This is a genomic window from Aliidiomarina maris, from assembly GCF_003987335.1.
Classification (GTDB): Bacteria; Pseudomonadota; Gammaproteobacteria; order Enterobacterales; family Alteromonadaceae; genus Aliidiomarina; species Aliidiomarina maris.
Genome location: NZ_PIPK01000009.1, coordinates 57,672 through 115,342 on the forward strand (window position 1 = coordinate 57,672; position 57,671 = coordinate 115,342).

Sequence of the window (57,671 nt, forward strand, 5' to 3'; positions counted from 1 at the left end):
ACGAAATCCACACCACGATGAAAGCTAGCCGCTACAAATCCGGCTAAATCGCCGACCACACCGCCGCCTAATGCGAGCACGGTACAATCGCGTGCAAACCCGGTGGCAAGTAATGCGTCGAGGGCCTCGCTCCAAGTCGTTAAGGTTTTGGCTGCTTCGCCGTCGGGCATCACAAAGGTGGCGATGTCGCGCGCGCCCAATTGCGCTTTCACAGCCTCAAGATACAGCGGTGCGACGACTTCATTGGTAATAATGAAGATCTGCTGATTTAAGCTGGACTGAAGCGTGTTGGCTAAGGTCGGCAGCAGGTCGCTGCCGACAAATATCGGGTAACTGCGCGAGCCAAGTTCAACAATAAGCTGTTGCATTCCAATACCCTATGCTGATAGTCGATTAAAAACCAAGTTTCTCAATAATTTGAGTGGCTACGACTTTAGCACTTTGATCGTCAGTTTCCACTACTACGTCGGCAATTTCTTCGTAAAGTGGATCACGTGACTCGGCTAGATTTTCTAACACTTCACGTGGGTTGTCTGCGTTAGCAATGAGAGGGCGGCGCTTATCACGCTCAGTACGCGCAACTTGCTTGTCGATCGTGGTTTTTAGGTACACCACGATACCACGCGCCGAAAGACGGTTACGATTTTCCTTGCTCAGAATGGAACCACCACCGGTGGCCAGCACAATTCCCATGTGCTCAGTGAGCTCTTCAATAACTTTCTCTTCACGGGCACGAAAACCTTCTTCACCTTCAAGCTCAAAGACCCAGCTAATATCGGCGCCGGTGCGCTTTTCAATTTCAGCGTCTGAGTCAAAAAATTCGAGATGAAGCGATCGTGCGATCTGGCGTCCAATTGTGCTTTTACCAGCACCCATTGGGCCAACTAGGAATATATTACGTTTTTCAGCCATATCTTTGTTTACTTCACTTTAATAGCTGTGATTCACCAAAAGAAACGAGTGTGTATGAACTAGCACCCCTGAACTTGCGAAAAAATGACAGGGGATTATCGCAAGCTACTGTCTAAATGGCAACCGCGATAACGGTATCTGGGCATTCGAGACTTAAGCTTTTCCCTTTAAATGTTACCGAATTCGTGCGTATTTGGTGCAATTGCCATGTAGTTTCAATATCTTGGCCAAGCCAAACACGCCGCTTTTCCCCGCGGTTATCAAGGTCGACGTACCCATGGGCAGGCCAAGTCGCTATCAAGGTAACCGCTGGGGGCGGTGATGCGACGCATACGGGTTCCGCATGCGGTTTTTTATCTGTTACGGAAGGCACATGCAGCGTCGGTAAATCGTTGGCGCTGCGGTAGCGCCCTGGTTGTAGCTGCATCTGCAATTGAAATGGTGTGTTTGCAGTGGCACCTTGTGGCCATTGTAGTTTGTAGCTATCTGGCATGTGCGCAGACTGACCCAAGAGCAGAGCAAGTTGCCCAAGTGCCTGCCAGTCCCCACGGGCATTGAGATTAAATCGTTGCTGCTGTTGGCTAATCATTAAATGCGCCCAAGTGTCATTTAAAGTATGTAACTGCGCCAAACTGACTTCACTGAGAAGCTGGCGAGGGCTGGTGTCATCAATGGGCGCAATGCGCTTTGTCACTGGTGCTTGCGATTGGGTTTGTTGCTGCTGTAGGGCGAGTAGAATCAGCGCCAGGCAACTTACTAAACATAGGCTGCCGCGTGCGATTGCGGGTAGTTTGAACCAGTAATCTACGGTGCGCAGTAAACCTTGGGCGTGCCCGAGTTGGTCTGTCATTGGCTAATTTCCAGTTCGAGTTTGGTTTGCGCAGCCTCACTGTGTGACGAGACCAAGCGTACGGTCCACGGTGCCGGTAAACTATCTTGTAATTGCGCGATCCATTGTTGTCCCATTGCGGGAGCGCTCGCTGTAACGTCTCCTTGCGCATGACTTTGGGTGCTGACAGATGCGCTGAGGTACCAGCGGCCGCGACGAAATTCCAAGCTTTGTAGCTGCAAGGCTGGGTTGGCTTGTAGCAGTATTTGCTGCCAGAGTTGCAAGTGCTGTGCGATTGGGTGGCTGACTGCCAAATTAGGCAGTGAAATGACCTGCGGCACTGTGATGGGGCTGGGTTGTTGGGGCCACAAAAAATAGATACAGGCTAAAATACAGAGTAACAAGCTACCGACTTGAAACGCGCCATGACGGTAGTGCTGACTTAACCGCTTGGCAGTGTTGTATGCCAGATTAGGTTTGATCAATTTCGGCAACGTCTCCAGTGCACTATGAAGCGCTGGTAAGTGCGTCGAGGCAAGCCATGGACCATGCGTTTCGAAATCAGGCGACTCGGTAGACGTCAGTTTACACAAGCCGGTGTCTGGAACGACTGCGGCGATTTTGCTTCGGTTCAGCCCTAAGCGTTCGCAATATAAATCAATTTGCGCTTGGGTAATGAGTAACAATGCCTGTGTGGTGCTTGCAACCGGCGTGTCAACCAAGTCCCAAGCCCAATCTTGGGCCGGGGCAAAGCCTTGTTGCTCAATCGCCCAGTCAATGGTGGTGCTTAGTTCGCTAGGGTTGAGAGCGCTGGGTAGGGTGATATCAAGTGGGGTGAAAAAGTGATGAGGAAAAACTATTACCACCCGAGTGGAACTTTTCAGCCCACGTAGCTTCTTAGCAATGTGAGAGAGAGACAATGACTGGGTAATAGTTGCGGGCTTGTAAGCTGATTGAAGGCGAGCAGTCCCAATTAATCCCAGTCTTTTTTTTGCCTGCCGTGGGCGCAGCCTAATCTGTGGACGTGATAAGTGTGCGTGGCTAGCCATGCTGACGACTTGATGGTCAATATATAGCGCAATCAACTGCCGAGACTTAGCGCGCTGTGAATTTACCGTTATTTGCGACCAAAATTCTTTCCCTATTGCCATGCTTAGCTATCCTTGCTGTATACACATGTAAGCTGCCTGAACCCTTAGCTTAGACGCATGTCATACAAGGGCATGCAAATTCTGTGTAAGCCATCACGCAAAATGCGAAATTGGTTAAAATTAGCGCGAAAAATCCGTATACTACGACGCTGTTCGATTCATCTCTGCCGTTATGGGGCCTTTCTTGAAATTTATAAAATACCTGCTGATCACCATTGCAACGATGACACTGCTTGCAGTGGGCAGTGTTGTCGCACTGTACTACTATGTGAAACCTGAATTGCCCAGCGTTGAAACCTTACGCGACGTGCGCTTGCAGGTTCCAATGCAGGTGTTTACCGCCGATGGCAAACTTATCTCTCAATTTGGTGAGCAGCGCCGCACCCCAAAAACGCTGGATGAAATTCCGCAGCAGTTGATTGACGCCATTCTTGCCACCGAAGACAGCCGTTTTTATGACCACTTTGGCATTGACCCCATTGGTGTCGCACGTGCAGCGTCGGTATTGGTGACCACAGGTGAAATTCGCGAAGGTGCGAGTACCATTACCATGCAGTTGGCGCGAAACTTCTTTTTAACCCGCGAACGGGCGTGGATGCGCAAGATCAAAGAAGCTTTTATCGCGCTGCATATTGAAGAACTACTCACCAAAGACGAAATTCTTGAGCTGTATTTAAATAAACTTGCTTTGGGTCAACGTGCTTACGGCGTTGGCGCTGCGGCAGAGGTTTACTACGGACGTGAATTGCATGAACTGACGCTGGCTGAAATAGCGACCATCGCGGGTTTGCCGAAAGGCCCGTCAATTTTAAACCCAATTTCAAACCCCCAGGCTTCGGTTGAAAGACGTCGCGTGGTACTGCGTCGTATGCTTGATGAAGGGTTTATTACCCAAGAAGAGTATCAAGTTGCGTTTGACGCCCCAGTGACCGCACGTTTGCATGGCGCGACGATTGAGGTATCAGCACCCTATTTAGCGGAGATGGTTCGTAATGAGATGGTCGAGCGGTTTGGGGCAGATGAGGCCTACACCGGCGGGTATCGTGTTTATACCACGGTCCATTCTGAGCACCAGTTGGCTGCTGAACGTGCGCTGCGCGAGAATTTGCATGCGTATGATGAGCGCCACGGCTATCGCGGTCCGGTTAACCGCTTATGGGGCGATTTGCGCAACTTTGAAGGTGTGCGCGATACCAGTGATGTACGCTCTGGCTTATTGAACCCAGACACCATGGCGATTCCAGAAGCACGTGGAAATCAGCCATGGACCAGCGCTGAAATCAGTGAATATTTGAGCCGTCAGCCTGTATATGGTCCGCTGCGCCCTGCGGTGGTGACCCGAGTTGGTGAACGCGAGGCAGACGTTATTGTGCGCGGAGGCCAGCAAGTAACCCTAAACTGGTCGGCGATGGACTGGGCTCGGCCGTATATTGATGAGCGTAATCAGGGTGCTCCACCGCAGCGAGCAAGCGATATTCTTACCGCAGGTGACCATATCTGGGTGCGTCGCGAAAGTGATGAGAGCGACTTTAAGTTAGCCCAAATTCCGGGCCCGAGCTCTGCCATGGTGACCATGCACCCACACAATGGTGCGTTAGCGGCAGTGGTCGGTGGCTACAGTTTCCAAATGAGCCAGTATAATCGCGCTACACAAGCTAAACGCCAGGTTGGCTCAACGATTAAACCTTTCATTTATGCGGCGGCGATTGAAGATGGCTATACCTTGGCGACGATTATGAATGATGCGCCAATTACGCAGTGGAACCCAGGCTCGGGTTCGGCATGGCGCCCGCGTAACTCGCCTGAAGTCTATGACGGTCCCATCCGTTTACGTAAAGCGTTGGCACGTTCCAAAAACGTGGTATCGGTGCGTCTCATTCGCTCTGTCGGGGTGGATAAAACCGCTGAGTTTATGCAGCGCTTTGGCTTCGCGGAACAAGATATCCCGCGTAACGAGTCGCTGTCGCTCGGTTCGGCCTCATTTACGCCGCTCGAACTGACACGTGGATTTGCGGTATTCGCAAATGGCGGCTATTTAGTCGACCCTCACTTTATAGCCCGTATTGAGAGCTTGCATGGTGATGTGATTGAAATGGCATCGCCTGCCTACACCTGCGCAGATTGCCGTTTGCAGGAGCTATATGAAGACTGGTGGGAGCATGAATTGCCCCAGGCACCACGGGTATTGAGTGAGCAAACTGCATTTTTGATCAGTGACGGATTAACCTCGACGATTTGGGGTGGCGGCAGCTGGGCGAATCAAACTGGTTGGAACGGCACAGGTTGGCGCGCGCAGTCGTTACGCAACCGTAATATTGCTGGTAAAACCGGTACCACCAATGACGTGAAAGACGCTTGGTTCGTCGGTTACGGCACTGGCTTTGTCACCACCACTTGGGTCGGCTTCGATAACCTAGAGAACGCCCTTGGCAGTGTTACCTTGAACAGCAATTTAGGCCGCGATCGGCAGCCGATTGTGGGGTCTGAAGCAGGTGCCACGACGGCTTTGCCAGGCTGGCTTAGTTTTATGCAAGCGGTGATTGGTGACTTTTCTACAGAACCTTTTGAACTTCCGCCAAATGTAGTATCAGTGCGGATAGATGATGAAACTGGCAAGTTGAGCAATACGTCTGGCTATACCAGCTTGTTTGAATACTTTGTCAGCGGGACTGAGCCGACGGAGTTCGTGGATACCCAAGACAATTCTCCTCGTTTATTTGAAGACAACGACGACGAGCTGTTTCAATAGTACCGTAGAACCAACGCCACGACCCCATTAACGAGGCCGTGGCGTGTAACGCTCGGGTTATGCGGTTGCCAATCGGGATAATAGCTGGTGCAAGTCGGATTGCACGCCGCCTGCGGTCACTGCGCGACCTGCGCCTGGGCCAGAAATCACCAGCGGCATTTCCTGATACCAGTCACTATGAATCACGAAGATATTTTCACCTGGGATTAAATTCGCAAGCATGTCGCCCTCGGCAATAAATTCGATACCAACGCGTGCATAGCTGCGCGATTCATCTACCGAGAAATTCGCCATTAATCGCGGGACTTTGCCTTCTTGCTGCGCTTCTTCCCATAATGCCTGCATGGGTTCGTCAAGCTCTTCAATACGCTCCCAGAATTCATCTAAGCTGACTTGCTGTAATTGCCAAGGCACCAAGCCACTTACTTCAACGTCTTGCCAGTCAAGCTGCGCACCGATGTCGCGGGCAATAATCAACAGTTTGCGCACGATGTCGTGGCACGATAAATCTTCGCGTGGGTCCGGCTCAGTCAAGCCAATACTTTTGGCTTCACGCACCAAGTCGCTAAACTTCACCTTGCCGTCAAACTTTTCAAATAGCCAACTCATGGTGCCTGAGAAAATACCCGCGATACTGCGGATATTGTCGCCAGAGCGCATCAGGTCATTAATCGCGTAGTTGAGCGGCAAGCCTGCACCTACGGTGGTGTTGTATAACCACTCACGCTTGTATTCATGTTGAATAGTGCGAATCTCACGGTAAAGCGATTCTTGCGCTGCGCCTGCACGTTTATTGGCACCAATAATGTGCATGCCATTGGCGAAGAAGCTTGGGTATAAGCGAGCGACTTCACGCGCATCGGTTAAGTCCATCACCACCAGCTCGTCACAAGGCGCATTGGGTAATTCGCGCAATAACTCGGTCAGTACATAGGGGCGCGCTAAGCGCTCAAAATTGTCCTGCCAGTCTTGTAGGTCAACGCCGCTGTAATCAAGCCACAAGCGGGTCGAGTTGGCGATCCCCATAATCCGCACATCCACATTTTCATTCAGGCGGTCGCGTTGCTGACGGAACATATCCAGCCACTGGCTACCGATGTTACCGCGGCCAACGACCAAAATGCCGATGCTCTTACGGAAGGTGAACAACAAGCTATGCAAGCGGTTGAGTAAGCGCTGATCAAGGCGTTGACCCAGAATCGCGATGGCTGAATTTTTATTGTCAGCCACCATAAAGCGGCGCAACTGCTGCTCTTCAATTTCACGCTTGAGCACACCGTACTGCTCACTTTCAGCAATCCGCGCACCAACTAACGCCACCATGCTGTAGCCGCTGACCGCATGTACTGCGTGGTCAGCGTCTTGCTCGGTGAGCCATTTCTGAATGTACTCCAAATGATTTTGGTGAAACGCATAGAATTTCTCGGCGGGTTCGCCTTCCGTCCAGCTCACCAACGGGGTTAAGTTCATCGACTCGAAGTTAGCAATCACCTGCGGCTTATCCAGTGCAATACTGAACAGCACCACCTCAGACAGTGAAGTCAGCACTTTGGCTTTTGACTCAGTGAAGTCGTACTGACCAATCCGGGTTTGCTGGTTCTCAACTTTTAAGCTCGAACGCACATTGATAATCATGCGCTCGCGATTGACGGGTTGGAAAGTACGCGGGTGCAGTACAGGGCTACCCAAGCGCGCCAATTCTTCCGCTTCTGACCAATCTAAGCTCGGTAAGCTCACCACGCGCTCGACTTTACGCGGGTCGGCTGAATACACCCCAGCAACATCTTTCCAAATCGTCACTTGGCGCACGTCAATTAAGCTGCCGATCAAGGTGGCTGAATAGTCGCTACCATTGCGCCCCAACAGTAAGGTGCGGCCAGTACCCGATTCAGCACAAATAAAGCCGGTGACAATAAATCGGGTGCCAGCATGGGGAGCAATGCGTTTAATCAGGGCTTCACGGCTTGGTGCGATGTCTATGACCGGCTCGGCAGCATCTTTGGCGGATAGGAATGTGCGGCTGTCGATATAATCCGCTCGCGTCCCTTGTTTTTGCAGCAACGACGCAAGTAAGCGCGACGACCACAACTCACCGTATGCACATAGTTCAGCACTTGGAATATCTTCTTGGCCAATTAGCCAGCGCTGCAGACGTTCGAAATCGGTGTCAGATTTACCTAACACGTCATCTAAATTGCGACCCGAAAGCAACTCCTCAATTAAACCTTGCTGGTAACTTTTCAACGACTGTAACAAGGTGGCAGCGTATTCAGGCTGACTTAAACGAGCGTCGATAATGGCAAGAATACGGTTGGTGGTGTCACCTGCGGCAGACACCACGACCAAATCACTGGCACCAGCATATTCTGTGACAATGCGTGCAACACGACGGTAGCAATAGGCGTCGGCTAGGCTACTGCCGCCAAACTTATGCACCTGAACTTGATCGGCAATGGCGGAAATTCGTTCTTCTGTCACGGCTTGGCTAGCCGGTGATGTATCGGTCATGTACTGCGCTCACTCAAACTATGGGTTCAACGTTTAATATTAGGCGAAAGCATACCCAAAGCTAAAGTTAAATAGAAGTTTAGATGGCTATATTGGTTAAAAAAAGCGATAATTACCCAGTCATAAGCTTATAACTAGATGAGGTTAACCCCATGCAATGGAACGGTGAGTACATTTACCCATACGCTGAACACGGTAAAAAAAGCGAACAGGTGAAGAAAGTAACCGTCTCGATTCCGACTCGGGTGCTTAAGGTTCTAACCGACGAGCGCACACGCCGCCAAGTCAATAATTTGCGTCATGCGACAAATAGTGAACTCCTTTGCGAAGCGTTTTTGCATGCCTTTACTGGCCAGCCGTTGCCGACAGATGACGATTTACGCAAAGACAACCCGCATAAGATTCCACTGGAAGTGCGCAATATCTTGGCTGAGCGCGGCATCGAAATCGGGCCTGATGATCTGTATGGTGGTGACGACGAGTAATCAAAGCAACGTATACATCAATTTTCGCATTCTGGAGTGACATTGAGGAGTGACTATGAGCCGCCATTTTGAAACTGCGCCTGGGCTATGTGAAGCCCGTGATACCGCGACCAATGCGTATGTGTTTAACCAAACCATGCTGCGCATTAAAGACCCTGAACGTACGTTAGACTTTTACACTCGCGTGCTGGGCATGACTTTAGTTAAGAAGCTGCCATTTCCGAAGATGGAGTTCACCTTGTACTTTCTTGCGGCGATTCCAGATAGCCAACTTGAACAGTGGTCTAAAGACGATGGTGAGCGTTTAGCGCAAACTTTTGGTCGTCCTGCTATGTTGGAGCTGACGTATAACTGGGGTGATAAAGACAAAGCTGAGGTGAATTACCACAATGGTAACAGCGAGCCGAAAGGTTTTGGTCACATCGGTTTCGCGGTGCCTGATTTAGCTGCTGCGTGTGCGCGCTTCGACAGCCTTGGCGTGACCTATGTGAAACGTCCTGAAGATGGCAAAATGAATAATATTGCGTTCATTCAAGACCCCGATGGGTATTGGATTGAAATTTTCTCACCGGAGAATCTGGAGCAAGGTTTAAGCGAGCACTTAGGTTCGGATCAAGACCAGCGTTAAGGGTTGCGACGCGTTTAAAACTGAGCGTTAAAATAAAGCCCCGCCGTTGCGTACATCGGCGGGGCTTATATTTTATGCGTCTTGCATATAGTTGGCAGGCAATTCGATGCGAGCCACGCCACTTTCGACCGCCGCCATGGCTACCGCGCGCGCGACTCGGCTACACAAACGCGGGTCAATCGGCTTTGGAATAATATAGTCAGGGCCAAATTCCAAAGAATCGGCCCCCGCGGCTTGAATCACTTCCGCGCTCACCGGCTCTTTCGCCAATTGACGAATGGCGTCGACGGCGGCGAGTTTCATTTCATCATTAATCGCACTGGCACGCACGTCCAAGGCACCCCGGAAGATAAATGGGAAGCATAATACGTTGTTAACTTGGTTCGGGTAGTCCGAACGACCTGTGGCAATAATTACATCACTGCGGGTGGCTTTAGCCAGTTCAGGACGGATTTCCGGGTCTGGGTTGGAACAGGCGAACACGACAGGGTTGTCTGCCATCAAGGCTAAGTCGTCGGCTCCAAGTAAATCTGGGCCTGACACCCCAATAAACACGTCAGCGCCGGTAATAACCTGCTGAAGTGTGCGCTTATCGGTGTTATTGGCGAATAATTGCTTGTATTGGTTCAGGTCGTCACGCCGTGTGTGGATAACGCCTTTGGAATCCAGCATATAAATATTTTCTCGCTGCGCCCCGCATTTAATCAGCAGCTCCATGCACGCGATAGCAGCGGCACCCGCTCCCATACATACAATGCGCGCAGTGCTCAGGTCTTTTTCGCGAATTTCCAGGGCATTGAGTAAGCCTGCAGCGGTGACAATCGCAGTGCCATGCTGGTCGTCGTGAAACACAGGCACGTTACAGCGCTCAATCAAAGCCTGCTCAATTTCGAAGCATTCAGGCGCTTTGATATCCTCTAAATTAATGCCACCAAAGGTATCGGCAATGTTGGCAACGGTGTTGATGAAATCTTGGGTGGTACGGTGCTTGACTTCGATATCGATAGAATCCAGACCAGCGAAGCGTTTGAACAGCAAGGCTTTACCTTCCATTACTGGTTTTGAGGCCAGCGGCCCTAAGTTGCCCAAACCTAAAATAGCGGTGCCGTTACTGATCACCGCGACCATGTTGCCCTTCGCGGTGTACCGATACACATCGTCGGGGTTCTCTGCAATCGCTCGCACAGGTTCAGCGACTCCAGGGCTATAGGCTAATGCGAGGTCTTTGCTGGTGGCAGCAGGTTTAGTCAGCTCAATGCTAATTTTGCCAGGGGTAGGGAATTCGTGGTAATCCAAAGCTTGTTGCCGAAAATCGGTCATGAATAGCGCCTCTATTGTTTAATGCCCAGTGCTTTATATGGAATGGAAAGTCATCATCGGTGAGCGGAGAAAACACCTTGCTAGGGTTTAGTGTAGTCGCTCTGGCGCAACAAACACATCTTACCTGAATGCTGGCAGTCAGCGCGGTACTTGAGGCACAAAAAAAGGCTGCCGAAGCAACCTTTTTTTGTTGAAGCGAGTGCTTAGAAGCTAAGTAATTACTTAGACTTAAGGGCACCAAAACGCTTCTTGAAGCGGTCAACACGTCCGCCAGTATCCAGAACTTTCTGCTTACCGGTGTAGAACGGGTGGCACTCTGAACATACGTCTAAGTGCAAATCTTCAGTGCGCGTAGAGCGAGTTTCAAAGCTATGGCCACAAGAGCAAGTTACCTTGATGGCTTCGTACTTAGGATGAATACCTTCTTTCATGGGGGTTACCTCATAATTTGGGCCGCATCGCCATCCGTGCTTTCCACGAACACCATGCGCAACTAGCTTGGTTAAAAGAGCGGCGGATTTTACCTTGTTGCGGTTAAATGATCAATAGCTGACGGCGGTTAAAATACGGGTGCGGACGGTATTGCGTGGGGTTATCAACGCCAACCGCGAAATGTGCGCTTATTTCGCATCTGCTTGTGGCATCATAACCTATCAACGCATGGTATAACTAAGTCACTTGCACCAGATCTATTGCGAAAGGAATTGAAGTGAGTCAGTCGCATTCCCAGCCACAGCACGATCAGCCACAGCACCATCAGCCACAGCACGATGCTTTGCAGGCCACTCAAGTGGTGCGCGTGGCCTTGCCAGTGCCCATGCACCGCAGCTTTGATTATATATGTACAGGCCCTGCTTGTGTTGGCGCGCGGGTGCGGGTGTCTTTTGCTAACCGCGATTTAGTCGGCATGATAGTCGCGGTTGGGGTTGAACCGGATATTGCGCTTAGCAAACTCAAAGCCGTCGATGCGGTACTCGACGAACAGCCATTATTTGATTCGGTATTATGGGATTTACTGCATTTTGCTGCACAGTATTACCATCACCCCCTTGGCGAAGTACTCATGCACGCGGCACCGGCGGCCTTACGCAAGGGTGAGCAAGCGTCCTATCAAGCAATTCGCCGTTACCAGATGACTGAACAAGGTGCGCAAGCCCAGGCTGAAGACTTTAAGCGGGCCCCGCAGCAGTGGCGTTTATTGCAATTACTGCAGCAACGCAGCCTGACGCCGAGTGAGCTGCGTGAGCAAGATATCAGCCCAAGTGCGATTCGCGCGCTGCAAGACAAAGCCATAATAACGTCTGTCGATGCATTGCCACAGCTGCAACCGTGGGCGTATCAGCAAGCACAGCAAGGTCACCAGTTAAACCAAGAGCAAGCCGTGGCCGTTGCCGCACTCAAACAAGCCAGTGAGCGCGCAGAAGGTAGTGTGTGGCTGCTCGAAGGCGTGACCGGCAGTGGTAAAACGGAAGTGTATTTGCAAGCCATGGCACCCGTATTGGAGGCCGGCAAGCAGGTTCTGGTGTTAGTGCCAGAAATCGGCCTGACGCCACAAACGGTGGCACGTTTTAATGACCGTTTTGATGTACCTATTGTGGCGCTGCATTCGGGTTTGAGCGAAAGTGAGCGCTTGCAGGGCTGGCTGCATGGCCGCGACAATCAAGCAGCAATTATTATTGGTACGCGATCGGCAATATTTACCCCCTGCCCGCAGCTTGGCATGTTAATTATTGACGAAGAGCACGACTTGTCGTTTAAGCAGCAAGACGGCTTTCGTTACAGCGCGCGCGACCTCGCAGTCAAGCGAGCGCACGCACAACGGGTGCCGTTATTACTTGGCACCGCAACGCCTTCTTTAGAAACCTTAGCCAATGTGGAAGCGAAGCGTTACCACCATGTGCAGTTAAGCCAGCGTGCTGGTCAAGCACAGTTGGCGCGCCACAAGGTTATCGACCTCAAACAAGTCCGCTTACAACATGGGTTAAGCGAACCTTTGTTGGCGCACATGCAGCAGCATTTAGCGGCGGGTAACCAAGTACTGCTATTTTTGAACCGACGCGGTTTTGCCAGTGCGCTGATTTGCCATGAATGCGGCTGGGTGGGCCAATGTGCGCGCTGCGAGCATCCTTTTACCGTGCATCAGCAAGCGCGCAATTTACAGTGCCACCATTGCGGCGCTGAACGCAGTATTCCGCACCAGTGCCATGCCTGTGGCAGTTCACAATTAATTACCCAAGGTTTAGGCACGGAACAATTAGAAGAAGCCCTAGGCCAATTGTTACCTGAGTATCCGGTGCTACGAATCGACCGCGATAGCACCCGGCGTAAAGGCCAACTCGCGGCGCATTTAGAGTCCGCTGCGAGCGGCGAATTTCCGATTCTTATTGGCACCCAAATGCTGGCCAAAGGCCACCATTTCCCAGACGTCACCCTGGTTGCGTTACTGGATGTCGATGGCGCTCTTTATAGCAGTGACTTTCGGGCGGCTGAGCGCTTAGGTCAGCTATATACCCAAGTGGCTGGTCGCGCTGGGCGTGCGAGCAAGCCTGGCGTGGTGGTGCTGCAAACACACCACCCTGAACATCCTTTACTACAAGAGCTGGTCAATAATGGTTACCACGACTTTGCCCGCAGCGCACTTGCTGAACGCAAGTTAGCTATGTTGCCGCCTGCGGCCAGCATGGCGCTGATCCGCAGTGAGGCGACGCAAGCCCAAGACGCCGAGCAGCTGTTACAAGCCATGGCAAATACGCTGCAAGGAAGCTCTGAGGTGATTGTGTTAGGCCCGATGAGCGCGCCGATGGCACGTAAAGCCGGGCGTTTCCGGTTTCAGTTACTGTTGCACAGTGCGTCACGACAGGCATTGCACCAGCACTTACGAGCAAAGCGCAGTGAACTAGAAGCGCTGCCGCAAGGGCGCAAAGCGCGTTGGTCACTGGATATTGACCCACAAGACTTCACTTAGTCGACTTTACGTTTTGGTCACAAGATATTTGCGCGCGCAGGTTTTTTTTGACCTGCGTAAGGATTACACTAAGCGGCTTAAATTTTGCCTGCGTTCAGGTGTACCACATTGATTATTGTTGAGGTTGTAAGCTGCTATGAAACAGCAAATTGAAGTCCTTTTGCACGCTGCCGTTGATGGCTTAAAAGAACAGGGCGTCTTGAGTGACGATGCCGCGCCACGTATCCAGTTGGACCGTCCGCGCGACAAAAGCCACGGGGATTTCGCGAGCAACCTCGCGATGATGTTAGCCAAACCAGCAAAGAAAAGCCCACGTGAGCTGGCGCAACTGATCATTGATGCGATTCCAGCTAATGATGTGATTGCTGGCTGTGACATTGCCGGCCCTGGGTTTATTAATATTCGCGTCAACCACCAACGAATTATCGATCAGTTAGAGCAGGCATTTCATGATCCGCGCCTTGGTGTGGGCAGTAGCGTTGATGCGCAAACTATCGTTATTGACTACTCGTCACCTAACCTTGCGAAAGAAATGCACGTGGGTCACTTACGCTCAACTATTATTGGCGACGCCATTGCGCGCACCCTTGAGCTGCAAGGCCACCAAGTGATTCGCCAAAACCACGTCGGTGACTGGGGTACCCAATTTGGTATGCTATTGGCGCACATGGAAGACGTGCAAAAAGAATCAGCTGACGTGGCGCTACAGTTATCGGATTTAGAAACCTTCTACAAAGCGGCTAAAAAGCGCTTTGACGCCGAGCCTGAGTTTGCCGACCGTGCCCGCGCTTTAGTGGTAAAACTGCAAGGCGGTGATGCATACTGCCTGAACCTTTGGCGCCAGTTTATTGATATTTCATTGGCCCATTGCCAGGAAGTCTACGACCGCTTGGGCGTGAAGCTAACCCGTGACGACGTGATGGCTGAAAGTGCCTATAACGACGAACTGCATGGCATTGTGGCTTTATTGCGCGACAAAGGCTTGTTGGTTGAAGACCAAGGCGCTCAATGCGTATTTTTAGACGAGTTTACCGGTAAAGAGGGTGAGCCGTTACCAATTATTGTGCAGAAAAAAGATGGCGGCTTCTTGTATGCCACGACCGATTTGGCAGCTGCACGTTACCGCGCCGAGAAACTGCATGCAGATCGTGCTATTTACGTAGTCGATGCCCGTCAGGCCTTGCACTTTAACCAAATTTTTACCCTCGCCCGCAAAGCTGGGTTGGTGCCTGCAAGCATGAGCATGGAGCACATGGGCTTCGGTGTCGTGTTGGGTAAAGACAATCGTCCGTTTAAAAGCCGCGACGGTGGGGTGACTAAGCTGGCAGATTTATTGAGTGAGGCTGAGCGCCGCGCAGGCGATCTCATCGCCAGTAAAAATACTGATTTAAGTGCTGAAGAGCAGGCGCATATTGCATCTGTAGTCGGCATTGCTGCGGTCAAGTATGCGGATTTATCAAAGAACCGTACCAGCGATTATGTGTTCGATTGGGACACTATGATTAGCTTTGAAGGCAATACTGCGCCTTACCTGCTGTACGCTTACACCCGTGTGAACAGCATGTTCCAAAAGGCTGGTTTGACTATGGGTGACGTCGAAGGCGCTATTACCCTCAGTACCGAGCAAGACACCAACCTGGCAAATAAGCTTGCGCAGTTCCCTGAAATTATTACCAGCGTTGCCAATAAAGGCATGCCGCATTTCTTATGTGGTTACTTGTTTGAGTTAGCGGGTGCGTTTTCTTCGTTTTACGAAGCTTGCCCTATCTTGAATAGTGACGATGAGGCGCTTAAAGCCAGTCGCTTGAAGTTGGCAGCATTGACCGCACGTACCCTTGAGCAAGGTTTAGCATTACTGGGTATTCCAGTATTAAAGCGGATGTAAGCGATGCCAGTGGATTACGCAGACAAAAAGCCCAAGCCGAAGCGCAAGAGCCCGCAACGGCGCACGACCAAGCCGCGCTCTGGCGCGGCGCGTGGGCGTGGCAAACCGCCAGCGAATAAACCGCCATTGCGGGTGTTAGCGCTGGCGGTGGCGATTGTGGCTTTGTTTGTGTTGGGCTTAGTGTGGCTGAAAAAAGGCCAAGAGCCTAAAGGGCCAGATAGCCCGATAATTTTCACTGAGCAGACGCAAACCCAACCAAGCGCCCAACAAGCGGCACCCCAAGCGACTTTGGATGCATTGCCTGATGCACCGCAAGAGCGTTGGCAATATATCCAAGAGCTGGAAAACCATACGGTTGAGGTCGCAGTGCCAGAACGGGAAGAAGCGCGTCGGCGGTTAATGCAGTGTGGTTCATTTCGTCGTGAAGGCGATGCCCAGGAATTACGCGCCCGCATTGCGATGGCGGGTTACGAGTCGCAGGTGCGGCGCACGGAAAGCAGTCAGCATGGCGTTTGGTTCCGAGTGATTTTGGGCCCGTTTGACGGCCTGCGCCCGGCGCAAACCGTGAACAACCAGTTGCGCCGGAATAACATCCATGGTTGTCAAATCTGGTACTGGAACCTGGATTAATTAGTCGCGCTATTGATTTTTTAGCCATTCATCCCTATCTCTTAAGCAACCCTAAGAGAGAGGATGGATTATGACGACGATAGTTTCGGTACGTCGCAAAGATAAAGTAGCGATTGGCGGCGACGGTCAAGTATCACTGGGCAACACCGTAATGAAAGGCAATGCCCGCAAAGTTCGCCGCCTTTATAATAATCAGGTGCTCGCTGGTTTCGCTGGCGGCACCGCCGATGCCTTCACCCTGTTCGAGCGTTTTGAAGCTAAGCTCGAAATGTACCAAGGCCATCTGACCCGAGCCGCGGTTGAGCTAGCCAAAGAATGGCGCACCGACCGAGCCCTGCGCAAACTAGAAGCGTTGTTGGCTGTGGCAGACAAAACTACCTCATTAATTATCACCGGTAACGGCGACGTGGTGCAGCCCGAAGACGATTTAATTGCAATCGGTTCAGGCGGCCCTTATGCGCAAGCTGCGGCGCGTGCCTTGTTGGAAAATACCGACTTATCTGCGCCGGAGATCACTGAAAAAGCCCTCAGTATTGCGGGCGACATCTGCGTGTATACCAACCGCTTCCAAACCTTAGAAGTTCTTGATGCCGAGCCTGCCAAGAACAGCGACCCGTCTTAATACGCTTAGCGTAGGAGTATTGCATGTCAAATATGACACCGCGTGAAATTGTTGATGAATTGAATCGTTTTATTATTGGTCAGGACGACGCTAAGCGTGCGGTTTCGGTTGCTTTACGCAACCGCTGGCGCCGCATGCAGCTAGATGATGAGTTGCGTCATGAAGTGACCCCCAAAAATATCTTAATGATTGGCCCAACGGGCGTGGGCAAAACTGAGATCGCGCGTCGCTTAGCCAAGCTCGCGAATGCCCCTTTTATTAAAGTTGAAGCGACTAAGTTTACTGAAGTGGGCTATGTGGGTAAGGAAATTGAATCGATTATTCGCGATTTGACCGACACCGCCGTCAAGCAAGTACGTGAGCAGGAAATGGCCCGCGTGCGCTATCGTGCAGAAGATGCCGCAGAAGAGCGTATTTTAGATGCGCTGTTGCCAAAAGCGCGCAAGTCGAGTTGGGGCGATGACGAGGAAGAGCAAAAGCCGGAAGACAATTCAGCGACGCGCCAAGCGTTTCGTAAAAAATTGCGCGAAGGTCAATTGGACGATAAAGAAATCGAAATCGACTTAGCTATGCCGCAAATGGGTGTGGAAATTATGGCGCCTCCTGGGATGGAAGAAATGACGTCGCAGTTGCAGAACATGTTCCAAAACATGTCGGGTGGCAAAACTAAGAAGCGCAAAGTCAAAATTAAGGACGCATTGAAGCAGCTGGTGGAAGAAGAAGCGGCGAAAATGCTGAACCCTGAAGAGCTCAAAGAAAAGGCGATAGAGTCAGTTGAGCAAAACGGCATTGTGTTCTTAGACGAAGTCGACAAGATTTGTAAGCGCGGTGAAAGTAGTGGCCCGGATGTGTCCCGTGAGGGTGTACAACGTGACTTGCTGCCACTGGTTGAAGGCACGACCGTCAATACCAAACATGGCATGGTGAAGACCGACCATATTTTGTTTATCGCTTCGGGCGCGTTCCAAATGGCTAAGCCATCGGATCTAATTCCTGAGTTACAGGGGCGCTTGCCGATTCGGGTTGAGCTCAAAGCCCTGACCACGCATGACTTTGTGCGTATTTTAACCGAGCCGAGTGCGTCACTGACCATGCAGTATCAGGCTTTGATGCAAACTGAAGGCGTGGGTATCAAGTTCACTGAAGATGGTATTGAACGGATTGCACAGATTGCCTGGCAGGTGAATGAAAAGACCGAAAACATTGGTGCCCGTCGCCTGCATACGGTGCTGGAGCGCTTGATGGAAGAAATTTCATTTAACGCCAGTGAAATGTCCGGCGACAGTGTGACAATTGACGCGGCGTACGTGAACAAGCACTTAGACGCTTTAGCCGACGACGAAGACCTAAGTCGTTTTATTCTGTAGTTGCCTTAGCGCTGCTACGCAGAGGGGCCTTAATCATGGCCCCTTTTTTATGCGCGCTGGGCAGTAAGATATTGGGCTATGGAGTAATCAGGCGCAGATTCCCCTGTGCGCGTTGGTCGCGTTGTTGCCAATGGTGGCTCAGGAGTTCTGCCGCGAGTTGAATATTCACGGGCGGGCTTAACAAGTAACCCTGAACCTGATCACAGCGCATGCCATTGAGCAAATTAAGCTGCTCTTGGGTTTCCACGCCCTCGGCCACTACACGCTTGCGCAGGCCGTGGCTGAGCTCAATCAAGCTGCGTACAATCACATTTTCAGAATTGTGCGCATCCCGCAACAGCTCACTAATAAAGCTACGGTCAATTTTGATTTTGTCCACTGGTAAACGGCGTAAATAGGCCAGCGACGAATAACCGGTACCAAAGTCATCAATCGACACGCGAATGCCAAGCTCGCGCAGCTGCGCCAATACATTGAGCCCCGCCTGAATATCGGTCATCGCGACATTTTCGGTAATTTCTAACTCGATATCTTGGTAGCTTAATTGATAGCGGCTAAACAGCTGTTTAAGCTTACTGATAAGGTCGGGGTTTTGAAAATGCCGCGCGCAAATATTGACTGCGATGGGCAACGTATTCAGGCCTTGGCGGCGCCACGTGGATAGAATGTGCGCGGTTTTGGCCAGCACCCAATCGTCTAGTTCAATCGACCAGCCTAAGTCTTCAATAAAAGGTAGAAACTCACTGGGCGGCAGTAAACCGCGACTGGGGTGTTGCCAGCGAATCAATGCTTCAAAGCTACTTAACCGCTTTGAGCTACCGGTGTAGACGGGTTGCAAATGCAGAATAAACTCATCGTTATCCAGCGCTTGGCGTAATTCTGGCTCCATATCGATTAAGCGAATATAGTCGGCGCCCATGCCGCGCTGGTAAAACACGACTGAGTCAGAATTCGAGCCTTTGGCTTGGCTCAGCGCGATGTTGGCTTTACTTAACAAGGTGTCAGCGTACACCGAATTTTGTGGAAAGCGGGCAATACCCACCGCACAACTAAGCTTCACGGTTTTACTGTCCATCAGCATGTCATCCTGAATGCGTTGCTGAATAGAGCGCCCTAGCTGCTCAACTAAGCTGCGCTTCTTAAGGTGATCAAAGGCGACAATAAAGACATCACCACTGATGCGTGCCACAGTGAGCGGGGCTGGGCGTAAACGTTGCAAGCGCTTGCTGACTTCAATCAACACCCGGTCACCGCCGCGGATACCGAGTGAATCATTAATGGCTTTAAATCGGTTTAAACCAATCACCATGAGGGTCAGGTGACGTTGGCGGGTACGGCTGTGTTCAATCAGGCTGGGTAATTTTTTGACCAGTTCTTCGCGGTTTTCCATGCCGGTGAGTGCGTCATGGGTGTTTAAGTAGGCCGCATGCTGTTGGGCCTTGAAGCTGCGATGGCGCTCAGATTCGAGCAACCAGATAATAATGCCGCCCGCTGCAATAGAGATGAATACCAAGGTAAAGATACCTTGCAGCGACCAGACAAATTCACTCAAAGCCATATTGGCGCTTAGTAGTGATGCATGCACCAGCGCAATATTCTTGAGCCCTAACAACACGAACGCGACGCTGATTAAGCGGGGACCAATCGACTTGCGCCCTTGGTAGAGCACAATAACCCCAATGCTGAGCAGCACCATGCCGCTGATAAGGAACATTAAAGTGTCGCGTAAGGCGACCACCCAAGGTGCCTGTGGCATCAGTCCCTGGAGCGCCCAACCAGCGCCAGCAAACAAGACCGCGCCCGCATATACCGCCCGCCGCCGCGATTGGCGCGGCGCTTGCTCACGCATAATGTCGAACACCCCAAAGCACAGCAGGGCGAGGGAAATGTAGGTCAAACTGAGTTGTAAAAAGATGATCAGGTTGAGGGTGGTCGATGCGGGGACGAGGAGCTGGCTGCCAAGGGCATAACTGCGGGTAGCAGCAAATACGGCGCTGGCACCAAAATACCACGAGGCATAGGACCAGAACCGTAAATAGGGCCGGTGATAGTAATTAAAATAGTGGCGTAATAAGAACCCGAAGCCCAGAAGCAGCAACGCCAAAGCCGCGTAGTTCACTGTCGCCAGTGCTGCGTTTTCAAATACCATAAGAATTTATTGTTATTATTTTGTATGGTTTTACTCTACAGGGCTTTAGGCCGTTAAATCAACAACTGTTTTAATTCGTATTGTGGGTTTTTATCTAGTGCCTATAAGGTTTATACTGAGTGCCACCCCTCTTGGTATTAGGTAGCCTGATTATGGAATATAACACTTCTGAACTGTGTGACTTGTTTGCAGACGCGGTTGATGTGGTTGAACCAATGTTCGTGAACTACGGTGGACGTAGCTCGTTTGGCGGCCAAATCGTCACGGTTAAGTGCCATGAAGACAAAGGGCTGATTGAGAGTGCGTTACAACAATCAGGGGTTGGCAAAGTACTGCTGGTCGATGGCGGTGGCTCGATGCGTCGTGCTTTGATTGACCTCAATGTTGCCGAAGCCGCGTTAGAAAATGATTGGGAAGGCATTATCTGTTACGGCTGCGTGCGCGATGTCGATGCGCTGGAAGACTTAGACATCGGTATTCAAGCGATAGCATCTATTCCTGTAGGTGCGACAGCAGCGGGTGGCGGTGAAGTCGATATTCCAGTTAACTTTGGCGGCGTTACCTTCTTACCTGAAGACCATATTTATGCCGATACCACCGGGGTTATCTTGTCACCTGAGCCTTTAGACATCGAGTAAGCGCGTTTCTATGTACCTGCGTCGTAGCAACCCGCAGCAATGGGTAAGACCGCGTGAACACGAAACTAAAATCGGCCAAGCCATTGCCTGCTTACGCGAAGGCGATAACTTGGCTGAGCTTTTAGCTTCCCACCAAGCGGAAGGCTGTCGGGTCGCGTTGGTTGGCGTGCCTGAATCGATTGGCCCACAAGGCAATTGTGGCAAGGGTGGCGCGGAACTTGGTTGGCAGGCGTTTCTAAACGCTTTTATGAATTTACAAGCCACCCCAGCAATGCCAACCCATGAATTACTGTTGGTGGGCGAGGTGGATTGCGCTGACTTACAGCAGCAAGCCGATGATTTGCCACCAGCTACCGCCAACAATCAAACTTTAGCGCAATTAAGAGCGTTATGTGCGGAACTCGACCAGCGCGTGTTGCAGGTCGTGAGCGCGCTGTTTCAAGCGGATTACGAAGTGATTTTAATTGGCGGCGGGCATAACAACGCGTATCCGTTGCTAAAAGCAGGCTTTGAAACCACTGGGCAAGCCTTTGCCAGTGTCAACCTTGACCCCCACGCGGACTTTCGCCCTTTAGAAGGCCGTCATAGCGGCAATGGCTTTAGCTACGCTTATATGGAAGGTGCGCTAGCGCATTACCATGTGGTGTCGTTACATGAGGGCAAAAACTCAGCCCAGAGTTTACGCAAGCTTGCTGAAGCTGGGTTTAGCTACCATAGCATGCATCGCTTATACGATATGCAATTTACCACGGCCATTGATGAAGTCAGCGAGCTGGTTGCTGGTTGGCAAGCACCCCTTGGGCTCGAGCTCGACGTCGATGCCATTATGCAAGCCCCTGCCAGCGCACTTAATTATACCGGGGTGAGTTTTCCTCAAGCGTATCGGTTCGTCAGCCAATTGGCCGCTTCGTCTTATACGCGTTATCTGCATCTAGCCGAAGCTGCACCTGCACGCCATCCTGCGGGCGTTGAGGCCGGGTATATCGCCAGCGGCCAGCTGTTGAGTGAATTAACCCTGGCTTACTTGTTCGGCCGCGAGCAACGCCCCTGATACCAACGCGCTATCAGTGGATTAACACCAAACTGATAGCATAATTCAGCCGGGTCTTTCACTTGCCATAAGGCTAAGTTTGCATCCATACCAACCTGCAATTGACCACTTTGCTGACTGCCTAGGGCTTGCGCAGCATGGCAGGTCATGCCCGCGATGGCCTCTTCCGGGGTTAAGCGAAATAACGTACATGCCATGTGTAGCATCAGCTGCGCATGATGAATCGGCGATGAACCCGGGTTCGCGTCGGTCGCGACCGCAATGGGCACCCCAGCATTGCGCAGTGCTTCAATCGGTGGGTATTTAGTTTCACGCAAAAAGTAAAACGCGCCGGGCAATAGCACTGCGACGGTGCCAGCTTCGGCCATCGCCTGAATGCCTTGTGCTGATAAGTATTCCAGATGATCTGCTGACAAACCCTGATATTTAGCCACAAGCGCAGCGCCGTCTTGATCGCTTAACTGCTCGGCATGCAACTTAACCGGCAAACCAAATGCTTGGGCGCGGGCAAATACACGCTCGGTTTGCGCCCGCGAAAAGCCGATCCGCTCACAAAATACATCCACCGCATCCACCAAGCCCTGCTCAACGGCTTGTGGCAAGATGATGTCGCAAATATAGTCGATATAGCCATCGGCGTTGCCACTATATTCAGGGGGGAGCGCATGGGCGGCTAGGAAGGTGGTATGCACCCGAATATCGCGGTTAGCGCCCAAGCGGCGCGCGACGCGAAGCTGTTTCAACTCAGTGTCAAGGTCCAAGCCATAGCCCGATTTAATCTCAATTTCGGTCACACCCTGGGCAATCAATGCATCTATACGCGGCAATGCGAGGTCATACAATGTGTCTTCACTGGCTGCACGAGTGGCCTTCACCGTGGATAAAATACCGCCACCGGCATTTGAGATCTCTTCATAGCTGGCGCCATGCAAGCGCATAGAAAATTCGCTAGCGCGTGAGCCTGCCCATACCAAGTGGGTGTGACAGTCGATTAAACCAGGCGTCAATAAGTGGCCTTCGGCATCAAGGGCTGGAAGCGATTGGTACTGCGCAGGTAATGTGTCGTGCGTGCCGAGCCACGCAATTTTGCCATCTTCAATCACCAGCGCTGCAGATGCGCGCAGGTCAAATGTCGCACCCTGGTGCATGGGCAATAGTTGGGCATTGTAAATCACACTCGCAGACATGAAAGCTCTCCAAAACTGTTTTAAGCCAGACCTCGACCATGCTATTGTATATACAACATGTAAGCAAGGGCGCAAGCAATTGTGTGTAGCCCTCTGGGGACAAGTCATTATGAAGTATGACCATATAAAACAAGCGTTGTATCGCAAAATCGAGTCCGGCGAATGGCCTGAGCACCATCCGGTGAGCTCTGAAAATCAACTCGCGAAAGACTTTAATGTCAGCCGCATGACCGCACGGCGTGCATTACAAGAGCTGGCAGACGAAGGCTTAGTGGTGCGTAACCGCGGCGCAGGCACCTTTGTGGCGCCATTGAAGTCGCAGTCGGCGCTCCTTACGATTCGTAATATTGCCGATGAAATTCGTCTGCGTAAGCATCGCCATCACGCGGTGGTGCAACTGCTCGAAGAAGTTGAAGCCGAGCCAAGTATTGCGACTTCGCTAGAGCTGCCCCAAGGCACCAGAGTATGGCATTCGGTGATTACCCACTTTGAAAATGGTCACGCCGTGCAGGTCGAGGACCGCTATGTGAACCCGCAATTAGTGCCCGACTATTTAGATCAAGACTTCACCCAAGCCACGCCACACGAATACCTATGTGAAATGACACCGTTAACCCAGGCTAGCCACATGATAGAAGCCGTGTTGCCAACCCGTCAGCAACAGATTTGGTTAAGCATGTCTATGCCAGAACCTTGTCTGCAAGTGCAGCGCCGTACCTGGAGCCGTGACGGAGTGGTCAGCCACGCCGTGCTCACCCATCCAGGTAGTCGCTTCCGCCTTGGCGGGCACATGACTTTTACCCGCAGAACACCGCGCTCAAAGCCGCAGGAGTAATCATGCAAGACCCAAGACTAGACCCAAATCGAACTATTAAAGCCCCGCGCGGCAGCGAGAAAACAGCCCTGAGCTGGCAGACTGAAGCCGCCAAGCGCATGTTAATGAATAACCTGGACCCTGAGGTTGCTGAGCATCCTCAAGGTTTGGTGGTATACGGCGGTATTGGACGCGCGGCACGTGATTGGGCGTGCTTCGATAAAATCGTTGAGGTGCTCGATCGCTTGCAAGACGACGAGTCGTTATTGGTCCAAAGCGGTAAGCCGGTGGGGGTATTCAAAACCCACAGTAACGCGCCACGCGTGTTAATTGCGAATTCTAACTTGGTGCCGCAATGGGCAAATTGGGAGCACTTCAACGAGTTAGATAAGCAAGGCTTGATGATGTACGGTCAAATGACCGCGGGTTCCTGGATTTACATTGGCTCTCAAGGCATTGTTCAAGGCACCTACGAAACCTTTGGTGCGGTTGCTAAGCAACACTTTGATGGCGACGCCGCAGGTAAGTGGATTCTAACTGGTGGCTTGGGCGGTATGGGTGGTGCGCAACCATTAGCCGCGACCATGGCGGGCTTTTCGATGTTGGCGGTCGAAGTGGATGAAAGCCGTATCGATTTTCGTTTGCGCACGCGTTACGTGGATGTCAAAGCCACCAGCTTGGACCAAGCGCTGGAGTATATAGAAGCGGCCAAACACGATGGCAAAGCGATATCGGTAGGCTTACTTGGTAATGCCGCCGATGTGTTTGCTGAGCTGGTTGAGCGCGGCATTACGCCGGACGTAGTGACCGATCAAACCTCAGCCCACGACCCATTGAATGGTTATTTACCTCAGGGCTGGACCATGCAACAGGCAGCTAGCGAACGCGTAAGCCACAGCAGTGAGGTAGTAAAAGCGGCAAAGCAGTCAATGGCGGTACAGGTACGCGCCATGCTAGCCATGCAAACGCGCGGCGCCGCGGTGCTGGATTACGGCAACAATATTCGCCAAATGGCGAAAGACGTAGGTGTTGATAACGCCTTTGATTTCCCTGGCTTTGTTCCCGCCTATATTCGTCCACTGTTTTGTCAGGGCATTGGCCCGTTCCGTTGGGTCGCGCTGTCTGGTGATCCGGAAGACATCTACAAGACCGATGCCAAAGTAAAGGAACTGATTACTGACGATGCGCACCTGCATAACTGGCTCGATATGGCGCGCGAGCGCATTGCATTTCAAGGCTTGCCAGCGCGCATTTGCTGGATCGGACTAAAAGACAGAGCGCGGATAGCACGTGCGTTCAACCAGATGGTTAAAAATGGCGAGTTAAAAGCACCGGTTGTGATTGGACGTGATCATTTAGATTCCGGCTCTGTAGCCAGCCCTAATCGCGAAACAGAGGCCATGCTTGACGGCTCCGACGCAGTGTCTGATTGGCCGTTACTGAACGCGCTTTTGAGCACTGCAGGCGGCGCCACTTGGGTCAGCCTGCACCATGGCGGTGGTGTTGGTATGGGCTACTCGCAGCATTCCGGTGTGGTGATTGTCGCGGATGGCACCGATGAAGCCGATGCGCGCTTAGCCCGTGTGCTATGGAACGACCCTGCCACAGGCGTGATGCGTCATGCCGACGCAGGCTATGAAATTGCTAAGCGCTGTGCCCAAGAGCAACAGCTCGACTTACCTATGTTAAAAGATTAAGCGAGACCGGTAATGAGTGGATTTGAGTTACAACCTGGCCAACTAACCTTAAGTCAATTACGTCAGTTTGACCGTGCACCGGTGCAATTAAGCCTGTCAGCATCAAGTCGGGAACGTATCGACCAAGCGGCGCAAACCGTGGCGGATGTACTCGCTGCAGGGCGTGTGGTCTACGGTATCAATACTGGCTTCGGCTTACTGGCGAATACCCGAATTAAGCCCGAAGAATTGACTGAGCTACAACGCAAAATTGTACTGTCCCATGCGGCGGGTATAGGTCGGTTTATGTCGGACGAGGTAGTACGTCTGATGCTGGTGCTAAAAATTAACTCATTGGCACGTGGCTTCTCAGGTGTACGCCTTGAAGTGATGGATGCGCTTATCAGCCTACTGAACCATGAAGTGTACCCCTGTGTGCCAGAAAAAGGCTCTGTGGGTGCCAGTGGCGATTTAGCCCCGCTTGCGCACCTTGTGTTGCCACTGCTAGGTGAAGGCCAAGTACGTGTCAACGGGCAAGTCATGAGCGCTAAAGAAGGTTTACGCCATGCGGGCTTGAGCCCGATGGAGCTGGCCCCGAAAGAAGGCTTAGCGCTGTTAAATGGCACCCAAGCATCAACGGCCTTGGCGCTACATGGCCTGTTCGCGATTCAGGATGTGTTTCATGCGGCACTGTTGACCGGCAGTATGAGCGTAGAAGCCGCACTTGGTTCTCGCACACCTTTTGATGCGCGTATTCACGAAGTGCGTGGGCAGCCTGGACAAATCAAAGTCGCTGCCGCGTTGCGTGGCATTTTGCAGCCAAGTAGCGAGATCGGTGGCTCGCACGAAAATTGTGGCAAAGTTCAAGACCCCTACTCGCTGCGTTGTCAGCCTCAAGTTATGGGCGCCATTTATGACCAAATTGAGTTCAATGCCAGTGTGCTTGAGCGTGAAGCCAATGGCGTTACGGATAACCCGCTGGTGTTTGCTGAGGACAACGACATTCTCTCGGGCGGTAACTTCCATGCGGAGCCGGTGGCATTAGCGGCAGATGCATTAGCCATTGCATGTAGCGAAATCGGTGCATTGTCTGAGCGTCGCATGGCACTACTTATCGATCAGAATTTAAGTAATTTACCGCCGTTCCTGGTGAATAATGGTGGGGTGAACTCAGGTTTTATGCTGGCGCAGGTGACCGCGGCGGCATTGGCTTCAGAGAACAAAACCTTGGCACACCCAGCATCGGTAGATAGCTTACCGACGTCTGCCAACCAGGAAGACCATGTGTCGATGGCCACCTTCGCGGCGCGCCGCTTACAAGATATCAGCGATAACACCGCGCATATCTTGGCGGTAGAACTGCTGGCGGCAGCTCAAGGGTTGGACTTTAGACGCCCGTTGAAATCGTCGCCAACGTTGGAGCAAGTGCACGCCACCGTGCGTCGCGATGTCAGCTTTTATAGTGAAGATCGCTATTTTTCACCGGATATTGAGGCGATTGGCCGCTTAATCTTAAGTGGTGAATTAACTGGATTGTGTCCGCTGAGTAGCTACCACTAAGCATGCAGCGCAAGAGGCCAGCGCCCGTCGCTTTTATGGGCGCTGTGCTTTTTATGGGCGCTGCGCTTTTTATGGGCGCTGCGCTTTTTATGGGCGCTGCGCTTTGACCACATAACGGCCGTTAAAGTAGGCCACTGGGGTGTCTTCGTCATAGACTGTGACATCGACATTGAGGTGAGCGTTTTTATGCTTGCGCAGCACCTGCATATTCCCATGTAAGTCTTCTAAATACACCACCGCACGCGGTTCGCTGGCGAGGGGCTTGAGGTACTTAATTGAGCCTTCGGCCAATACCACCGCGCCATCCAACTCTTTTTCCTGTAACTGTAGCTGCACCATACCCCAGCCGGTTAAGGTGGCTAACGAGTAAATGCTGCCTGCGAACATAGTGTCATGCACATTCACATTGCGGGCTAAATTCGCTCGCGTTTCTAAACTGCGACCCGTGTATTGGTATATGCGAATGCCCATCGCATCACTAATCGGAATTTGCTGCTGCCAAGTCTGCTGTAATTCGTGACACCAGCGCGGACGGTAAATAATGTGGTTACTGGCATCAATGTACTTAACCAACTGGTGCTCAGCCATCGGATTGTTGACGGTATCGGCTTCTTCTTTCAGCTCATAACCGCACTTCAAATAAAACCCTAACGTGGTATCACGGGAATTAATAATCACCCGCGTTGCACCTTGGTCGCGCGCTTTTAGCTCAAGAAATTGAATAATTCGCACGCCATGCCCTTCGCCTTGCAGGTCAGGCTTTACCGCCATAAAACGAATTTGGGCTTCTTCAGGGCTATTAAAATGCAGGCGTCCGATGCCAATGGCTTGCTGGTCAGCGTCGACCAACATGCAGTGCTCACTGACCTGGTCGTATTCGTCTTGTTCTGAACCGCGTGGGCGTTTGAAAGGTTTGCGTAAAACCTCCCAACGCAACTGAAAATAGTCATTAAGCTGTTGTTCAGTGCTGGGTTGAATAATGGTGTATTGCATAGCTTCCTGATTTCCAGTGAATACCGTAAACTGGTGACATTGTTTTTAGCCCGGATACCCAAATCGTGTTACAGGCAGCTGACTTCCAACGCGAACTACTTAGTGCCGAGGTGTTGTACTTCACCGCAGAATCTGAGGTTAGAGTAGTGGTGATGGAGAATCAAGATTATCGTTTTATGCTAATGGGCGATGCGGTGCAAAGTATTATGAACCTGCAAGACCCTGCGGCACTCGAGTTCGCGCACCAACGGCTGATGTTAGCACAGTTAGACACTTTGCCAGCCGGTGCGCGCGTGTTGGAGTTGGGCTTAGGCGGTGGCAGCGCTGTGCGCCACGCAAACTTACGCGGTTTGGCCCTTGATTGGGTGACAGTTGAGCGCAGTAGTGAAGTGATTAACCTGTATTGGGATTACTTTGAGCCGACACCACCAACAGCGCCATTTAAGTTGCATATTGAATTAGCTGAGAGCCAGCAATATTTGGGTCAGGCGAAAAACAGTCAATTTGAGCTGATCTTATGTGACGTCTATGATCAACTGAGCCAAACCTTAGTGGCCAACTGCTTAAACCGCTTAAGCCCCAGTGGCGAGTTGGTGATCAATTGGTTGCCGCATATGCAGCTTGAAGGCCTTGACAGTACTGAGTTTTTCGCGCAATTGGCGGCACAGCATTCACTCCAGCACACATTGCAAACCGCGAGCGGCTTTGCGAACCAGATTCATCGCTTGCGGTTTAATGCTTAGGCAGCTGCTAACACACAAGGACATGTATGATTAATTGGCATAGACAAAAAATTCTGCTGTTTGGCGGTGGCAAGCACACCTTTAAGTTTCTTAAAGCCTTTGTGAACCGCTGCCTTGAAGACAAGGTCAGCGTGACTGCTGGGCATCTTACCTATGTCACTATGTTGTCACTGGTGCCGATGGTGGCGGTGATAGTGTCCGTGATGGCAAGTCTGCCTGCGTTCCAAGAGATTCGCGAAACCATGCAAGACCTTGTGATGGCGAACTTAGTGCCGTCTACTGGTGAGGCGCTGGAAAGCTATTTCGGCACTTTTATTGAAAATGCCCACCAGTTATCTGCTATTGGCGTAAGTTTCCTGTTTGTCGTGGCGATTATGTTGATGAGTAACATCGACAAATCGCTAAACCGTATTTGGCGAATTACGAAAAAACGCCGCTTCGTGGTGTCACTGGCGGTGTATTGGATGATTCTAACTTTGGGCCCAGTGCTGATTGGCTTGAGTATTGGCGCGAGCTCGTATCTACTGGCGTTAACTGCAGCGGCGGATGAGTATGTGCGTGGGATTAATTCATTAATGCTGACCTTGCTGCCGCTTATATCCACCACGGTCGCGTTCTTGCTGATTTATGTGCTGGTGCCGAATAAAGTCGTGCGCGTACGTCACGCCTTCTGGGGGGCCTTGGCCGCAGCCGTGTTATTTGAATTCGCGAAGAATGCATTCAGCATGTATTTACAATACTTTCCCACGTACGAACGCGTGTATGGCGCAGTGGCGACGATCCCAATCCTGATTGTGTGGATATATTTATCTTGGAATATTATTTTAATCGGCGCTGAAGTGACCGCCACGGTGGAAGAGTATCGCGGCGAAAATAAACCGGCGATGAACCGCGAAGAAGCAGAGCAACTGGCTGTCGATTTAGAGCCAGACGAGAACGACAACAAGGATAAAAAAAGGCCAGCATGAAAGCATTAATTCAACGCGTGCGCGAAGCCAGAGTCGAAGTCGGTGGTCAAGTAGTGGGCCAAATCCAGCATGGCCTGTTGGTGTTACTCGGGGTTGAGAAAGCCGACACCCAGGCACAAGCGCACAAGTTAGCGCAACGCGTGGTCGGTTATCGGATATTTTCCGATGCCGAAGATAAGATGAATCTGGATGTGCGCGATAGTGGCGGTGAGGTGTTAGTGGTATCGCAATTCACCCTTGCAGCGGATACGCGCAAAGGACGTCGTCCAAGCTTTTCAAGTGCCGCGTTGCCGCAGCAAGCGGATGCGTTATATCGCGAGTTCTGTGCTGCAGTAAGCGCTGAGGGTGTACGCGTTGCGACCGGTGAATTTGGCGCTGACATGCAAGTGCATTTGGTTAACGACGGTCCGGTGACTTTCAATTTAGAGACCTGAAACTTTTCTTTCAGCGTTCACGTATTTGAGCATACACCCACGTAAACAAGGCGTTTGTATGCATGCTCTTATTATTGGTGCGGCTGGTGGCATCGGCCGTGCGTTACTGGACCAACAAATCGCTGCGCAAGCTCAAGGTCACATAGACCAATTGTTTGCAGTCAGCCGACAGCCTAAACCGAGTGATATACCCGCAGCCGTTGAGTGGTTCCAGGTCGACGGCACGCTGCAAGGCTATCAACAGGCTTTCCGGGATTTAGAATCGCGCGATATTAAACTTCACCATATTATTTCTACGATTGGTTGGCTGCATCAAGGTGAATGGGGCCCAGAGCGTCGCATTGAGGCACTGAACGAAGCGCAGTTGGCGGAATACTTCGCGGTGAATGCCAGTTTGCCAATTTTGATTCTGCAAGCGCTTAAGCCTTTGTTACCTAAGAACGAGCTCGCAGTGGTCGCGCAGCTTGGCGCTAAAGTTGCGAGTATCAGCGATAATCACTTAGGGGGTTGGTACGGTTATCGCGCCTCAAAAGCCGCTTTAAATATGTTGTTTAAAACCGCAGCGATTGAATTTAAGCGCACACACAAGCAGCTTTGCTTGGCCGTGATTCATCCGGGCACCACAGACACAGAACTATCGAAACCATTTCAACAGCGTATTGCGGACGACAGCTTGTTTACCCCCGAATTAAGTGCGCAGCGCATTCTTGCGGTGATAGCGAACTTAAGCCCTGAGCAATCCGGTGGCTTTTGGTTTTGGGATGGTAAGGCTTTGCCTTATTAAGGCTCGTTGAAGTGGCTTGCCCCGTGGTCAAAAAAGGTTCATGCTGCACAGAGGTGAATTAAACAATACCCACTATACTGATAATTAAGAGGTATGCATGAACTACTTACTTGCACTGGTGTGCCCCCCAGTCAGTGTTTTTCTAAGTGGCGGCCGTCTACAGGTCGCCCTAAGTGCGGTGCTATTTGTATTGGCGATTGTAGCGCTGTATAGCGCGAATACAGGCGCCTTCATGGGTGGCTACGCTGCGGGGCCAGTCCTATACGTACTTGCGATTATTCACGCCTTTGTGCTGGCGCACCGCTTCTATCAACGCCAACAAGGCGAGCGCCACCCGCACCGTGGCACAAAAACCCAATCCAAATTGTAAAGACGAGGTAAAATCAACGGCTTTAATCGCACGCGAGCAGTAAACTGTCGCAGTATCAGATTTGCTAAGGAAGCAATATGCAACCCATTCAAGTAGTTAAACTCAGCCTTGTGCTGCCGTTTTTATTGTTCCTCAACGCATGTAGCGACACCAATGCCGCGCCTCAAGAAGGCGGTGTTAATTTACCTCGTGTGCTGGTAGTCACTGCAGAAAGCGAAAACTTGCGTTTAGAACGTTCTTTCCCAGGTAATACCCAAGGCTCGATGGTCGCTGAAGTGCGCTCGCGGGTGGAAGGTGTGCTCGAATCACGTAACTTCGAAGAAGGCCAGTATGTGCAGCAAGGCCAAGCCATGTTTAGCATTGAAAAGGCGCCTTATGAAGTTGAATTACAGCGTGCACGTTCTGATTTAGCCAGCGCAGAAGCGACATTTAATTCAGCCGAGCGTGACTGGCAGCGCGTCGAAAACCTATTTTCAGATGGCGCGATTAGCGGTCGCGAACGTGACCAAGCGCAGTCTTCGTTTGAACTTGCTCAAGCCGAACTGTTGGCGGCGCAAGCCACCGTACGCGACGCTGAATTACGTTTTAACTATACTGACATTGCCGCACCGATTGATGGCGTTGCAGGCCGTGAGCGAGTGTCCGTAGGTAACCTGATTAGTGAAGGCGAAATTCTGGCGACGATTACCCGCCTTGATCCGCTGTACATCACTTTTTCAGTCGCCGAGAATGACATCGCGGCGCGCTATTTGCTGCAAAACACTGCGATTGACGGCAGCCGTGACAACAACCCAACAGCTCGTTTGGTGCTACAAGACGGCACCACCCATCCGATGGAAGGGTTTATCGACTATGTGAGCCGCGTGATTTCAAGTGCTACGGGTACCATTGAAGCACGAGCGGTGATTCCAAACCCAGACATGGATTTGTTACCCGGTCAGTTTGTACGTGTGCAATTGCCACGCATTGAGGTGGCTAACGCCATTGCTGTGCCTCAGCGCGCAGTGGTGCAGTCAGGCCGCCGTTCAGTCGTGTATATCGTGGATGCCAATGACAGTATTCAGGTACGTGAAGTCACCTTAGGTGTGCGTGTTGGCAGCCGCATGCTGATTGAGCAGGGCTTGGCAGCTGGTGATCGTGTGGTGGTCGAGGGGCTTTCTTTGCTTCGCCCTGGTGCTCGTGTGCGTGCAGAAGAAATGGATAACGAATGATTTCACATGTATTTATCCGACGCCCAGTGACGGCGTCGGTGCTTTCGATTTTAATTGTCCTCGCCGGCTTATTGGCCCTTCGTAGTTTACCTATTCAACAATACCCGCAAATTGTACCGCCACAGGTTGTGGCCAGCGCGACGTATTCCGGAGCCACTGCACAAACCGCATCAGACACCGTGGCAGCGCCGCTTGAGCTGTACATCAACGGCGTCGATAACATGCTGTATATGACCTCTTCTGCGGACGACAGTGGTGCCGTCAGTATTCGCGTAGTGTTTGAGGTTGGCACTGACATCGACCAAGCTGCTATTGATGTAGACTCAGCTGTGCAACGTGCAATGTCGCGCCTGCCCGAAGAAGTTCAGCGCGCGGGCGTGAGAATTAATAAAGAATCAGCGGCGATTTTAAAAATTGTCGCGATTACTTCACCCGACGGTAGCCGTGATTCGCTGTACCTCAATAACTATGCAACGCTAACGGTTCAGGACGAATTGAGCCGTATCAATGGCGTGGCTTCAGCCACTTTCTTCGGCTCCAAAACCTATGCAATGCGCATTTGGTTGCGCCCTGACCAACTGGCGAATTACGGCATGGTGCCAGCGGATGTCAGTTCAGCCATAAACGAGCAAAACTCGATGTTCTCAGCTGGTCGCTTTGGTGATTCGCCAAACCCTGAAAACCCGCAAGAACTGAGTATTCCAATTGAAACCGAAGGGCGTTTCTCATCGCCTGAGCAATTTGAAAACATTATTTTACGCGCTAATGCGGACGGCTCTGTGGTGCGTTTGTCGGACGTGGCACGGGTTGAGCTTGGCGCCTCGAACTACAACTTCGATGCGATTCAAAATGGCGAAACCGTAGTACCAATCGGCATTACCTTACGCCCAGGTGCCAACGCCCTTGAAGTATCACAAGCGGTCGATGAGGTGATGGAGCGTATGAGTCGTAACTTCCCATCAGGGGTTGGTTACAACATAGCGTTTGATACCACCGACTTTGTGCAGGTGTCGATTCAGCAGGTGGTGATTACGCTTATCCAAGCATTAGTTTTGGTCGTAGCGGTTATTTATCTGTTTTTACAGCGTTTGCGCGCAACCTTGATTCCGTTAATGGCCATCCCAGTGGCGCTGATTGGTGCATTCGCCGGCATGTTTGTGTTTGGCTTTAGCATTAACCTGCTGACCTTACTGGCGATTGTATTGTCGATAGGTATCGTGGTTGATGACGCCATTGTCGTGCTTGAAAACGTTGAGCGCCTGATGCGTGAAAAAGGCCTGACGGCGAAGCAAGCGGCGCAAGAGGCGATGACCGAAGTGTCGGGGCCAATCATTACCATGGTGCTGGTGTTGGTGTCGGTATTTATTCCGGTCGCGTTTTTAGGTGGCTTAGCTGGTGTCATGTACCAGCAGTTCGCGCTGACCATTGCGGTGTCGGTTGTCCTCTCGGGGCTCGTTGGCCTTACGCTGTCCCCGGCATTGTGTGCGCAAATTCTGAAGAACGAAGCGGAAACACCGCCCAAATTGCTGCAAAAGTTTAACCGCTTTTTTGACTATGCCACCCGCAAATACACGGACGGTGTGCGTTTTATGTTGAAGCGTAGCGGCTTAGCATTTGCTATTTTTGGGGTGTTGTCACTACTTGCCTACACGATTTTCTCACAATTGCCCGGCGGCTTAGTGCCAGACGAAGACCAAGGTTATATTTTGGTCTCGCATCAGTTGTCCGAAGGTGCGTCGTTGGAGCGGACCACTGAGTTCTCGATTGAATGGAACGAGATACTGCGCAATGAAGACATTGTCGAAAGTGCGCTTACCTTCATTGGCTATGACATGGTGAATGGCAATACACGTGCGAACGTCGGTGCCAGCTTCTTAACCTTAAAGTCGTGGGATGACCGTAACCTGCGCCGTGAAAGCTCGCAGCAGTTCGCCCAGCATATTAACCAGATTGGTGAGGACTACCCGCAAGCAATCGTGAGTGCGTTCAACCCACCACCGATTTCCGGTATCTCTACCACGGGCGGTATTGAGGCGTATTTGGTGGTCACTATGGAAGGCGACACCGAAGAGCTGATTAACCAAGTCGAGCGCTTAAGCAATTCGGCGAACCTACGCCCTGAACTGCAAGGTGTGCGAACCACACTGAATGCCGATGTTCCACGTTATCGCACCATCATCGACCGCGAGCGAGCAAAGTCGATGGGCGTCAACTTAAATGACGTTTTTAGCGCGATGAACCGCGTGTTTGGTCGCTCTTACGTGAATGACTTTAACTACTTAGGGCGCGCTTGGCGGGTCTACATGAGTGGTGAGTCAAGCTACCGTGCCGGGCCGGAAGACTTAGCCACCACCTTTGTGCGCTCAAACGACGGTGACATGGTGCCGCTGAACAGTATAGTGCGCTTAGAGCGCACTACAGGGCCAGACACCGTACACCGTTACAACAACCGCCCAGCGGCGCGTATCATTGGTGAACCGGCACCTGGCTACAGTACCGGTCAAGCCATTGCCGCGATGGAAGAAGTGGCGAACAATTTATTTGACCCGCAGTCAGGCTATCAATTGTTCTGGACCGGCGCTTCGCAGCAAGAGCAAGCCAGCGGTGGTGCAGGCGGCGCGGCATTTATGTTCGGTATCTTGATTGTATTTTTGCTATTGGCAGCGCAATACGAACGTTGGACGTTGCCGTTAGTGGTACTTACTGCGATTCCGTTCGCCGCCTTCGGTGCAGTGCTCGCGGTATGGATGGCGGGTATGCAGAACAATATCTACTTCCAGGTAGGTATGTTGGTGCTTATCGGCCTAGCGGCGAAAAACGCGATTTTGATCACGGAATTCGCGGTGCTGAACCGTGAGCGCGGTATGAGCGTGCGCGAAGCGGCGCTGGAAGCTTGCCGTCAGCGTTTCCGACCAATCTTAATGACGTCGCTGGCCTTTATTTTGGGCTCAGTACCCCTGGCGATAAGTTCGGGTGCTGGTGCTGCAGCCCGCAACGCGGTCGGCGTCACTGTAGTCGGCGGTATGTTAGTCGCGACCTTCGTTTCGATATTCTTTATTCCGGTGTTCTACCAGTTTATTGAACGCAAGTTTGGCCGCAAGCCAACTAAAGGGCATAACATATAGCAATAATTTGCCACGACGACTGGAAACTAAGTAAGCCAGGTGTCATCTTTATCTGCACGCGAACAAACTGCGTAGGAATAAGATGCCCTGGCTTTTGTATAACTGGTTTTGATGAGGTGATGTATGAAAAATGAATTGAACATTCGTGAAATTCTGAATATTTTCGAAAAAATCAGTGACCATGGAGAATCGAAAGACGGCCGCCATGTGCTTGAGGGGATCACCGCGTTTACCGATCACGATGGCTACACAGTGTATATGGAAGGCCATAATACCAAGCTGCAAACTGGGTTTCATAATACCTATCGGCTTGACTATGACAGCCAACGCGATGCTGAACAATTTATGAAAAAGCTGAAATTTATCGATAAAGAGTACGATTAAGCTAACACGTGTACGCTAAAAGTTGTTAAGCTTGTCTGACCACTCGCAAGGCTTAATGAGGCAACTATGGGTTCTGCAAAATATTCACTCGGCGAAGAGATAGCCAATTCTGTGTCGCACGGCATTGGCGCGCTACTGAGCATGGTTGGGCTAGGCTTCCTAATTTGGCTATCGGTGCAATATGGCGACGTCTGGCATGTGGTCAGTACCGCAATATACGGCACCTCGTTGGTGCTTTTATACAGCGCTTCTACGCTATACCACGCAATCCCTCACCCTAAAGCCAAGCGCGTATTTCAACTGCTCGACCATTCAATGATATTCGTGCTGATTGCTGGTACCTACACGCCATTTGCCCTGGTGTCACTGCGTGGGCCTTGGGGCTGGACCTTGTTCGGAGTTGTTTGGGGCATCGCGATCGCGGGCATTATCTTAGAAACCGTCAAAAAAGAACGCATTAAATGGCTGTCACTCAGCCTTTACTTAGGCCTTGGCTGGATGGCGATAGTCGTCATTAAACCGATGATCGACTCAGTGCCAAGCGTCGGCTTATTGTTCTTGTTGGCGGGTGGTTTAAGTTATTCGCTTGGGGTCGTATTCTACGTACGCAAGCAAATGCTGTATCACCACGCTATATGGCACATGTTTGTGATGGCCGGTAGCGCATTGCACTTTTGCGCCGTGTTATTTGGCGTCGTCCTCGCCGACGCCTAATCTTCAAAGGTCTATTGAGGGTCTGCTTCGTAGACCAGAATGTCACCTGGTTGGCAGTGAAGCGCTGCGCAAACTGCCTCCAGGGTGCTAAATCGAATCGCTTTCACCTTACCATTCTTGAGCAGCGATAAGTTAGTCATCGAAACACCCACGCGCTCTGACAGCTCTTTCAGCGACATCTTGTTCTTAGCTAGCTCAATATCTAAATTGATGCGAATACCCATCTGCATCACCTCTTTATACAACGTCAATATGATCTGGATTGCGCATAAAATGCAGTGCAAGCACCAGCATCAGTGCCGGAAACAGTAGCACATTCAGCGGCGCGAAAATCACGGTGATTTGTAGTAAACAGGCAATCAATAGCCCAATTGAGAAGACTTTCAGTGTAGTTGGCAGGTCGCTAAAACGCAGGAACAAGCTGACCGCCAGAATCGACCCCAGCACAGCATATAAGAACAGTATAATCAGACTAAATACCACGAGAGCACTGGCTAATGTCGCTAGGCTCGAGGTCACGATACCGAGTGCATAGGCGACGTCGGCGAGCACGCTGGCATGGAAGATAACCACCATCATAGCCATTAATGACAGCAAAATGGCAGGGGTGGTGCCGTTTAAACGCTGTTTAAACTCTCGTGCTAAGAACAGATATACCGCGACCTCCAACGCACCGAGCACTACGAAGAGTAGGTCCCACACGTCTAACGTGGATACGTCAGCAATCAGCATTGCCTCGAACGAACCTTCTAAGCTCCAGGCAAAGGATAACCAGTAAATCGGAAATAGCACCGCTAAGACGACAGCTGCTGCGGCTGGCCACGCATTGGATTGATTCAACATATAAGCTCCTAAGTCGCTTAGCGGGCAGCTTTGCCAACCAGCGCATTATGATGAGCGGCGCAGGTGCCCCTCAGATGCTGTATTTATAGCCAAATGAATAATGCTTTGCAATAAATATTTTATGATAAACGTAAATTATTTATTGGTATTCGATCTTTAAGACAGATCGAACCGTACACTCAGGTACAAGAAAGCAGGTACAAGAAAGCAGGCACAAGAAAGCAGGCACAAGAAAGCAGGCACAAAAAAACACGCCCGAAGGCGTGTTTTTTAAAGCGTCACTAAGACAGCTTCACTGCGACCAATTAACCGCGAGATGCGCGCTTACGGTCGTTTTCAGTCAGTAGCTTCTTACGCACACGGATAGAATGTGGCGTGATTTCTACTAACTCGTCATCATCGATGAACTCAAGTGCTTTTTCTAATGACATACGTACTGGTGGGCTTAACACCTGCGCATCGTCGGTACCTGACGCACGTACGTTGGTCAGCTGCTTACCTTTCAAACAGTTAACCGTTAAGTCGTTAGAACGGTTATGAATACCGATAATCTGACCTTCGTAAACTTCGTCACCGTGCGATGCGAACAAGCGACCACGCTCTTGTAAGTTAAACAATGCGTAGGTCAATGCTTTACCCTGAGCGTTTGAAATCAATACGCCGTTCATACGCTGACCGATGCGGCCACCTTTGTGCGGGCCGTAATGATCAAACGAGTGGTAGGCTAAGCCAGTACCAGAGGTTAAGCTCATAAATTCAGTTTGGAAACCAATCAAACCACGGCTTGGCACGATAAAGTCGATACGCACACGGCCTTTACCGTCTGGTGACATATCCGTCATTTCGGCTTTACGTAAACCAAGGTTTTCCATCACCGCGCCTTGGTGCTGGTCTTCGATGTCGATGGTCAGGTTTTCCATCGGCTCCATTTTCACGCCATCTTCTTCTTTCAAGATAACTTCAGGGCGTGATACCGCTAGCTCGAAACCTTCGCGGCGCATGTTTTCAATTAACACGCCTAAGTGCAATTCACCACGGCCAGACACTTTAAACTTATCTGGGTTGGCTGTTTCTTCTACACGTAAAGCAACGTTGTGCTTCAATTCTTGTTGCAAGCGCTCAAGAATTTGACGTGAAGTAACGAATTTACCTTCTTTACCAGCAAACGGTGACGTGTTGACCTGGAAGGTCATTGTAACGGTCGGCTCGTCTACGCTCAGTGGTGGCAATGCTTGCGCTTCGCCTACTGCACATACGGTGTCAGAAATCTGAAGTTCGCCTAAACCAGTAATCGCACAGATATCACCAGCGCCTGCGCCGTCGCTTTCGATACGGTCAAGACCTAAGTAACCAAATACTTTACCGATTTTACCGTTACGCGTGGTGCCATCGGCACTCACGATAGTCACTTGTTGGTTCACCTTTACGCTGCCACGACGAACACGGCCGATACCGATAACGCCTAAGTAGCTTGAGTAGTCCAACTGTGAAATTTGCATCTGTAATGGGCCATCAGCATTCGCTTCTGGTGGTGATACTTTTTCAACAATGGCTTCAAACAAAGTGTTCATGTCTTCGTTTGGTTGCTCTGGGTCTAATGACGCCCAGCCTTGTAGTGCAGACGCGTATACAATTGGGAAGTCCAACTGCTCGTCGGTAGCACCAAGGTTATCAAACAGATCGAATACTTGGTCAACAACCCAATCAGGGCGTGAGCCTGGGCGGTCAACTTTGTTGATAACAACGATAGGCTTCAAACCGTGGGCAAATGCCTTCTGAGTTACGAAGCGAGTTTGTGGCATTGGACCGTCTACCGCGTCAACCAACAACAGTACCGAGTCAGCCATTGACAGAACGCGCTCAACCTCACCACCGAAGTCAGCGTGACCAGGGGTGTCTAGAATGTTGATGTGGTAGTCCTGCCAGTTAATTGCAGTATTTTTCGCCAGAATGGTAATGCCACGCTCTTTTTCAAGATCGTTTGAGTCCATTACGCGCTCTTCGAGTTCGCCGCGACTCTCTAAGGTGCCAGACTGCTGAAGCAGTTTATCAACCAAGGTTGTTTTACCGTGGTCAACGTGAGCAATGATTGCAATATTACGTAACTTACTAATTTCTTTACCGTTTACTAAATCGGTCATAAAGCACTTCTTAAATTGGGCGCCAAAGTATGCGCGTTTGCGCGCGCAGGAAATCGACGAACTGGTGAAAAACTGGTCGCAGATTATACAGGTAAGCGCGCCACAACTCTAAATTATTTTGCGTTTGCTACGAAAATTCATCCGATTGTCACCAATTATTCGCAAATGAGGCTAAACAAGTCGCTATGCACTATTTTGGTGCGAATATGCGCAGAACTGGTGCAAATATGTGCTGGGGAAGCTGAGCTTACGTGGTGCGTGTCGCGTAAGCTTTTGAAAATGCTTGAGAATTTAAATGTGGTACGCAGTTTGCTAATTACGTTTCAGTTGAGTGAATCCAAGTTTTAACCCCCTTGGGCTGCGCAAAATCGCCATTTTTGAGCTATGGTTTAGGACGAGAAAAAACAATAGCTTGGCTGCGTGTAAGCGAGCGCAAGGTAGACAAATTTTTGATGATAAAGCATCTGGAGGATCGGCATGTCCGTTCAAGACGTACTTAAGCAAATCGAAGAGCAAAATATTAAATTCGTAGACCTACGCTTTACCGATACCAAGGGTAAAGAGCAGCACGTGACCATTCCTGCGTCTGCGGTAGACGAAGATTTCTTTGAAGATGGCAAAATGTTCGACGGCTCATCGATTGCTGGCTGGAAGGGCATTAACGAATCAGACATGGTGCTGAAGCCTGACGTAGACAGCTGCGTGGTAGACCCGTTTTCAAGCTACAAAACTATGAATATCCGTTGTGACATTCTTGAGCCAGACACCATGCAAGGTTACGACCGTGACCCACGCTCTATCGCTAAGCGCGCTGAAGAATATCTGATTTCTACCGGCGTGGCTGACAGCGCTGCATTTGGTCCTGAGCCAGAGTTCTTCATCTTTGATGACGTGCGCTTCCACACCGACATGAGCGGCTCGTTTTACAAAATCGATTCAGAAGAAGCAAAGTGGAACTCAGGTTCTGACTACGCAGAAGGCAACCTGGCTCACCGTCCAGGCGTGAAGGGCGGTTACTTCCCAGTACCACCAGTGGATTCGTCAAACGATTTACGTGGCGAAATGTGTGACACCATGGAAAAAATGGGCTTAGTCATTGAAGCGCATCACCATGAAGTGGCCACTGCAGGTCAAAATGAAGTGGCTACCCGCTTCAATACATTGACTAAAAAAGCCGATGAAATTCAAATCTTTAAGTATGTGGTTCATAACGTTGCTCATCGTAACAACAAAACCGCGACTTTCATGCCAAAACCTTTGGTAGGCGACAATGGTTCAGGCATGCACGTGCATATGTCATTGTCGAAAGACGGTAAAAACCTGTTCGCAGGCGACAAATATGCTGGCTTGTCAGAAACTGCGTTGTTCTACATTGGCGGTATCATCAAGCATGCGAAAGCTCTGAACGCATTTACCAACCCGTCGACTAACTCGTACAAGCGTTTGGTCCCAGGTTTCGAAGCACCGGTTATGCTGGCTTACTCTGCGCGTAACCGTTCAGCGTCTATCCGTATTCCAGTGATTCCAAACCCGAAAGGACGCCGTATCGAAGCGCGTTTCCCTGACCCAATTGCGAACCCTTACTTAGCGTTCTCAGCGCTGATGTTAGCGGGCCTTGATGGTATTCAAAACAAGATCCATCCAGGCGATGCGATGGACAAAGACTTGTATGATTTACCGCCTGAAGAAGCGGCTGAAATTCCACAAGTAGCTACTTCGCTGGAAGAAGCGTTGAAAGAACTCGATAAAGACCGTGGTTTCTTAACTGCTGGCGGCGTGTTCTCAGACGATATGATCGATGCCTACATTAACTTGAAGCGTCAGGAAGTTGAGACTCTCAACAAAACCACGCATCCAGTTGAGTTTGATATGTACTACAGCTCATAAGCTGTCACTACATCCAGGGGACGGCTGCCATAACGCCCCAGACGTGACTGGCAGCCGGCTACTTTCAGGCAGCAATGCCGCCTGAGTAGCATGGTAACCGGCCGTGACAGGCCGGTTTTTTTATGCACAGAATTTGTCACGTAACCGCTGAAATTGACAGCTGGCATTACGATACAAGATATTGATTGCACCGACACGGAGCATGCACCAAAATAGTGCAATAGTGACTCATTCTAATTCAGCTCGGCGAGACTTCGCATGCAACAGCCACAATTACTTGAACAGCTTGTTACCGCAGTGATCACGCTGGATCAGCGCGGTCATATTCGGTTTGCCAATGCCGCAGCTGAATCTTTGTTGTCCGGCAGCTCGCGACGTTTGCAGGGCGCTCCGCTAGAAAGCTTATTGCGATATTCAAGCATCGACTTTCAACTGCTGCATGAAGCGTTTAAAAGTCAACAGTCGTTGTCCGACTCTGACGTCGTTTGGGTATTACACGACGGCAAGCAAATGACTGTCGAACTGATGGTCTCGCCATGCAATTTAGTGGACGGGCAGCCCGGGCAGTTACTGGAACTGCGCCAAGTTGACTTAATTCGACGCCTTAACCAAGAGCAAGCGCAGCAACATCAGCTGGCTGCTGCACAGCAACTTATCCGCGGTTTGGCCCATGAGATCAAGAACCCCTTGGGGGGCATTCGCGGCGCAGCGCAGTTGCTCGATGCGAAACTTGCTAACCCCGAGCAAGAAGAATATACCCAGTTGATCATCAAACAAGCTGATCGCTTACGCGCATTGGTCGACCGCTTACTCGGGCCGAACAAGCCAGGCACGCGCGCCACCGTCAACGTGCATCAATTAATAGAGCGCAGTATTCAGCTGGTGACGTTGGATTCGAACCAGCACATTGCGGTTGAGCGCGATTACGACCCGAGCCTGCCCGACATTGAAATTGTGGAACACCAAGTCGAACAAGTCGTGCTGAATATTCTGCAGAACGCGGTGGAAGCAATGGTCGGTCAATCGCAACCCGAGCTGATCGTGCGCACACGGGTGGCGCACCAGGAAACCATTTATGGCACCCGTTACCGCCAGTGCTTGGTGATTAATTTAATCGATAACGGCCCTGGGGTTGATGCACAGCTCCGTGACACCTTGTTTTACCCGCTGGTGAGTGGGCGAGAGGGCGGTAGCGGCTTGGGTTTATCTATAGCGCAGTCGTTGGTGCATCAGCACGCAGGCAAAATTGAATTGAATAGCCGTCCGGGTAAAACCGACTTCACTTTGTATCTACCGTACACCCGTGCCATTTAGGAGGCTTTAGTATGTCCAGCCAAAGTATTTGGATAGTAGATGACGACGACTCCATGCGGTGGGTGTTGGAGCGCGCGTTTAGCGAAAAAAAATGGCAGGTAAAAGTGTTCAGTCGCGCCCAAGACGCGCTCGATGCCGGCACCCAAAGCTGGCCAAATGTGCTGTTAACCGATGTCCGGATGCCGGATATGGACGGCATGACGCTGCTGCAACAATTAAAGCAACGTGCGCCGCAACTGCCGGTATTAGTGATGACCGCACACTCCGATTTAGACAGTGCCGTAAGTGCATTCAAAGGCGGTGCATTCGAGTATTTAGCTAAACCTTTCGATTTAAACGAAGTATTGGAGGTGGCAGAACGGGCTGCTGAGCGCCTAAAATCAGCGGCTACTGCTAAGCCAAATAAGGCGATCGAGCAGGTCAGTGATTTGATCGGTGAAGCCCCTGCCATGCAAGAGGTTTTTCGAGCAATTGGAAAATTAAGTGGCTCTAGTGTCAGCGTGCTGATCACCGGGCCTTCAGGCACTGGTAAAGAGCTGGTCGCCCATGCGTTACACAAACATAGCCGCCGCGCCGAGCAGCCGTTTGTGGCCCTCAATATGGCCGCTATACCCAGCGAGTTAATTGAGTCGGAGCTATTCGGGCATGAAAAAGGTGCGTTCACTGGCGCCACCAATAAACGACCTGGCCGATTTAGCCAAGCCCATGGTGGCACGCTATTTTTAGACGAAATTGGAGATATGCCGCTGTCCGTGCAAACGCGGCTGTTGCGTGTGCTTGCCGAAGGCCAGTTTTATCCCGTTGGGTCACACCAATTGGTCAAAGTAGATGTACGTATTGTCGCGGCTACGCACCAGAATTTATTGCAAGCTGTCGCTGATGGACGCTTTCGGGAAGACCTTTACCATCGTTTAAATGTCATTCATTTGCGCTTGCCACCACTTGCAGAGCGCCGAGAAGATATTCCAGCGTTAGCCCATTATTTCTTACAACGTGCCGCAAATGAGTTGCAAACTCCAGTAAAAGTGCTAAATAAAGATACACAGCACGCACTGGAACGTGCACCCTGGCCTGGCAACGTGCGTCAACTGGAAAACACCTGCAGGTGGTTGATGGTGATGGCACCCGGTGAGGAAATACGCCCTCAGGACTTACCTACTGATATCGTGGCTGGGACACTCAATGGACAAATACGGCAAGACACCGGCTCGGTATCTTGGCAGCAGGTATTGGGTGACTCGTTACGTGAAGCGTTTGCAAGCGAACCGGATAGTGGGTTTAGCCCGTTTGAAGACGAATTTAACCAAACCGCGATGAAAATAGCACTTGAGATCACTGGTGGACACCGCCAGCGGGCGGCAAAAATTTTAGGCTGGGGACGCAATACATTGAGCCGCAAGCTCAAATCGTAAAGTTTCGGTAAAATAGATAATTTGCTCTATCCTTATTTCGATTTATTCGATAGGGTGGCAAATTGAAAAAAGCACCCTTAGGTTTTGTAAAGGATACCGTTGTGGCACACATATTGTTGATTGACGATGATGTTGACCTGGGCTCCATGTTAACCGAATTCTTGGCGAAGGATGGCATGCAGCTGACCACCGCTGAAGATGGAGAGCAGGGACTGAAAATAGCAACAGAGGGTAAGTTTGACCTCATTTTGCTAGATATTATGCTGCCAAAAATTGATGGCTTGCAGTTACTGAAGAAGTTGCGTGAGCGCCAAATCCAAACCAGCGTACTGATGCTAACCGCACGCGGTGACGACGTTGACCGAGTTGTTGGTTTGGAATTGGGAGCAGACGATTATTTAGCGAAACCATTTTATCCGCGCGAGCTGTTAGCTCGCATCAAAGCATTGCTGCGCCGTTCACGGGCGAACAACACCTTGCCTGCGGACGAAAAGCTGGTGTTCTCAGGATTTAAGATGGACACCGTAGCAGCAGAAGTAAGCTGTGACGAAGCGCCGCTTGAGCTCACCCCGACCGAGTTTGATATTTTACGCTGCCTGCTTGCCCACCATGGCCAGCTAGTCACTAAAGAAAGCTTATCCAACTTGGCGTTAGGTCGTGCGTTAGGCCCGTTTGACCGCTCGTTAGATGTGCACATTAGTAATATCCGTAAAAAGTTGCCAAGCCGCCCTGAGCGTATTCAAACCGTTCGTGGCCGAGGCTATCGGGTAGAAGAAAGAGGTTAATGGATAACCGACCAACGCGCTGGTATCAGTCGTTAACTTTACGCTTACTGGCGCTCTTTTGGGCATTACTGTTGGGGGCGACGCTTGCTGCGTTCGCCTCCGTGTTCTATTTAACCCGCCCACCCCAACCCCAAGCCGTTAGTTCTGACTTCGAACGCACCTTACGCCCCATTCTTGAGCAGGCGGAAAACTTCGCATTACTACAACCAGGGCGTTTACTGGTTGGCGAGTATCGTGTGGTCGCAAGGCGCAGCAGTGAAGACGGCGATTTAGATATGACCCAAGGGTTGTCTCAGGAAACCGCGCGCGCAGCATTGAGTTTGATTGATTCGGACAGTGCACCGCAGCAAATCGCTGTGCGTGGGCAGTTTGTTGCTGGGCCATTCTTTATGGGTGATTCGCGTTTAATTGTCAGTCGTCCATTGTCAGGTGACGAAGTGGCTGAACTGGCGGCACGCGACGAGCGCGAATTATTACCTAACTTATTGTGGATGGCGGTAACGGCCAGTGGTATCGGTGCGTTGATACTGGGTATCTGGTTTGTGCGCCCCCTGCGTCGTTTGCGCACAGCCACACGCGAAATCGCAGCGGGCAGCGCCGAGCCGAATCTGGCCCGCTTGCCCGCGCGCCGCGATGAACTCGGCGAATTGGCCCGTACTTTAAAAACCACCGCGATTGAACTTGCGACCTCGCGCGATGCACAGCGACGTTTATTAAGTGACGTGTCCCACGAACTGCGCTCGCCGCTGGCACGCTTGCAAGTTGCACTTGATCTGTTGGAGTCCGAGGAGCTGCGCAAGTCTAACCATTGGCTGATGATGGAAAAGGACATTTTGCGCTTATCCCGCATTATCGACAGTATCTTATGGCTGTCACGCTTAGAAAACGGTATTGCCAAACTAGAGCGTGAAGACGTGTCACTGAGTGCAATGCTCAAAGAGCTTGAAAGCGACCTGGTGTACGAGAATGACGTGTATGCCGGGCGCCTGCAAATACCCCATGAAGATTTACCGGTGCTGGCAACCGACCCCATTCTGCTGCGCTTAATTTTAGAGAACTTAGTACGCAACGCGTTCCAGTACGGGCCAGACGACGGTCATGTGACAGTCATTGCCGATGTCACCAAGCGCGAAGTGAAGATTAAAGTGTGCGACCAAGGACCTGGCGTCGATGAGAGCAAAGTCGAAGAACTGTTTGTGCCGTTTTTCCGTGCCGACCCCTCGCGTCACCACGGTGCTGGTGTAGGCTTGGGTTTAGCCTTATGTCAGCGTTCCAGTGCCGTGCTAGGCGGCCATCTGGAAGCGCGCAATCACCCCGATGGCGGTCTCGAAGTCACCTTAACATTACCGCTAAAATCTTAAGCTAAGCTATACTGACGTGAGTGCGGTGCATGTGCCGCGCGCCTCTTTTCAATAACCATGTGTTCGGTAATTAGAAACGTACAAGGAGCGCCAGTGTCCGTTGCGCAGTCACATAACCCTAAGTCCGACTCATTAGATTCGAGTGAACAGCCCCTCAGTCAGGCACAGCTGCAAGAATGGCTGGCTGCACGCCCAAGTGACACTGAACCGGCTTGGGCGCATTGGTCAGCCACCATACTTAGCCAATTTTGGCAGCATGTTAGCCAACACACACTGGAAACTGCCGACGATGTGGAAGTGCGCTATGTGCTGTTTAAGCAATCCCAGCCCAGTGACAAAGGCTGGGTGGTGTTATCGCCTGGACGGATTGAAAGCTACTTAAAATACCAAGAAATTATGCTCGAATTGGCCGCCCAAGGTTATAGCGTGGCGGCTATTGACCATCGCGGCCAAGGGTTTTCAGAGCGCACCAGTCACCACCCGCAACACGGGCATATTGCGCATTTCGATGAATTTGTGCGTGATTTCGCGGATTTTATGCTGGCATTAAAGCCGCATATCGGTGCCGCGCCGTGCCAATTAATGGCGCATTCGATGGGGTCGGCTATCGGCTGCTTGTATATGGCGCATTACCCCCACCCGTTTAAAAGCGCAGTGCTTAGCGCGCCGATGATGGGCGTGCAAACCAAGCCTTGGCCCGAAGCCATTGCGCGTGGTTTGATCCGAATCGGGCATTGGCTCAATCAGCAATTTGCTGGTGACAAACCACGCTACTTCATTGGTATGCGTGATTACGCAGAGGTCAGCTTTGACGATAATAACCTGACCCACAGCCCGCAGCGTTACCAATGGTTTAAAGCCATGTATCAACATCACCCTGAAATTCAACTTGGCGGGCCGACGGTGCAATGGCTGAAGCAGGCGTTACAAGCTATGGCCGAACTACCCGAAGCCTCGCAGCGTATTCGTATTCCCGTGCTACTGTTGCAAGCGGGCGAAGATATGATTGTCAGCCCACAGCCACAACAGGTGTTCATGCAGTTACAAGCGCACCCGCATAGCCGTTTGCAGCGCGTACCCGGCAGTTACCATGAAGTGTTTATGGAAACCGACGCGATTCGGGGGCCCGCGATGGCACAGGCCTATGAGTTTTTGGCGCAGCATATTGACAGCCCGCCGCTAGACCCCAGCATTCAGGTGCCAAACCGGCGTCGACGCAGCGCACGCAAAGAACGCTAGGGTTGTGTGCTACACTGCGCGCTTTGAAGTCTGTACAACGTCGTTTTACTTAGAGAACCAGCATGTTTCACATCGCCTTGCATGAGCCCGTGATGCCCGCCAATTGCGGCAATATTATTCGTTTGTGCGCCAATAACGGCTGCACCTTGCACTTAATTGAACCGCTAGGCTTCGATTTTGAAGAGAAAAAGCTGCGTCGCGCCGGGCTGGATTACCATGATTTAGCCAATCTGGTGCGTTACCCCAACTACGCGGCATTCGCTGAAGCCATGCAAGACAAGCGCATTTTCGCATGTACCACCAAAGGTAGCCGTGGTTACACCGAAGTCAGCTACGCAGCCGACGATGTGTTATTGTTTGGCTCTGAAACCGCAGGCTTACCCGATGCCATTCGTGATGGCTTCGCGCCCGAGCAGCGCATACGCATTCCGATGCAATCCAGCTCGCGCAGTTTGAACTTGTCCAATTCCGTCGCCATTATTAGCTATGAAGCTTGGCGGCAGCAAGGCTTCGCTGGGGCTCGTTAGCTGTTACAGGCTGCGCGGAACTCACGGCGACATGCGGCGTCATAGTGTCATAGACAGATAGAGGTAGTAATGGCAAAACATATGTTGAATTCAACGTTTGCAGGTGCTGGCTTAGTCACCACGCTGATGGCTGGCTTAATCAGCGCAAGTGCAGTGATGTTCGCGCCGCAAGCACAGGCACAGTCTGAAAGTAGCGAGCAGCCAGAACGGCGTTTGAACCTGATGCTGATGGGCAGCGCACCACAGGTGTGTAGCAGCATGAACCAGGACGCCTGCGCTGACAAAGACTGGATTCAAGCTAATGAAATGCGCACCGCAAGGGTATATAACCTAAGTGACGTGCGCCGCCGTGAAGCCATGCGCCAAGCCGTGTGGCCACGCGAACGTGAAGCCATTCGCGAAGAACTTATCGAAGCACTGGAGATGATGGCCGACCATTTTGGCTACGGCGTGGTACCAGAACATCGTTTGATTGACCGCTTTCGCTCGCGTGCCCACCTTGATTTACTTAGCCGTTTAACCGAAGACGAATATTACCGCGTGCTCGATGGCCTTGAAATGCCAACCGTCGAAGGTTTACGGGAAGTGGCGCGGGTGTCAGAAAGTCCGAACACCAGTGCACAACTATTGCAGCGTTTTGTCAGCGACACCCAAAGGTTTTCGGGTCAGGAAACGCCGGTCATTTATATCGTGACAGCGGCGCAGCGTGATCCACTTGGCAGCTACTTAAGCCAAGCCGCCGCCTTGCGTAGCGCAGGTGCAGAACCGCGCTGGCTGCCTATCGACGCCACCGTGATGCGCGCCGAAGGGCGTTGCGACAGCATTGATTCACTGCGTCGCCGTGGCACTGGTGCTTACGACAGAGCCCGGGTACATCCGCAATTACATGCCCAGCAGGTCGAATTCTGCGAAAGCCGTGATAGCTGGAGCGACGCATTGAACGAAGCCGACGGCGTATACTTTGTCGATGGCAACCAAAGCTTATTGCGCGACGCCTTTATCAATAGCGACGGCCAAGCCAACGCATTATTGCAAAGCATTCAAAATAAGCTAAACGCAGGTCAATTAAATGTCGCCGCTGCGGGCAACGCCGCAATTGCGATGTCTTCAGCCACCATGGTCACCAACGGCACCAGCCGTGATGCGATGGTCAACGGCTCATTAGCGCGTCAGGCACCAGCCATTGGCTGCGAGCAAGACGACAGCTGCCCACGCGATGTAGGCCCCGACACCTTGACCTATAACCCGCTCGGTGGATTAGGTCTGTATAGTTTTGGCATGATTGACGTCGAGCTGTCTGAACGTGGCCGCCAAGCGCGCATGTTGCGCCTTGCTGCAGATACAGTCACCCCAGTGGCGATTGGTATCGACCGTGACACCGCCATACTGGTGAACCCAAGCCATGGCGTGTTTGAAGTGTTAGGCGACGCTGCCGTATTCGTTGCCCAGCAAGCCACGGGTAACGCCAATATGGTCGGCGGCGGCTTCCACTTTTTGTACCGTGGTGCCATGGGTCGCATTCAGCGCAGCGCCGTCACCGACATTAGCCTGGCGCAGCAACCCGCATTCCGACCGGAGTCAATTACCACAAGGTTCTTGGGCGACACCGGGGTGTTCGATAACATTGCCCGCCTGTGCGAAGGACGTGAACAGCTGCAGTTGCTGCAAGACGACTTTGTATTCTTAATGCAGCGTACCGATAACACCACCGCCGAAGGGCGGCGTGGTCGCTGTCAGGTGATTAATGGCGTGGTCGGTATAGGCCGGAATTAGTACCCGAACCATGGTTTATATCAAACCAATCGGGTAAAACTTGGTTTATAGTAACTAGCGAATCCCAATTTCGGTTCGCTGGTTACACTATGACTCAATTACTGCGGGTGACCCGCCCCAACTTTCTAACCCTCACCGTGGTGTGCATTGCATTGGCCGCCACGGTTGCCCTCGAACACGTTGGCAGCATCGCGCTGTTGGACTTACTCTTGGTGAGCGTGCTTGCCCTGGCGGCCCATGCCAGTGTGAATGCTTTTAATGAATACCACGACTTTCGCTCAGGGCTGGATCTGACCACCCAACGCACCCCGTTTAGCGGTGGCAGTGGCGCGCTGGTTGAATCGCCCCATCTGGCTCGCGCCGCCTTGTCCCTCGCCTGTGTCACTCTAGTCATTACCATAGTCGCTGGGCTTTGGTTGGTGTGGGTGCACAGCTGGCAACTGCTATGGCTCGGTGTTATCGGGGTGGTGGTCATATATACCTACACCCATTATCTAAACCGCTCGCCCTTATTGTGTCTACTCGCCCCGGGTGTCGGCTTTGGTATGTGCATGACACTTGGCGCCAGTTGGGTGCTGAGCGGCGGTCTTAGTGCCAGTGCATGGGTTGCTGCGTTGGTGGTCACCTTGGTAGTGAGCAATTTACTATTATTGAATCAATTTCCCGATATCGAGGCAGACCGTGCCGTCGGTCGGCGCCATCTACCAATTGTGTGGGGCGAAAAGCGCTGCGCCAAGTTATTCGCAGCGTTTTATTGGCTCGCCTATGGCTTAATTGGAGTTGCGGTATGGGGCGGGCTGATAACCCCATGGGCATTATTGGCGCTGGTGTCTCTAGGCTTGTGCGTTCCGTTGCTTGGCAAGGTGCTTGGTGCGCCGCAGCAGGTTGCTCAGCAGGTGGCAACATTGGGGCTCAACGTGGCGCTGGTGCATGTGTTGCCATTGCTGATGGCGGTTGGGCTATTGATCAGTTGGTGGCGTGGCGCTTAGTCGGTGTCAGATGGGTTTGGCAGTGCTTTAAACTGGTGAAACACAACAAGGAGTAAGCATGCAACAACACGAATACGATGTCGTTGTGGTGGGCGGCGGTGGTGCTGGCTTACGCGCTGCGATTGCTGCAGCACAGGCCAGTGACGGCAACAGCCGCATCGCACTGTTGTCCAAAGTGTACCCGATGCGCTCGCACACGGTTGCGGCAGAAGGCGGCGCCGCGGCGGTCACACGAGACGACGACAGCCTTCAAGCACACTTCGAAGACACCGTTGCTGGCGGCGATTGGTTAGCCGAGCAAGGGGTGGTGGACTATTTCGTCAAGCATGCCCATCGCGAACTGGTGCAAATGGAGCACTGGGGCTGCCCTTGGTCGCGCCAGCCTAATGGCAATGTGCAAGTGCGCCGTTTCGGAGGCATGAAAACTGAGCGAACTTGGTTTGCGGCGGACAAAACTGGCTTCCACATGCTCCACACCTTGTATCAAACCGCCCTTCAATTTGATGCCATTACCCGTTTTGACGAATATTTTGTATTGGACATTGGCGTGGCCGAAGACGGTGATGAGCGCGAAGTCACTGGGGTGTTGGCATTGGATATTAAAACCGGCGCGCTGCACTGCATCCGTGCTGGCGCGGTTATTATGGCGACCGGTGGCGCTGGGCGCGTGTTTAAATTCAATACCAACGGCGGCATTGTCACCGGAGATGGCATGGCCATCGCGTATCGCAATGGCGTGCCCCTGCGCGATATGGAGTTTGTGCAATACCACCCCACAGGCTTGCCCGGCAGTGGCATTCTAATAACCGAAGCCAGCCGCGGTGAAGGCGGTGTACTCGTCAACAAAGACGGCTATCGGTACCTGCAAGATTACGAACTTGGCCCAGAAACGCCGCTGGGTAAACCCCAGAACAAATACATGGAACTGGGGCCAAGAGACAAACTTTCGCAAGCCTTTTGGCATGAGCAGCAACGAGGCAGGACAGGGAAGCATGGCACATCCGATGTCGTCTATTTGGACTTACGTCATTTAGGTAAGGCGTTTCTTGAAGAACGCCTGCCGTTTATCTGTGAGCTTGCCAAAGCCTATGTCAACGTCGACCCAGTGCATGAACCCATTCCGATTCGCCCGGCGGTGCATTACACCATGGGAGGCATTCTAACCGATGCCCAGTGCGAAACGCCGATACAGGGGTTGTTTGCAGCTGGCGAATGCGCATCCGTGGGCTTGCACGGCGCCAATCGGTTGGGCTCCAATTCATTGACCGAGTTGTTGGTGTTTGGCCGACTTGCTGGCGAACAGGCGTGGCAGCGGGCGAACGCACGTCGAAATACGCCTGCCAAGAGCGACGACATGACCGCTAAAACTCAATACTGGCAGCAGCGCATTAGTGCCATGCAGCAAAACCCCAAACACGCTGCGGTGTCCAGCTGGCCCCAATTGAAGCAAGATTTGGTTGCCACCATGGAGCGAGGGTGTGGCATCTACCGTGACGAGGCCGGTTTGCAGCAATCACTCAACGACATTCACGAGTTAAAGGTGGCTTACCAGCGCATGCACGTCGCGGACAGCAGCCGAGGCTACAACACCGACTTACTGCAGGCAATCGAGCTTGGCTTCAGTTTAGATGTAGCGGAAGCCACCTGTTTAGCGGCGCTGGAGCGACGGGAATCGCGCGGTGCGCACCAGCGCTTGGAAACCGAGTATCAACAGCGCAATGACGAGCAGTTCTTAAAGCACAGCCTAGTGCGCTGGAGGGATGAGCAACCGGCCACTCTGGAGTGGCAACGCGTCGACACCACATTGTCGGCGCCGAAGGTTCGCGCCTATGGTGAACAAGGCAATGCCCAAGCCAGCACGCCCAATCGTACTCAAGGAGGCAAGGTATGACGCAGCCGCGCACCTGCTATGTTGATATTAGCCGTTACGACCCTGAACGCGGTGACCAGTACCCCACCATGCAGCGCGTTCAAGTGCCGTACGACGACAGCACCTCGGTGCTGGATGTCTTGCAATATGTGAAGGAGCAGGTCGACTCCAGCTTAAGTTACCGCTGGTCATGTCGAATGGCGATTTGCGGCTCCTGTGGGGTGATGGTCAATGGCATCCCCAAGCTTGGTTGCAAGGACTTCGTTCGCGACTATGTAGCTCATAAGGGTGTCGGCCGAGATCACGCCGCCAATGATGCGCCTGCACTCACCATCGAACCGCTTGCGCATTTCACCGGGGAGCGCGATTTGGTGGTGAACATGGACGAGTTTTTAACCCACTTGGAGGCGGTTAAACCCTATATTATTGACCCTGCCTCGCGCCCCAACAATCCGTCGGCCGCGACGCACTCGCAGACACCCGCACAGCTGGCGCGTTATCAGCAATTTGCCAACTGCATCAACTGTGGTTTGTGTTATGCCGCGTGCCCTCAGTTTGGCTTGAATCCCGAGTTTGTTGGGCCAGCGGCAATAGCTTTGGCGCACCGTTACAACTTGGACAGTCGTGACCATGGTAAGCATGAGCGGATGCAGGTGCTAAATACCCACGACGGCGTTTGGAGTTGCACCTTTGTCGGCTTTTGTTCAGACGTATGCCCCAAAGGCGTAGACCCTGCTGCCGCGGTGAACCAAGGCAAAGTAGAGTCAGCGAAAAGCATGTTGATTCAGTTATTCAAAGGCAGCTCGATAGGAGATTCACGCTCATGAGTTACAAGCCTGAACTGACCGGCCGTTGGTGGCTCAAGCACGGCCATTTCAAGCGCTATATGCTGCGCGAGGCCACCGTCATACCCTTGGTATTCTTGCTGTGTTCATTGCTGGCTGGGGTATTCAGTTTGCAAGACGTGGAACGCTTTAGCCAGTGGCAGGCGTATATGGCGCATCCGTTGGTGATCATTGGCCATACGGTGGCACTGGGTGCTGCGCTGTACCATGCCGCCACCTTCTTCGTGCTGTTCCCGCGAGTGATGCCAATTCGCATTGCCAACTACACATTGCCAGCTCGCCTTATGGTCGCCGGACAGTGGGCCGCGGTATTGGCGGTGGCACTGCTGTGCCTTTGGTTAGTGACCGGAGGTCGCGTATGAAACAGCGAATTAAAGGCCTGCACCTAGAGCCACTGTGGTGGGGGTTATTTAGCGCCGGTGGCGTATGCTTTGCCGTGTTGGTGCCTAGCGTGGTACTGGTGTTTGGCTTGCTGTGGCCACTTGGAGTGGTGGACGTGAGCTTCACCACCTTGCAATCCTGGTATCAAAGCCTGTGGGGGCTGGTATTTACCGCGGTGGTCATCAGCCTCCCAGCGTTTCATGCCGCCCACCGCATTCGCCATGGGCTGCATGATATGAAGATAGGGTATGGTGGGTCGACCACGGCATTCGTATGTTACGGCAGCGCCATGGTGGTAACCGCATTAGGCGTTATTGCATGGTGGTCCGCATAGGCGAACAGGTCACCTCAACGGTCAAGGGTGTCCATACCGGTACTACCGTAATCGGAGCTTCCGCTAAGTGATACCGTACTGCTCGCGGTAGGCACTTACTTTGGCCATATTGGCCTCCTGACCGGGTTGCTCAGCCAAGTAGCGAATGAGGTCATTTAAGGTGACAATGGCAATTACTTTGGCGTTGTAGTCGCGCTCGACTTCTTGAATGGCGCTCAGCTCACCTTTGCCCTTCTCTTGACGATCCAGAGCAATCAGTACGCCCGCCAAGCTCGCGCCGTTGGCCTCAACAATATCCATCGATTCACGAATGGCGGTGCCTGCGGTAATGACGTCATCCACCAGCATGATCCGGCCTTGCAAGTCCGCACCAACTAAGTTGCCGCCTTCACCATGCGTCTTCTTCTCTTTGCGATTGAAGCAATACGGCACGTCTTTCTGATGGTGTTCAAACAGGCTAATTGCGGTCGCACTGGCAATTGGAATGCCCTTGTAGGCAGGCCCAAACAGTACGTCAAACTCAATGCCCGAGTCTTGCAGCGCCGCCGCATAATAGCGCCCTAAGCGAGCCAAATCGGCACCGGAGTTGAACAAGCCTGCGTTGAAGAAATACGGGCTGGTGCGACCTGACTTCAACGTAAACTCACCAAATTTGAGTACGCCTTTGCTTAAAGCAAACTCGATAAATTCGCGTTGGTAGTCTTTCATGCGTTAAGCGCCTCTTTTTGAATGTCATTCAGTTCACGAATGGCGTGGCGAGCTAAATCGAGCATCGCATTCATCTCGACCATGCTGAACGGTTCGCCTTCAGCGGTGCCTTGCACCTCAATCATCTTACCGGTTTCGGTCATCACCACATTCATGTCGGTATCGGCTGCAGAGTCTTCTTCATACTGCAAATCAGCCACCGGCTCGCCGTTGTAGATACCCACCGAAATGGCCGCTACCATCGCCTGCAGCGGGTTGGCTTTAACCATACCTTGCTTGCGCATATGGCTAAGTGCATCGACCAAGGCCACGCATGCACCAGTAATCGACGCTGTACGCGTGCCACCATCCGCCTGAATCACGTCGCAGTCTACGGTAATGGTGTGTTCGCCTAAGGCATTCAAGTCCACCGCAGCGCGCAATGAGCGTGCGATTAAACGCTGGATTTCCAACGTACGGCCACCTTGCTTGCCACGGCTCGCCTCACGCCCAGAGCGGGTATGCGTCGCCCGAGGCAGCATGCCGTATTCGGCAGTAACCCAACCTTGGCCTTTGCCTTTCAAAAAGCGTGGCACACCCACTTCAACACTGGCATTACACAACACTTTGGTGTCGCCAAATTCAATCAACACGCTGCCTTCTGCGTGACGGGTATAGTTTCGGGTGATGGTCACCGGACGAATTTGTTGAGCAGTACGGCCATCAGGGCGCATAAGAAACCTCGTTGCAGATAAGTGGTATAGGAGTGTAAAAACGCGCCCATTATAGGCAAATTAGGGGTCAAGTGCCATGCCAGCGACTGTTTTTGCCGCCTATGCACAGGTATACTGGCGCAGTTACGGCCTCGCCAAACCATTGACAGCGCGCGGCCATAAGCAGCTAAGCACATAAAAGGAAAGAGTAATGATTTATAGTATGACCGCTTATGCCCGCCACGAAATTAAAGGCGAATGGGGCAGTGCCGTGTGGGAACTTCGTTCCGTGAACCAGCGTTACCTCGAAACCTATTTTCGCTTACCCGAACAGTTTCGCGGCCTCGAAGCCAGCCTACGTGAACGCCTACGCCAGCGCTTAGCGCGCGGCAAAGTAGAATGTAACCTACGCTTTCACGCCAACGAAGGCGCCGCCACCGATTTAGTCATCAACGAAGACCTCGCCAAAGCAGTGATTCGCAGTGCCGAGTGGGTGCAACAAAACGGCGGCAACGGCAGCATGAACCCGCTCGATATACTACGCTGGCCCGGTGTTATCAGCGCGCCAGAACCCGACATGGACGCGTTACAAAGCGAACTGTTGCAGGGCTTTGATAACGCAATGGAAGAATTTGTCAGTGCCCGCGCCGCCGAAGGCAGCAACATGCGCAAACTGATTGAAGAGCGCTTGGAAAATATCGGTCGCCAGGTCGTCACCGTACGTGCGCAGATGCCAGCCGTACTCGAATGGCAACGTGAGCGCTTACTCACCAAGTTTAAAGAAGCATCGATTGAACTTGATTCGCAACGCGTTGAGCAAGAAATGGTGCTGATGGCACAAAAAAGCGACGTCGCCGAAGAACTCGACCGCCTCGAAAGCCATATCAAAGAAACCCGCATTGCCATGAACAAAGGCGGCGCCTGCGGCCGACGCCTCGACTTCATGATGCAAGAATTCAACCGCGAAGCGAACACCCTAGGGTCAAAGTCTATCAATGCCGACATCACCAATGCCGCCGTCGAGCTGAAAGTGCTGATTGAGCAGATGCGCGAGCAGATCCAAAACATCGAATAGTTTTTTTACCCGTCCAAGAATGTCTTAAAAGCCCTGTTATTTGCTTGTAAATAAAGGGCTTTTTTGTTTTTCCCGTCCAAATCGGTTTGCAGATGTCCGTTACCAGTTGCTGTTTAAGTGGTGGGCAAAATGGTGGGCAAGACCTGTTTTTTTGACTCAATAAGCAAAAAGTCAAGGTATCTGGTGAGCAGATTTTTGCATCTATCTCACCACCGCCTTATGCCATCCCCACTTATCGTGCTGCTTGCAGATTGTTCAATCACTCAACTATCGAACCAATCGATAAACAAACAGTGGTGGGCAATGGTGAGCAAATTTTAACGATTTCTTAGGAATATAGAGTAACAAACGATGGCAAAACTAACCGCAACTCAGGTGCAGTCTTATGCTCGCACCGCAGCAGCAAACAAAAAATACAGTGATGGTAATGGCCTATATTTTTGCGTAAGAAAATCTGGCATGCCGTATTGGATGCTAAGGTATACCAGCCTAAATGGACGACGAGAAGCCACGCTCGGTCAATATCCAAGTATGACCTTAGCAGAGGCTCGACTTGAATCGTCTAAAATGCAGCTACAACTTCAGCAAGATGAAGACCCATTAGCAATCCGTGCTATTGAAACCATCCCTGAGATTCAAAATG

The 57,671-nt window shown here is 51.7% G+C and carries 51 protein-coding genes and 1 pseudogene (2 of these 52 cut by a window edge); 37 read left to right on the top strand and 15 right to left on the bottom strand.

Annotated features, from left to right (window positions below):
- The 4 genes from aroB to CWE07_RS10135 form a co-directional block, all read right to left on the bottom strand.
- Positions 1–368: the start of a 3-dehydroquinate synthase gene (aroB, locus tag CWE07_RS10120; protein WP_111569790.1), read on the bottom strand. It extends 712 nt beyond the left edge of the window; only the first 368 of its 1,080 coding nucleotides appear in the window; its start codon is at positions 366–368; its stop codon lies off the left edge, out of view.
- Between the two features lie 25 nt (positions 369–393).
- A complete protein-coding gene (aroK, locus tag CWE07_RS10125) occupies positions 394–912 on the bottom strand; it encodes a shikimate kinase AroK (protein ID WP_111569789.1) in 519 nt (172 codons plus the stop codon).
- 112 nt (positions 913–1,024) lie between these two features.
- A complete protein-coding gene (locus CWE07_RS10130; RefSeq protein ID WP_111569788.1) occupies positions 1,025–1,762 on the bottom strand; it encodes a hypothetical protein in 738 nt (245 codons plus the stop codon).
- Complete coding sequence (locus CWE07_RS10135) at positions 1,759–2,607, bottom strand: hypothetical protein (RefSeq protein ID WP_126819000.1); 849 nt, start codon at positions 2,605–2,607, stop codon at positions 1,759–1,761. The genes CWE07_RS10130 and CWE07_RS10135 overlap by 4 nt, the downstream gene beginning before the upstream one ends.
- A gap of 469 nt (positions 2,608–3,076) precedes the next feature.
- Between CWE07_RS10135 and CWE07_RS10140 the strand changes: the two genes are divergently transcribed.
- Positions 3,077–5,641: a penicillin-binding protein 1A gene (locus CWE07_RS10140; RefSeq protein WP_111569786.1), complete on the top strand. Its 2,565-nt coding sequence runs from the start codon at positions 3,077–3,079 to the stop codon at positions 5,639–5,641.
- 57 nt (positions 5,642–5,698) lie between these two features.
- Here the strand turns inward: CWE07_RS10140 and metL are convergent, their stop codons facing one another.
- Positions 5,699–8,149: a bifunctional aspartate kinase/homoserine dehydrogenase II gene (metL, locus tag CWE07_RS10145; RefSeq protein ID WP_111569785.1), complete on the bottom strand. Its 2,451-nt coding sequence runs from the start codon at positions 8,147–8,149 to the stop codon at positions 5,699–5,701.
- A 152-nt stretch (positions 8,150–8,301) separates the two neighbouring features.
- On the opposite strand from metL, the gene metJ reads away from it, so the two are divergent.
- Complete coding sequence (gene metJ, locus CWE07_RS10150; protein WP_111569784.1) at positions 8,302–8,634, top strand: met regulon transcriptional regulator MetJ; 333 nt, start codon at positions 8,302–8,304, stop codon at positions 8,632–8,634.
- A gap of 55 nt (positions 8,635–8,689) precedes the next feature.
- Positions 8,690–9,262 carry a lactoylglutathione lyase gene (gloA, locus tag CWE07_RS10155; protein WP_111569783.1) on the top strand — a complete coding sequence of 191 codons (573 nt, stop codon included), beginning with the start codon at positions 8,690–8,692 and terminating at the stop codon, positions 9,260–9,262.
- A 72-nt stretch (positions 9,263–9,334) separates the two neighbouring features.
- Here the strand turns inward: gloA and CWE07_RS10160 are convergent, their stop codons facing one another.
- Both CWE07_RS10160 and rpmE read right to left on the bottom strand, forming a co-directional pair.
- Positions 9,335–10,582 (bottom strand): malic enzyme-like NAD(P)-binding protein, encoded by a 1,248-nt coding sequence (locus CWE07_RS10160; RefSeq protein WP_111569782.1) that lies wholly within the window; start codon positions 10,580–10,582, stop codon positions 9,335–9,337.
- A 218-nt stretch (positions 10,583–10,800) separates the two neighbouring features.
- Entirely contained in the window at positions 10,801–11,013 is a 213-nt protein-coding gene (rpmE, locus tag CWE07_RS10165) for a 50S ribosomal protein L31 (protein ID WP_111569781.1), read from the bottom strand.
- Positions 11,014–11,372: 359 nt separating this feature from the next.
- Here rpmE and priA point away from each other — a divergent pair, with 359 nt between their 5' ends.
- The 5 genes from priA to hslU all read left to right on the top strand — a co-directional run bounded on the left by priA (position 11,373) and on the right by hslU (position 18,051).
- Positions 11,373–13,547, top strand: a complete 2,175-nt coding sequence (gene priA, locus CWE07_RS10170) for a primosomal protein N' (RefSeq protein ID WP_275541016.1) — start codon at positions 11,373–11,375, stop codon at positions 13,545–13,547.
- A 136-nt stretch (positions 13,548–13,683) separates the two neighbouring features.
- Positions 13,684–15,432 carry an arginine--tRNA ligase gene (gene argS / locus CWE07_RS10175; protein ID WP_111569780.1) on the top strand — a complete coding sequence of 583 codons (1,749 nt, stop codon included), beginning with the start codon at positions 13,684–13,686 and terminating at the stop codon, positions 15,430–15,432.
- A gap of 3 nt (positions 15,433–15,435) precedes the next feature.
- Positions 15,436–16,062, top strand: a complete 627-nt coding sequence (locus CWE07_RS10180) for an SPOR domain-containing protein (protein WP_241974120.1) — start codon at positions 15,436–15,438, stop codon at positions 16,060–16,062.
- Positions 16,063–16,132: 70 nt separating this feature from the next.
- Positions 16,133–16,684, top strand: a complete 552-nt coding sequence (hslV, locus tag CWE07_RS10185; protein ID WP_111569779.1) for an ATP-dependent protease subunit HslV — start codon at positions 16,133–16,135, stop codon at positions 16,682–16,684.
- Between the two features lie 23 nt (positions 16,685–16,707).
- The gene (gene hslU, locus CWE07_RS10190; RefSeq protein WP_111569778.1) at positions 16,708–18,051 is read left to right on the top strand and encodes an HslU--HslV peptidase ATPase subunit; all 1,344 of its coding nucleotides are present in this window, start codon (positions 16,708–16,710) and stop codon (positions 18,049–18,051) included.
- Between the two features lie 76 nt (positions 18,052–18,127).
- Here hslU and CWE07_RS10195 read toward each other — a convergent pair whose 3' ends face one another.
- Positions 18,128–20,200: a putative bifunctional diguanylate cyclase/phosphodiesterase gene (locus tag CWE07_RS10195; RefSeq protein ID WP_111569777.1), complete on the bottom strand. Its 2,073-nt coding sequence runs from the start codon at positions 20,198–20,200 to the stop codon at positions 18,128–18,130.
- 152 nt (positions 20,201–20,352) lie between these two features.
- On the opposite strand from CWE07_RS10195, the gene rraA reads away from it, so the two are divergent.
- On the top strand, positions 20,353–20,838 hold the full coding sequence (gene rraA / locus CWE07_RS10200) for a ribonuclease E activity regulator RraA (RefSeq protein WP_111569776.1): 486 nt from the start codon (positions 20,353–20,355) through the stop codon (positions 20,836–20,838).
- 10 nt (positions 20,839–20,848) lie between these two features.
- On the top strand, positions 20,849–21,889 hold the full coding sequence (locus CWE07_RS10205; RefSeq protein WP_111569775.1) for an arginase family protein: 1,041 nt from the start codon (positions 20,849–20,851) through the stop codon (positions 21,887–21,889).
- On the opposite strand, the gene hutI is transcribed toward CWE07_RS10205, so the two are convergent.
- Positions 21,859–23,076 (bottom strand): imidazolonepropionase, encoded by a 1,218-nt coding sequence (gene hutI / locus CWE07_RS10210; RefSeq protein WP_111569774.1) that lies wholly within the window; start codon positions 23,074–23,076, stop codon positions 21,859–21,861. The genes CWE07_RS10205 and hutI overlap by 31 nt on opposite strands.
- 109 nt (positions 23,077–23,185) lie before the next feature.
- Between hutI and hutC the strand changes: the two genes are divergently transcribed.
- The 3 genes from hutC to hutH are packed head-to-tail and all read left to right on the top strand — an operon-like array spanning position 23,186 to position 27,126.
- Complete coding sequence (gene hutC / locus CWE07_RS10215) at positions 23,186–23,911, top strand: histidine utilization repressor (RefSeq protein ID WP_111569773.1); 726 nt, start codon at positions 23,186–23,188, stop codon at positions 23,909–23,911.
- 2 nt (positions 23,912–23,913) lie between these two features.
- Positions 23,914–25,587 (top strand): urocanate hydratase, encoded by a 1,674-nt coding sequence (gene hutU, locus CWE07_RS10220; protein WP_111569772.1) that lies wholly within the window; start codon positions 23,914–23,916, stop codon positions 25,585–25,587.
- A 12-nt stretch (positions 25,588–25,599) separates the two neighbouring features.
- A complete protein-coding gene (hutH, locus tag CWE07_RS10225) occupies positions 25,600–27,126 on the top strand; it encodes a histidine ammonia-lyase (RefSeq protein WP_111569771.1) in 1,527 nt (508 codons plus the stop codon).
- Positions 27,127–27,213: 87 nt separating this feature from the next.
- Here hutH and CWE07_RS10230 read toward each other — a convergent pair whose 3' ends face one another.
- Entirely contained in the window at positions 27,214–28,119 is a 906-nt protein-coding gene (locus CWE07_RS10230) for a bifunctional GNAT family N-acetyltransferase/hotdog fold thioesterase (RefSeq protein WP_111569770.1), read from the bottom strand.
- A gap of 65 nt (positions 28,120–28,184) precedes the next feature.
- Between CWE07_RS10230 and CWE07_RS10235 the strand changes: the two genes are divergently transcribed.
- The 9 genes from CWE07_RS10235 to trhA all read left to right on the top strand — a co-directional run bounded on the left by CWE07_RS10235 (position 28,185) and on the right by trhA (position 36,852).
- Entirely contained in the window at positions 28,185–28,862 is a 678-nt protein-coding gene (locus CWE07_RS10235) for a spermidine synthase (RefSeq protein ID WP_111569769.1), read from the top strand.
- Between the two features lie 26 nt (positions 28,863–28,888).
- On the top strand, positions 28,889–29,830 hold the full coding sequence (locus CWE07_RS10240) for a virulence factor BrkB family protein (protein WP_111569768.1): 942 nt from the start codon (positions 28,889–28,891) through the stop codon (positions 29,828–29,830).
- A complete protein-coding gene (gene dtd, locus CWE07_RS10245; protein WP_111569767.1) occupies positions 29,827–30,264 on the top strand; it encodes a D-aminoacyl-tRNA deacylase in 438 nt (145 codons plus the stop codon). Before CWE07_RS10240 ends, dtd begins: the two co-directional genes overlap by 4 nt.
- Before the next feature lie 58 nt (positions 30,265–30,322).
- Positions 30,323–31,048, top strand: a complete 726-nt coding sequence (locus CWE07_RS10250) for an SDR family NAD(P)-dependent oxidoreductase (protein WP_111569766.1) — start codon at positions 30,323–30,325, stop codon at positions 31,046–31,048.
- A 97-nt stretch (positions 31,049–31,145) separates the two neighbouring features.
- Positions 31,146–31,418 (top strand): hypothetical protein, encoded by a 273-nt coding sequence (locus tag CWE07_RS10255; RefSeq protein ID WP_111569765.1) that lies wholly within the window; start codon positions 31,146–31,148, stop codon positions 31,416–31,418.
- Positions 31,419–31,495: 77 nt separating this feature from the next.
- The gene (locus CWE07_RS10260) at positions 31,496–32,629 is read left to right on the top strand and encodes an efflux RND transporter periplasmic adaptor subunit (protein ID WP_111569764.1); all 1,134 of its coding nucleotides are present in this window, start codon (positions 31,496–31,498) and stop codon (positions 32,627–32,629) included.
- Positions 32,626–35,754 carry an efflux RND transporter permease subunit gene (locus CWE07_RS10265; protein WP_111569763.1) on the top strand — a complete coding sequence of 1,043 codons (3,129 nt, stop codon included), beginning with the start codon at positions 32,626–32,628 and terminating at the stop codon, positions 35,752–35,754. The genes CWE07_RS10260 and CWE07_RS10265 overlap by 4 nt, the downstream gene beginning before the upstream one ends.
- A gap of 123 nt (positions 35,755–35,877) precedes the next feature.
- Positions 35,878–36,138 carry a DUF3081 family protein gene (locus CWE07_RS10270; RefSeq protein ID WP_111569762.1) on the top strand — a complete coding sequence of 87 codons (261 nt, stop codon included), beginning with the start codon at positions 35,878–35,880 and terminating at the stop codon, positions 36,136–36,138.
- Positions 36,139–36,204: 66 nt separating this feature from the next.
- Positions 36,205–36,852 carry a PAQR family membrane homeostasis protein TrhA gene (gene trhA, locus CWE07_RS10275; RefSeq protein ID WP_111569761.1) on the top strand — a complete coding sequence of 216 codons (648 nt, stop codon included), beginning with the start codon at positions 36,205–36,207 and terminating at the stop codon, positions 36,850–36,852.
- An 11-nt stretch (positions 36,853–36,863) separates the two neighbouring features.
- Here trhA and CWE07_RS10280 read toward each other — a convergent pair whose 3' ends face one another.
- The 3 genes from CWE07_RS10280 to typA all read right to left on the bottom strand — a co-directional run bounded on the left by CWE07_RS10280 (position 36,864) and on the right by typA (position 39,836).
- A complete protein-coding gene (locus CWE07_RS10280) occupies positions 36,864–37,076 on the bottom strand; it encodes a helix-turn-helix domain-containing protein (protein WP_111569760.1) in 213 nt (70 codons plus the stop codon).
- 13 nt (positions 37,077–37,089) lie between these two features.
- Positions 37,090–37,695: a hypothetical protein gene (locus tag CWE07_RS10285; protein WP_111569759.1), complete on the bottom strand. Its 606-nt coding sequence runs from the start codon at positions 37,693–37,695 to the stop codon at positions 37,090–37,092.
- 305 nt (positions 37,696–38,000) lie between these two features.
- On the bottom strand, positions 38,001–39,836 hold the full coding sequence (gene typA / locus CWE07_RS10290; protein WP_111569758.1) for a translational GTPase TypA: 1,836 nt from the start codon (positions 39,834–39,836) through the stop codon (positions 38,001–38,003).
- 477 nt (positions 39,837–40,313) lie between these two features.
- Here typA and glnA point away from each other — a divergent pair, with 477 nt between their 5' ends.
- The 13 genes from glnA (at position 40,314) to frdD (ending at position 54,553) form a co-directional block, all read left to right on the top strand.
- The gene (gene glnA, locus CWE07_RS10295) at positions 40,314–41,723 is read left to right on the top strand and encodes a glutamate--ammonia ligase (protein WP_111569756.1); all 1,410 of its coding nucleotides are present in this window, start codon (positions 40,314–40,316) and stop codon (positions 41,721–41,723) included.
- Positions 41,724–41,981: 258 nt separating this feature from the next.
- Positions 41,982–43,037: a nitrogen regulation protein NR(II) gene (gene glnL / locus CWE07_RS10300; protein WP_111569755.1), complete on the top strand. Its 1,056-nt coding sequence runs from the start codon at positions 41,982–41,984 to the stop codon at positions 43,035–43,037.
- A gap of 11 nt (positions 43,038–43,048) precedes the next feature.
- A complete protein-coding gene (gene ntrC / locus CWE07_RS10305; RefSeq protein ID WP_111569754.1) occupies positions 43,049–44,449 on the top strand; it encodes a nitrogen regulation protein NR(I) in 1,401 nt (466 codons plus the stop codon).
- A gap of 101 nt (positions 44,450–44,550) precedes the next feature.
- Complete coding sequence (locus CWE07_RS10310; RefSeq protein ID WP_111569753.1) at positions 44,551–45,234, top strand: response regulator transcription factor; 684 nt, start codon at positions 44,551–44,553, stop codon at positions 45,232–45,234.
- Positions 45,234–46,595: a sensor histidine kinase gene (locus CWE07_RS10315; protein WP_111569752.1), complete on the top strand. Its 1,362-nt coding sequence runs from the start codon at positions 45,234–45,236 to the stop codon at positions 46,593–46,595. The genes CWE07_RS10310 and CWE07_RS10315 overlap by 1 nt, the downstream gene beginning before the upstream one ends.
- Positions 46,596–46,688: 93 nt before the next feature.
- Positions 46,689–47,834: an alpha/beta fold hydrolase gene (locus CWE07_RS10320; protein WP_157983262.1), complete on the top strand. Its 1,146-nt coding sequence runs from the start codon at positions 46,689–46,691 to the stop codon at positions 47,832–47,834.
- Positions 47,835–47,896: 62 nt separating this feature from the next.
- Positions 47,897–48,361 (top strand): tRNA (cytidine(34)-2'-O)-methyltransferase, encoded by a 465-nt coding sequence (locus CWE07_RS10325; RefSeq protein WP_111569750.1) that lies wholly within the window; start codon positions 47,897–47,899, stop codon positions 48,359–48,361.
- A gap of 69 nt (positions 48,362–48,430) precedes the next feature.
- Positions 48,431–50,134: a type 1 glutamine amidotransferase family protein gene (locus CWE07_RS10330; RefSeq protein ID WP_111569749.1), complete on the top strand. Its 1,704-nt coding sequence runs from the start codon at positions 48,431–48,433 to the stop codon at positions 50,132–50,134.
- An 89-nt stretch (positions 50,135–50,223) separates the two neighbouring features.
- Positions 50,224–51,123, top strand: a complete 900-nt coding sequence (locus tag CWE07_RS10335; protein ID WP_111569748.1) for a prenyltransferase — start codon at positions 50,224–50,226, stop codon at positions 51,121–51,123.
- Between the two features lie 58 nt (positions 51,124–51,181).
- Positions 51,182–53,014 (top strand): fumarate reductase (quinol) flavoprotein subunit, encoded by a 1,833-nt coding sequence (gene frdA, locus CWE07_RS10340; RefSeq protein WP_111569747.1) that lies wholly within the window; start codon positions 51,182–51,184, stop codon positions 53,012–53,014.
- Entirely contained in the window at positions 53,011–53,820 is an 810-nt protein-coding gene (locus tag CWE07_RS10345; protein ID WP_111569746.1) for a succinate dehydrogenase/fumarate reductase iron-sulfur subunit, read from the top strand. The genes frdA and CWE07_RS10345 overlap by 4 nt, the downstream gene beginning before the upstream one ends.
- Positions 53,817–54,200, top strand: coding sequence for a fumarate reductase subunit C (locus CWE07_RS10350; RefSeq protein ID WP_111569745.1), 384 nt, complete (start codon positions 53,817–53,819; stop codon positions 54,198–54,200). Before CWE07_RS10345 ends, CWE07_RS10350 begins: the two co-directional genes overlap by 4 nt.
- Complete coding sequence (gene frdD, locus CWE07_RS10355; RefSeq protein ID WP_111569744.1) at positions 54,197–54,553, top strand: fumarate reductase subunit FrdD; 357 nt, start codon at positions 54,197–54,199, stop codon at positions 54,551–54,553. The genes CWE07_RS10350 and frdD overlap by 4 nt, the downstream gene beginning before the upstream one ends.
- 63 nt (positions 54,554–54,616) lie before the next feature.
- Here frdD and pyrE read toward each other — a convergent pair whose 3' ends face one another.
- Positions 54,617–55,261 (bottom strand): orotate phosphoribosyltransferase, encoded by a 645-nt coding sequence (gene pyrE, locus CWE07_RS10360; protein ID WP_111569743.1) that lies wholly within the window; start codon positions 55,259–55,261, stop codon positions 54,617–54,619.
- On the bottom strand, positions 55,258–55,974 hold the full coding sequence (gene rph / locus CWE07_RS10365; protein WP_111569742.1) for a ribonuclease PH: 717 nt from the start codon (positions 55,972–55,974) through the stop codon (positions 55,258–55,260). Before rph ends, pyrE begins: the two co-directional genes overlap by 4 nt.
- Before the next feature lie 190 nt (positions 55,975–56,164).
- Here rph and CWE07_RS10370 point away from each other — a divergent pair, with 190 nt between their 5' ends.
- Positions 56,165–57,028, top strand: coding sequence for a YicC/YloC family endoribonuclease (locus CWE07_RS10370; protein ID WP_111569741.1), 864 nt, complete (start codon positions 56,165–56,167; stop codon positions 57,026–57,028).
- A gap of 351 nt (positions 57,029–57,379) precedes the next feature.
- Positions 57,380–57,671: pseudogene (locus tag CWE07_RS10375) on the top strand (tyrosine-type recombinase/integrase) (it continues 964 nt past the right edge of the window).

What these genes read in the sequence shown, in the direction of transcription:
- aroK (WP_111569789.1), bottom strand. Translation starts at nt 912, where the DNA reads ATGGCTGAAAAACGTAATATATTCCTAGTTGGCCCAATGGGTGCTGGT.
- CWE07_RS10130 (WP_111569788.1), bottom strand. Translation starts at nt 1,762, where the DNA reads ATGACAGACCAACTCGGGCACGCCCAAGGTTTACTGCGCACCGTAGAT.
- metL (WP_111569785.1), bottom strand. Translation starts at nt 8,149, where the DNA reads ATGACCGATACATCACCGGCTAGCCAAGCCGTGACAGAAGAACGAATT.
- metJ (WP_111569784.1), top strand. Translation starts at nt 8,302, where the DNA reads ATGCAATGGAACGGTGAGTACATTTACCCATACGCTGAACACGGTAAA.
- gloA (WP_111569783.1), top strand. Translation starts at nt 8,690, where the DNA reads ATGAGCCGCCATTTTGAAACTGCGCCTGGGCTATGTGAAGCCCGTGAT.
- CWE07_RS10160 (WP_111569782.1), bottom strand. Translation starts at nt 10,582, where the DNA reads ATGACCGATTTTCGGCAACAAGCTTTGGATTACCACGAATTCCCTACC.
- rpmE (WP_111569781.1), bottom strand. Translation starts at nt 11,013, where the DNA reads ATGAAAGAAGGTATTCATCCTAAGTACGAAGCCATCAAGGTAACTTGC.
- argS (WP_111569780.1), top strand. Translation starts at nt 13,684, where the DNA reads ATGAAACAGCAAATTGAAGTCCTTTTGCACGCTGCCGTTGATGGCTTA.
- CWE07_RS10180 (WP_241974120.1), top strand. Translation starts at nt 15,436, where the DNA reads ATGCCAGTGGATTACGCAGACAAAAAGCCCAAGCCGAAGCGCAAGAGC.
- hslV (WP_111569779.1), top strand. Translation starts at nt 16,133, where the DNA reads ATGACGACGATAGTTTCGGTACGTCGCAAAGATAAAGTAGCGATTGGC.
- hslU (WP_111569778.1), top strand. Translation starts at nt 16,708, where the DNA reads ATGTCAAATATGACACCGCGTGAAATTGTTGATGAATTGAATCGTTTT.
- CWE07_RS10195 (WP_111569777.1), bottom strand. Translation starts at nt 20,200, where the DNA reads ATGGTATTTGAAAACGCAGCACTGGCGACAGTGAACTACGCGGCTTTG.
- rraA (WP_111569776.1), top strand. Translation starts at nt 20,353, where the DNA reads ATGGAATATAACACTTCTGAACTGTGTGACTTGTTTGCAGACGCGGTT.
- CWE07_RS10205 (WP_111569775.1), top strand. Translation starts at nt 20,849, where the DNA reads ATGTACCTGCGTCGTAGCAACCCGCAGCAATGGGTAAGACCGCGTGAA.
- hutI (WP_111569774.1), bottom strand. Translation starts at nt 23,076, where the DNA reads ATGTCTGCGAGTGTGATTTACAATGCCCAACTATTGCCCATGCACCAG.
- hutC (WP_111569773.1), top strand. Translation starts at nt 23,186, where the DNA reads ATGAAGTATGACCATATAAAACAAGCGTTGTATCGCAAAATCGAGTCC.
- hutU (WP_111569772.1), top strand. Translation starts at nt 23,914, where the DNA reads ATGCAAGACCCAAGACTAGACCCAAATCGAACTATTAAAGCCCCGCGC.
- hutH (WP_111569771.1), top strand. Translation starts at nt 25,600, where the DNA reads ATGAGTGGATTTGAGTTACAACCTGGCCAACTAACCTTAAGTCAATTA.
- CWE07_RS10230 (WP_111569770.1), bottom strand. Translation starts at nt 28,119, where the DNA reads ATGCAATACACCATTATTCAACCCAGCACTGAACAACAGCTTAATGAC.
- CWE07_RS10240 (WP_111569768.1), top strand. Translation starts at nt 28,889, where the DNA reads ATGATTAATTGGCATAGACAAAAAATTCTGCTGTTTGGCGGTGGCAAG.
- dtd (WP_111569767.1), top strand. Translation starts at nt 29,827, where the DNA reads ATGAAAGCATTAATTCAACGCGTGCGCGAAGCCAGAGTCGAAGTCGGT.
- CWE07_RS10250 (WP_111569766.1), top strand. Translation starts at nt 30,323, where the DNA reads ATGCATGCTCTTATTATTGGTGCGGCTGGTGGCATCGGCCGTGCGTTA.
- CWE07_RS10255 (WP_111569765.1), top strand. Translation starts at nt 31,146, where the DNA reads ATGAACTACTTACTTGCACTGGTGTGCCCCCCAGTCAGTGTTTTTCTA.
- CWE07_RS10260 (WP_111569764.1), top strand. Translation starts at nt 31,496, where the DNA reads ATGCAACCCATTCAAGTAGTTAAACTCAGCCTTGTGCTGCCGTTTTTA.
- CWE07_RS10265 (WP_111569763.1), top strand. Translation starts at nt 32,626, where the DNA reads ATGATTTCACATGTATTTATCCGACGCCCAGTGACGGCGTCGGTGCTT.
- CWE07_RS10270 (WP_111569762.1), top strand. Translation starts at nt 35,878, where the DNA reads ATGAAAAATGAATTGAACATTCGTGAAATTCTGAATATTTTCGAAAAA.
- trhA (WP_111569761.1), top strand. Translation starts at nt 36,205, where the DNA reads ATGGGTTCTGCAAAATATTCACTCGGCGAAGAGATAGCCAATTCTGTG.
- CWE07_RS10280 (WP_111569760.1), bottom strand. Translation starts at nt 37,076, where the DNA reads ATGGGTATTCGCATCAATTTAGATATTGAGCTAGCTAAGAACAAGATG.
- CWE07_RS10285 (WP_111569759.1), bottom strand. Translation starts at nt 37,695, where the DNA reads ATGTTGAATCAATCCAATGCGTGGCCAGCCGCAGCAGCTGTCGTCTTA.
- typA (WP_111569758.1), bottom strand. Translation starts at nt 39,836, where the DNA reads ATGACCGATTTAGTAAACGGTAAAGAAATTAGTAAGTTACGTAATATT.
- glnA (WP_111569756.1), top strand. Translation starts at nt 40,314, where the DNA reads ATGTCCGTTCAAGACGTACTTAAGCAAATCGAAGAGCAAAATATTAAA.
- glnL (WP_111569755.1), top strand. Translation starts at nt 41,982, where the DNA reads ATGCAACAGCCACAATTACTTGAACAGCTTGTTACCGCAGTGATCACG.
- ntrC (WP_111569754.1), top strand. Translation starts at nt 43,049, where the DNA reads ATGTCCAGCCAAAGTATTTGGATAGTAGATGACGACGACTCCATGCGG.
- CWE07_RS10315 (WP_111569752.1), top strand. Translation starts at nt 45,234, where the DNA reads ATGGATAACCGACCAACGCGCTGGTATCAGTCGTTAACTTTACGCTTA.
- CWE07_RS10325 (WP_111569750.1), top strand. Translation starts at nt 47,897, where the DNA reads ATGTTTCACATCGCCTTGCATGAGCCCGTGATGCCCGCCAATTGCGGC.
- CWE07_RS10330 (WP_111569749.1), top strand. Translation starts at nt 48,431, where the DNA reads ATGGCAAAACATATGTTGAATTCAACGTTTGCAGGTGCTGGCTTAGTC.
- CWE07_RS10335 (WP_111569748.1), top strand. Translation starts at nt 50,224, where the DNA reads ATGACTCAATTACTGCGGGTGACCCGCCCCAACTTTCTAACCCTCACC.
- frdA (WP_111569747.1), top strand. Translation starts at nt 51,182, where the DNA reads ATGCAACAACACGAATACGATGTCGTTGTGGTGGGCGGCGGTGGTGCT.
- CWE07_RS10345 (WP_111569746.1), top strand. Translation starts at nt 53,011, where the DNA reads ATGACGCAGCCGCGCACCTGCTATGTTGATATTAGCCGTTACGACCCT.
- CWE07_RS10350 (WP_111569745.1), top strand. Translation starts at nt 53,817, where the DNA reads ATGAGTTACAAGCCTGAACTGACCGGCCGTTGGTGGCTCAAGCACGGC.
- frdD (WP_111569744.1), top strand. Translation starts at nt 54,197, where the DNA reads ATGAAACAGCGAATTAAAGGCCTGCACCTAGAGCCACTGTGGTGGGGG.
- pyrE (WP_111569743.1), bottom strand. Translation starts at nt 55,261, where the DNA reads ATGAAAGACTACCAACGCGAATTTATCGAGTTTGCTTTAAGCAAAGGC.
- rph (WP_111569742.1), bottom strand. Translation starts at nt 55,974, where the DNA reads ATGCGCCCTGATGGCCGTACTGCTCAACAAATTCGTCCGGTGACCATC.
- CWE07_RS10370 (WP_111569741.1), top strand. Translation starts at nt 56,165, where the DNA reads ATGATTTATAGTATGACCGCTTATGCCCGCCACGAAATTAAAGGCGAA.